This window comes from Clostridium tepidiprofundi DSM 19306, assembly GCF_001594005.1.
GTDB classification, from domain to species: domain Bacteria; phylum Bacillota; class Clostridia; order Clostridiales; family Clostridiaceae; genus Clostridium_AC; species Clostridium_AC tepidiprofundi.
Window position 1 is genome coordinate 1 of sequence record NZ_LTBA01000023.1, and the last position, 40,399, is coordinate 40,399.

The window sequence follows — 40,399 nt, forward strand, 5'->3', positions numbered from 1 at the left end:
TGATGTAAGTATAACTAAACAAGCTTTTTCTCAAGCTCGACGAAAGGTTTCACCTAAAGCATTTGTATATCTTCTAGATCAAGTAAATAAATGGTTTTATAAGAACACTCCTTTTAATACATATAGAGGATATAGGTTGTTAGCAATTGATGGTACAGTGTTACAATTACATAATAGCGAAAAGTTAAGAGAAAAATTTGGATATGTTGAAAACCAAAATTCCAAGGTTGCACGTGCTAAAGCTTCTATTTTATATGATGTAGAAAATGATATGATTATAGCATCAAAAATAGACAATTATAAAACTGGAGAGAGAAAACTAGCAGAAGAATTAATAATTAAAATGTGTGCAGAAGGTACATATAATGATTTATTATTATTTGATAGAGGGTATCCCTCTAGAGATTTTATAAATTTTCTTGAAGTAAAACAATTAAAATATTTGATGAGAGTCAGCAATAGATTTTTAAAAGAGGTTGTTAATGCTCCTAATCAAGATCAAATTGTAGAAGTTAAATACAATGGTATTGTATTAAAAATGAGAGTATTAAAGTTTAAATTAAATTCAGGAATAATTGAAACACTAATAACTAATATATTTGATGAGGATTTTACAATAGTGGATTTTAAAGAACTTTATTTTAAGAGATGGGGAATTGAAGTTAAATATAATGAAATAAAAAACAAATTACAAATTGAGAATTTTACGGGTGAAACACAGATAGCAATAGAACAAGATTTTTATGCTACTATGTATCTTGCAAATATGGTTGCACTAGCGAAAAAAGATGCTAATGAAGCAATTGAAGAAGAATATAAAGATAAAAATCTAACATATGAATATAAAGTTAATACTAATGTCTTGATTGGTAAGCTTAAGGATACATTGATTACTTTGATATCTATGAATAACCCTTGGAAACGTTCACGAATGCTAAGGTATATCCAAGAAGAAATCGAAAGAAATGTAATTCCAATTAGGCCAAATAGGAACTTTAAAAGAAAAGAGAATAAATCAACTCAAATGGTAAATAGAATGAATAAAAAGAGAGCTTTATAAATCTAATTACTTAATTATGAAAAAATAGAAATAAACTTCCATTATTGTGACGGAAGTTTATTTCTTATACCTAAAATTAAAAAAGCTCAATATAATTTGCATTATTTCGGTATAAATAACTCTACGAAGAAAATCTAAATTCCTATAGCATTCTAGAATAAGTGCATTTTGTAAAAATATTGAATCATAGCTTTATGACATTGCCCCTCAAGCTTTAATCCATCATTTGTAGTCATATAAACTTTTTCTTTTTTTAAAGCTTCATAATACCCTCTGTCTATCAGCCCTCTGCTTATTTGTCCTTCAAGCAAATCATCATGATTTTTTACTTTTCTTACTATAATCTGTGAAAAAAAATATTCTGTTATTGCTTCTACAATTAATATAACTATTAAAACTATACACACTGTGAATATTAATATCTTCATATTTTATTCTCCTTCAATCTCTGCATACTGGTATATTTGAGTGTTATTTATCGATTCTATACGACTTCCACTTCTATAAGTAGGATATTGAGGCTTTTGCTTCAGGTGGAGTAAAGTCTTCACTGAAGTCTCGATGATTTGCTTTAGCAAAACAACTTCACTTTCATATATCTTAATAAGTTATCCACATTATCCACAACATTGCTGTGAATAACTTGTTATTTTTTCTTAATAATTATTATTTATCAATTTTTATAATTGCTTATATTCAAAAAAAGTTTAATTTATTTTAATAATTATAAGTAAATTTTACAAAATAAAATTATTGTCATCATTAAGTATACATCATTTAAAATGCATTATTAAAGTATATACAAAAAATTTTATACAACATATTGATACTTTTATTTGATTTTATATTTTTATATCAATATATTGTATTTAGCTATTCAATATAAACTCCTTTTTAATAATTAAATGTACTATACTTATTTATCATTAATTATACTTTTTTAAAATAGTTATCAACATTATCCACATAATTGTGAATAACTTGTGCATAACTTTGTTCTTAAATAAAGTTTTTACACAAATATATAAATAATATAACTATATTGTAAATTATTTCAATTAAAATATCAAGCAAAATCGTTTAATTCCTTAATCTGTTTAAATGGGGTTAATTAATTTTTTTATAAGTTGGTATAAAAAGCACTATTAGAAATAGTGCAATTAAGTCATTTAAACAATGACCTGTCCAAGAAGCAAATAAATTTCCTGTTTTTGCAAAAATACTACCGTAAACTATACTATCTATAAATATAAAAGACATATCAAAACATACAATAAGAATAGGTCCTTTTGAAAAATGCATTGCAGCAAATATTATAGATGCTACTACAATAGCTGAAGGAGTTCCAATAACACTTGTAAGTATTGACTGAAGGACGCCTCTATAAATTACTTCTTCTATGAAAGTACCTATTGCAATATTTATAATTGTCATAAATTTTTGATTAATATCCATAGGAATACGTGAAACTACGTGATCTAAAAAGCCAACTACCTTATACTTTCCTAGAAAAAATGTTATCAACGGTAAAATTACCCCTACTAACAATATTAAAAACCAAGTTTTTCTTACATCTTGTATTGCCCCTTTACTATTAAAGCCAATATCAATTAATGAATGATTACTTATTAATAACTCCATTAATAAATAAATTATTGAAACCATAATAATTACAAAATTTATATTTTTAAATAGTAAAAAAAGCACAATACTACTAAAAATAACAACAACCATCTCCACTGCCAAGTCATCACCTTCTTCATTTTTTTATTTAGGCATTTTCAAAAAATAACTAGTCAAAAATTCGACGTATATTTTGTGCCAGATAAGGAGACAGGTTTCATCGATATCCCAGCTATCAACAAGTTCTGGCAACGCACTATGGCACAAAATAGTTCAACATACTGATATACATATATATTTCACTATGCCTAAAATAGTGATAAAATAATTATACAAAATTCATTTCATAATTGGAGGTAACAGCAATGAGAATAGGAATGGGATATGATGTGCATAAATTAGTTGAAAATAGAAAACTTATTTTAGGTGGAGTTGAAATACCTTATGAATTAGGTCTTTTAGGTCATTCTGATGCAGATGTGCTTTTACATGCAATATGTGACAGTTTACTCGGTGCTGCTGCACTCGGAGATATAGGCAAACATTTTCCTGATACAGATGAAAAATATAAAGGAATCTCTAGTTTATTGCTTTTGGAATATGTTGGTAATTTAATATATGAAAAAGGATATACTATTGAAAATATTGATGCAACTATAATAGCTCAAAAACCTAAGATGGCACCACATATACCTACAATGATTAAAAACATATCAAAAGCACTCAATATTTCAGAAAACCAAGTCAACATAAAGGCAACTACAGAAGAAGGTTTAGGATTTACTGGCAAAAACGAAGGAATTTCTGCTCAAAGCATATGTTTGCTAGGTTAGCAACCAACTTGCAACCTAGCACCTTGTCTTTTCTCCCAGTACCTAGAAAAGCTACTGTCCATCAAGTTACAAATCTGTACTAGAGATTAGAGACTGGAAACTAAACAGCAGTTGCCAATCACCAGTCGCCAATCACTAAAGCAGATTGTTGCCTTGATGGAGATTAGTGATTAGTGACTAGAGATTAGCCCTAGCACCTAAATCCTAGCCCCTTCTTTTTAAGTTGATGTACATGCTTCAATCATATCATCTAAAGTAATAAGTATAATATTTTTATTTATATTATTGAAGTCAATAACCTCCTTTTTAAAACCACTTTTCGAAAAGAAAATATAATACTTATTAGGCATATTAAAAATAGCGGCTTTCTCTATAAGCGAATTAACAATTCTCATATTTATAGGTTCATTTCTCCACTTACATTCTCCAAACATGATGTTTGTATCACTTCTACATATTATATCAATTTCCTCTTCACATTTTTTAATAGGATTATTACCCCACCAACGACCTATTGAATCAAATATAAAAGGTAATTCATCATTAATATTTTTTCTCCTTAGATATTGAATACAAATATCTTCAAATACAGAACCAAGATAATCATTAATAAATGGAAATACCTTTTTCTTGTAAATGTAATCCAGCTTTTTTTGTTCTATAAGCTCTGCATTACCAAAAACAAACTTAAACCAAAAGCAAAACATATTATCTTTTATTTTATATAAGGTTTTCCTTGAAGTTTCTTTTTCACCCAAAGGTATTTCTTTATCTAAAATACCTAATTCTAAAAGATTTTTTAAATATTTAGCACATTTATCCGACGGTTCACCAACCTTAGTAGATATTTCATTCAGTTTAGAAGCTCCTTTTGCAATAGACTCTATAATTGAATTGTAAAATATCGGTTCTCTAAGTTCTTGTTTAAGAATGTTTCTTGGCTCATCATAAAAATAAGAATTTTTATTAAAGAAAGAATTCTTAATATTTTCTTCAATGCTTAAATTATAATCAAATTTCTGTAAATATTGAGGTATACCACCTAAAATTCCATAAGCTAAAATCTTATCTTCATTAGAATAATTTTTAAAAAATTCACAAGAAGTAAAAAAATCAAAAGGTTCTATTTTAAATTGTGCAGTTTTCCTTCCAAACAAAGGGCTTTTATAACTTAAAACTTCTTTTTCCATAAAACTCATAGATGAACCACATATTATTAAGAATAATTTAGTATCCTTTAGATAATGATCTATTACATTTTGTAAAATTGAAGGAATAGATTTATTAGCTGCAACAGTATAAGGGAATTCATCAATTACAAGAACAATTCTTTTGCTTTCGGCCATTTTACCGATATATTTTAATGCCATATACCATTCTGTAAAGTCAGGTATAAAACCCTTCATATTAAAATGTGACAAAACAGTATCACTAAAATTTTCTAAATTTCTTTTATCATTATATTCTTCTGCAACATAGAAAATTGCATTTTTATCTTTGCAAAATTCTGTTAAAAGAGTAGTTTTTCCTACTCTACGTCTTCCATAAACAACAGCAAATTCAAATTTATTAGAATCGTACAATCTATTTAATTCAAAAATTTCGTCACTTCTACCTACAAACATATTATCACCTCGTTGAAATAACTAACTTTAGAATAACTAACTTATAAGTTAGTTATTCTAAAGTTAGTTATATTATACCCCAATCCTACCTTTTAATTCTACCCCTGGGGTGTAAAATTTACCATTCTAATATTTCTTTTTTCTGCAACTCTTAAAATTTTCTTCACTCTCTCAACTTTTTTACTATCTTCTCCCTTCAAGTCTTGTCTATATTCTATCTTTCTCAATATTCTATCTATCTCTTTATAAGTCATACCAAGTGCAAATTCATCTGTAACTCCTGGAATCAAATCTGGAGTTGGAGGTTTGTTTATTATCTTTTCAGGAATTTTAAGTTCTCGTGCGAGCTGAAAAACTTGAGTTTTATATAGATGCATAATAGGTTCAATGTCTACAGAATCATCTCCCCATTTTACATAAAAACCAGTTACATATTCTGTTTTATTGGTAGTACCTATAACTGCATAGTTCCTTTTTTCTGCTTCCATGTATAAGCAACACATCCTAACTCTATGTTTTGCTCTGTAATATGCAATCCCTTTTAAAAATTCTTCATTACCTTTGTTCTGTAAATCCTCTAAAAATGTATCTTCTTTGGACAAAGATTTCCATTTATTTTTTACATAATTTTTCTTTATTCTCTCTGGTATAAACAGTGCTGGTGGTTGAAGTGAATATACTCCCATTGCTCTTAATATTGGACTTATAGATTTTTTAATATAAGAAATACCTAAATAATCACACACTAACTTAGAATCATCAACCGTACTTGATGATGAATCTCTCTCTGGTAACAAAACTCCAAACACTTTATCTTTTCCTAATGCTTCAACACATAACTTAGCAACTACTGCTGAATCAATTCCTCCACTTATTCCAATAACTGCACCTTTATAATCGTATTTATCAATTGTCCTTTTTATGAAATTAACTATTTCACTCTTCAAAGTTTTTCACCACCTCAAAAATAAATTATATATTCATTGTACTTTAAACACCCTGCATTAAAATTTTACCATATATTTGATTAATTTACCATGTAGAACCCCAAAAAATATCGCTGTTATTCTAAATCTCTGATATAATATATGTATCAAAGATTTATTTTGCAACAAAATAGTGAAAGGATGATACTATGAAATTCAATATTAAAAAGATTATAATATCCCCATTAATAATATGCACTATATTTTCATTTGCAGGGTGTTCTAATAAAAATGATACTACAAAAAACAGCACTCAAATTCAAACTCAAACTTCAACTAAAAATAATATATCTAATGATACGTCTGATACACCCAACAACAAAATTTCTAAATTAAATGAAGACGATTTTATTATAACTTACAAAAAAAATAAAATTACAGTTGGTAAGTTTTCAGAAGAATTATTTAAAAATATTGGTTCTGGTACAGCTAATGACAATAATAATTGGGGATTCGTTGGATTTGATGACAAAGATAATTATAAATATTATTCTCATGGATATCCTTCTGATAATCCATTATTCATAGTAAGAACAAGAACTAATATAGCTGACGGGAGCATAATAATTAGTGACATAGATGTGACCAAAATGGGTACTAATAGACAAATTAGATTGGGAAGCAAAAGCGATGAAATAACATCTGCTTATGGCAAACCAAATAAAATACTTGATTTTGATGATAGTATTACAAATTATGAATACTATTATAAAGACAAAATATTAGACTTTTATTTAGATAGTAAAACAAATAAGGTTACTCAAATAATACTACGATACAATGAAAAATCCTTATCATAAAGCAATATAATATAATCGCAGTAAACAATTAATCTCCAACCCATGCTTTATAACTTCAAAACTGAAGCTTATTTAGGCATATAAAATAACAAGTCAAATATACTAGCATACTGACTAATTGTTTTTTTGAATACGCCTTATGGGATTGGAGATTAAATTTTATTTATATTAAATCTTAATCATGTTAACTCATAACTATCTATTAATTTACTTAGCTTTTCAAATGCTGATTTTGTTCTTTTACCAAATATGCCATCCTCTACAAGCATTTTGCCTTCATAATCTGTAATGTTTATGCTATTAAGAAATTTTTGGAGTTTCAATATAACTTCTTCATTCCCATCATGTCCATTATCGTTATGTCCATTATCTTCATAATGAATATCAGTATTAATATCTCTGCCAGGATATTTTTTACTTAAATATTTAGCTGCACCTTTTATTATTGCACAAGCAACCTTTTTTTGAAATTCATAAGAAAGAAGTAATTTCTCCTCTTTTGGATTTGATATAAATGCAGTTTCTACTAAAACCGCTGGCATACTAGTCATTCTTAGAACTCCAAATCTTGCGGTTTTATATCCCCTATTGGCAAGCTTTGTTGCTTTTAACATTTCATTATGAATTTCTAACCCCAATTTCTTTCCTTCTTCGCTACCTGGAAATCCATAGGTTTCAGTACCATGACTTTCTCTTCTAAAAGCATTGCAGTGTATACTTATAAAGATATCACAATCATTTCTATTTGCAATTTCCGCTCTATCTCTAAGACTCAAAAACTTATCTGATGTTCTTGTATAAACTACATCAAGTCCACTTATTTTCGCTAATTCACCAGCCAATTTTGCAATCTTTAATGTTATATCCTTTTCTTTTATATTTCCTGAACCTATTGCTCCAGGCTCACTTCCACCATGCCCAGCATCAATACAAATCTTCACAAAATCACCACCATTATTTTTTCATTACAATATATTTTATGTGTAATATCAAATAAATGTTATGATTAAACCATAACAAACTATTAGTAAATTTTCGCTATACAATTTATGATATTGCTTCTCCCACTATATATAGTGATAAATTACTATTAAAAATGCTTTTTGTAGAATACTCACATTATTTAATTTCTCCATTATTATATTCACATCAATATATATGCTAATAATTTAAATTTTGCAAAACAAAATAATATATCACACATATTGGATTGTTTGAATATTATATACTGATTTATAGATTTATGAAAGGAGAATACAAGTGACTGCAGCTGCACGTAAAATTGTTGAAATGGCTGGCATAGATGTAGACGTTTTATTAGAACTCTTAATTAAAAGTGCTTCCGCTGAATTTATTACTTATTATTACTATACCATTTTAAGGTGTAATCTTATTGGTTTAGGTGGAGAGGTAATTAAAAATGTAGCAGAAACTGCAAGAATAGAAGACAGAAATCATTTTGAAGCATTGATACCTAGAATATATGAATTAGGCGGCAATCTACCTGATAATTTAATTGAATTTCACAATATGTCCATATGTCCAGCACCATTATTGCCAAAAAATCCAATGGACTTAAGAGAAATGTTAAAAGTATTTATAAAAGCTGAAAGATGTGCTATATACAACTATAATTCAATTTGCAGTATGACAGCAGGTAAAGATTTTGCAACCTATGATCTTGTTCAATCTATATTACAAGAAGAAATACAACACGAAGCGTGGTTTTCTGAACTACTAGCTGAAGGTCCAGCAGGACATATCGAAAGAAAAGGTAATCAAAACTCACCATTTGTTTCTAAATTCTTAAAATAGTAAACTTATTCATATTTGACCATATATTTTTTGAAGATGCCTAAATACTTTATAAAAATAAAATTTTTGCAGAATTTATAAAAGCATATACTGCACAAATTTGCAATATATGCTTTATTCATTAGCTTATCAAGTCACAAAATCCATATTCTTGTTTAGACTATTATACGGTTTTAAGAGCTTTGCAAGTATATATAAACCAGACAGACAACGCTAACATTCTCACCTATTTGATTTAAAATTCTACAAGTATATATGATTACTTCAAACTTAGTTTCTCCTTAGCCTCTAGTAAATCATTCAGTCTATCCTCAAGAATATACTCATCCTCTAATCCTTTATTAAGTCCTTCTCTATATATTTTCTCAGCTTTATCAAAATCTATTAACTCTCTTTGCTTTTTTAGAATATTTGAAAGCCAATAAACATCACCCCATTTTATATAAACCCATGCATAATCATTAAATTCCTCTGCAGCTGATTCAAAAATTTTCTCACTCGTCATTATAGAACCTATTTCAAAATATGACTCTGCCTCAGCTAACTTCATATTTAAAATTATGAATTCATCAGAATCAGGCAATAAATTATAGAACTCCATACAATATCTTATCCTGATTTTATAGAATTCTTTATTTAAAGAAGCTGCATTTTCAAGTTCCATTTCAAAATCCTGACACCAATTCTCTAAACTTTCATATCCTTCAAATTCATCATCTATTTCTTCAATTGATGTAAATTTCTTAACATGAATAACTCTTTTTAAACTCTCCCACGCTTTCATCCAAATTGTACATGCATCCTTAACATTTTCCTCTTCTAATTTTGTGTATCCCATTTGAATGATTTCATTTATTTTTTGTAAATTCGTATCCATATCTGATTTACTCCTTATCCTTCATAATTTCTTCTTTTATTTTAAAAGCTTTTGGTATTGAAAGATTATAAGGTGGTCTTAATATTCCAACTTCTGTAATAATGCCTGTTATGTATTTATGAGGTGTAACATCAAAAGCTGGATTAAATGTATCAACATCATTAGGTGCTGTCTGCACTCCAAATAATTGCCTTACTTCATTTTTGTTTCTTTCCTCAATAGGAATTTCATCACCATCAGTAAGACTTATATCTATTGTAGAAAGTGGTGCAGCTGCATACACTGGAATTCCATGTTCCTTAGCAAGAACTGCAACTGAGTATGAACCTATTTTATTTGCAACATCACCATTCAATGTTATTCTATCCGCTCCAAAAATAACCATATCTATTTTACCAAGCTTCATTGCATATCCAGCCATATTATCTGTTATAAGTGTTGTTGGTATTCCTTCTTTAACAAGTTCCCACGCAGTTAATCTTGAACCTTGAAGCAATGGTCTCGTTTCATCTGCATATACCTTTATATTCTTTCCTGAACTATGAGCATATCTTATAACACTAAGTGCTGTTCCATATCCTGCTGTTGCAAGCGCCCCAGCATTACAATGTGTAAGTATACTGGCATTCTCTAGAACAACATCATTTCCATGTTTGCCTATAGCCATGTTACATTCTATATCTTCTTTATATATTTTATTAGCTTCTTCTAATAATTTATCCTTAATAATATCTTTTTCAAGTTCATTTAAAGTATCAAGTTTTTTCTTCATTCTGTCAAGAGCCCAAAACAAATTCACCGCAGTAGGTCTTGTAGAGGATAATTCCTTAATAGCATTATTAATGAATTTGAAATACTCTTCTTTTGTAGAAGTTTCTTTTTGTGCCTGTATAGCGGCTAATACAACACCATAAGCAGCTGATACTCCAATTGCTGGTGCGCCCCTGACGCTTAACACTTTTATAGCTTTGCATAAAGTAGAATATTCTTTACATTCAATATATTTTTCTTCTACTGGCAATTTAGTACAATCTATTAATACCAAAGTATCATCTTTCCACTCAATAGTTTTTACATTTGACATATTTACCACCTCAAAATATTTTAGATTTTACTTAGACATTTGAAAGAAAATAACAAGTCAAGTATGTTATTTATTTTTTGAAAACGCCTTACTATAACTATTTAAATAGAAATCCCTCATGTAGTCAACATCCTCTTTAGGCAATTCTACTACACCCCCAAGAATATTTGCAAATATAACCTCTTTTGCTGACTTTTCAACTATCTGTGCTGTTTTTAAAGCTTCCTTCAAGTTTCTTCCCGCTGCTAGACATCCATGATTGGCAAGTACTGCTGCCATTCTTCCTTCTAGTGCTTTAACTACAGCTTCCCCAAGTTCACTAGAGCCTGGAAGAAAATATTCATTTACTCTCACATCCCCCCCAACAATTTGAACCATATCCTCCGCTGCAGCAGGAATAGGTTTTCTTGCAAGTGCAAATGCAGTAACATATTGACTATGTGTATGAACTATCGCATTTATATCATTTCTATTTTTATAAATAATTGAATGCATCGGAAATTCAATTGAAGGCTTTTTATTACCATCAATTATGTTTCCCTCAAAATCCATAATAACTATATCATTTGGTTGTATTTCTTTATAATCAACTCCACTAGGTGTTATCGCCATGTAATTTTCCCCTGGAATTCTTGCACTTATATTTCCCCAAGTTCCAACTGTCATATTACTATTTATCATATTTATGCCTGTTTCAATAACTTGTTTTCTTATATCTAAATACATTTTATATTCATCCTTTCATGCTTTACATTTACTTAGGCTCATTCAAGTGAACTCGTTTTGCTAAAGCAAAACATCGAGACTTCAGGTGGAGGCTCTACTCCACCTGAAGCAAAAGCAAGCATATATCTACTTATATGATACCATAAATTCACATTATTAATATATAATTTGCTATAAAAAATTAAAGGCTTCTGCCCTATAGACAGAAACCTCTAAAATATTCATTACATCACTCTAAACATAAATCGCTTTGCGTAGTATAAGCAATTCCAAGAGCTCCAGGCCCAACATGAAGTCCAACAATAGGACCTATGTCGCATATTTCAACTGATCTACCAATCTTTTTTTCAATAATTTTTGCAAACTTTATAGCTTCATCTTCATCATTTATGTGGTGTACTATTATATCATTTAAACCATGCTCTTTAACATCATTAAGCATTATATCAATTATTGCCATAAGAGCTTTCTTCTTTGTTCTAACCTTAGATAATATAGCAACTTTTCCTTTTGAATAAGTAAGTATTGGCTTTATTTGCATTATCTTTCCTATTAAAGCCTGTGCTTCTCCTATCCTTCCCCCTCTTTTTAAGTACTCCAATGTATCAGGAATAAATATAAATCTACTTCTCTTCAAAACCGTTTTTGCTGAATTTACGACTTCCTCCATACTATTTCCTGACTTAGCTGCTTTTGCTGCTGATAAAACAGCATACCCAAGCTGCATACATATAGTCTTGGAATCAATCACCTCAATTTCTGCATGTGGGTAATTTTCTAATATCATATCCTTCACCAAAAGAGCTGATTGATACGTTCCACTCACCCCAGAAGATATAAAAACAGCTACAATTTTATTTCCATTTTTAATTTCTTTTTCAAAAATATTATAGAGTTCCTCTATTGATGGTTGAGATGAAGTTGGCATAGTCGTGCTATTTTTAAGTTTATTATAGAAGTAATCATTATCAACTTCCAACTCTTTAAATGTTTCATCTTCAAATATTACACTCAATGAAATCACAGTTATATCAAATAATTCCCAAAACTCTTTCGGAATATACGAGGTGCTATCTGTAATAATTTTAATTCCCATTAAATTTTCCACCTTTATCAATTTTATAAGACTCCCTCAACTTACTTTTGTCCAAACCGTTAATATAATGTAATATAGTTATTAAAACTATGTATTATCTTGTATATATTCTACTACTTTTTAATCAATTTATCAACAAATTTTTCTATTTATTGAATATAATTTATTATACTGGTATACTAGTAGTATATAAAATTAAATATTGAAAATATTTTAAATATTATAAACTTTTAAAAGTGGGGTGATATCATGCAAATGCTTATATTCGTTTTAAATAATATTAATTATCTAGAAGAAATAATGAACGAATTTACAAAATCAGGTATAAAAGGAGCAACAATAATTGATAGTACGGGTATGGCTAAGGTATTAAATCATTTTTCCTCAGGTGAAGTTCCAATATTCGGCTCATTAAAAATGCTTATGAATGAAAAGCGTCCTTTTAATAAAACAATATTTACAGTAATAAAGGATTCACAAGTTCAAACTGCTGTAAGTGCCATAGAGCGTATTGTAGGAGATTTGTCCAAGCCAGATGTTGGTATTGTATTTACCATACCGGTTAACTTTGTCGAAGGAATCGTAAAAGAATAGTTCAAAATATATTTAGAGAAGGAAGGCTTCATAGATGCATATTTTGTTTTACACTGGAATGATTCTTATCTCTGGGCTTATTATGGGTAAACTCGTATCCTACATTAAACTTCCAGAGGTTACTGGTTATTTATTAGCAGGTGTTCTCATCGGTCCAAGCATTCTAGGTATAGTACCCGTAGAAGCTGCTGAAAAATTAAATGTAATTTCTGAAATGGCATTAGGTTTAATTGCTTATAGCATAGGAAGCGAATTCAACTTTAGCCATATGAAAAAGATAGGTAAAGGCATATTGTTAATAACTGTACTTGAATCTTTAAGTGCTGTTATTCTTGTAGATTTAGCTATGATTTTTATTTTTAAGGAAAAGCTTTTTTTTAGCATATCACTTGGTGCTATAGCCGCTGCAACTGCTCCAGCTGCTACTCTAATGGTAATAAGGCAATATAAAGCTAAAGGTCCTTTGGTTAATACGCTACTTCCAATAGTTGCTATGGATGATGCTGTTGGTATTATCATTTTTGGTATTTCAATGGCAATAACAAAATCATTAGTATCCGTAGATGTTAAACTCCCTATGGGTAAAATGATATTATTACCCTTTGGTGAAATTTTTCTTGCCTTTGTTGTTGGCATATGCATAGGTATAATTTTGTCAATAGTTGCAAATAGGGCAAATGGCGAAGATCAATTATTGACTATTGCACTTGCAGTTATTTTTGCTGCAATTGGATTATCGGTTGAATTAAATATTTCAGCATTACTTGTGTGTATGTGCATTGGAGCTACTGTTACAAATGTAGTACCTAACAATAAAAGATTATTATCAATTGTTGATAGATTTACTCCTCCAGTTTTTGCAGTATTTTTTACGCTTGCAGGTATAGAGCTCAATATATCAATATTAAAAGATGTTGGAATTATAGGAATTGCATATATGCTTCTTAGAGTTTTAGGTAAAATGCTAGGTGCTTCATTAGGAGCAAAAATTATAAATTCACCTAAAACAGTACAAAAGTATTTAGGCTTTACATTAATTCCTCAAGCAGGTGTCGCAATAGGACTGGCAATGATTGCAGAAACAGAATTGCCTTCCCCATATGGTGCAAAAATAAGAACAATTATTTTATCAGCCACTGTAATTTATGAACTTATAGGTCCTTTAATGACTAAAATTGCAGTATTTAGGGCCGGAGAAGTACCTTTAAGCAATTCCCCAAAATCAAATATAAATTGCTAAATTAAAACATATTTTAAGAGCACCTTCTATATGAAGATGCTCTTTCTACTTTTAAGTGTTAATTATTGTCCTAATGTTGCTACCATAACAGCTTTTATAGTATGCATTCTGTTTTCAGCTTCATCAAATACTATTGATGCTTCACTTTCAAACACTTCATTAGTTACTTCCATTGCATCTAATCCGAATTTTTCATGTATTTCTCTGCCTACAGCAGTATTTAAATCGTGGAAAGCTGGTAAGCAGTGCATGAACTTAGTATCTTTATTTCCTGTCATTTGCATCATTTCTTTATTAACTTGATAAGGTTTTAATAAATTTATTCTCTTTTCCCAAACTTCGTCTGGTTCACCCATTGATACCCAAACATCAGTGTAAATAACATCTACATCTTTAACACCTTCTGCTACACTATCAGTAATAGTAATTGTTCCACTTGATTCTTTAGCAACCTCTCTGCATCTCTTTACTAATTCTTCTTCTGGGAATAATTCTTTAGGACATACACTTCTGAAATCCATTCCCATTTTAGCTGCACCAATCATCAATGCATTACCCATGTTATTTCTTCCATCTCCAACATAAGCAAATTTAATTTCACTTAGTGGCTTATTGAAGTGTTCTCTTATAGTTAAAAAGTCTGCTAAAACCTGTGTTGGATGGTCTTCATTAGTTAATCCATTCCATACTGGTACTCCAGAATATTTTGCTAATGTTTCAACTACCTCTTGACCAAAACCTCTATACTCAATACCATCATACATTCTTCCAAGTACTCTAGCAGTATCCGCAATAGATTCTTTTTTACCTATCTGGCTTCCAGTTGGTCCTAAATATGTAACGTGAGCACCTTGATCATGTGCTGCAACCTCGAAAGCACATCTTGTTCTTGTTGAAGCCTTTTCAAAAATCAAAGCAATATTTTTACCTTTAAGTCTTGGTTGTTCAGCACCTGCATATTTAGCTCTCTTTAAATCCCTAGCCAAGTCTAAAAAGAAATTAATTTCCTTTGATGAAAAATCCATAAGAGTTAAAAAACTTCTGTTTCTTAAATTATACATTCTAACTTTCCCCTCTCTTTATATTTAATAAATTTTTTCTTTTTAATATTTAAACCACACTGCACTTATTAGTATACCAGGTTATCAAAATTATTAAAACCAATAGAAAATATTTAATATACATATATTCTGTATTAACATTCACTATAAAAATATTTACATGATACATCTTTCATTGTAAGGTATATACTAAAAATCTAAATTACGCCCTACTTATGACAATCTTCTCTGTAGAAAGGCATAGACATACATCTTGGGCCTCCTCTACCTCTTGATAATTCAGATGAAGGTATTGCAATAACCTCAATATTATATTTATCTAGCAACTCATTTGTAACATAATTTCTCTCATATGTTATAACCTTACCTGGTGCTATTGCAAGCGTATTAGAACCATCATTCCACTGTTCTCTACCAGCAATAATTTGATCTCCTCCGCCGCAACGTATTAGAGTTATGTCCCTTTTTAAATGACTAGATAATATTTTTTCAAGAGTACCCTCTTCTTCAACTGCCTTAACATCATTATTCTTTTCATCATACGTTAAAGCTGTAACCTTCAAGCCTCCCTCAATGCCTGGATGTACTGTGAATTTATCATAATCAATCATAGTAAATACAGTATCTAGGTGCATAAATGCCCTGCTCTTAGGTATATCAAATATCAATAAAGTATTAAATCCTTCATTGCTCTCAAATATTTTTTTAGCAATTTTCATTGCTGCTTGCTTATCAGTTCTTTCACTTGCACCAATCGCAATAACTTCGTCTGATAATATCAATTCATCTCCGCCCTCGACACTATACTTTTCAGTCCTATCGTACCAATATTTAATGCCAGAATCTTTGTATTCAGGATGATAGTTAAAAATATACTTACCAAATATAGTTTCTCTTTTTCTTGTTTTAGTTCTCATAGAATTCACTGATACTCCACTACCGATTGTAGCAAAAGGATCTCTAGTAAAATAAAGATTTGGCATAGGATCCATTATGAATGGATACTCATTTGAATTTTCTTTTAATCCAATTTCTTTTTTCCTAACTCCTGCCATTATTTTATCAACCATGGCTTTAGTTGGCATAGACTTAAAATACTCAATTAATACTTTAATTGTATCTTCATCTTTAATATCACATTCATATATAACTTCTTTTAAAAACTTTTCCTTAACATCACACTCATGTAATGCTTCACTCACCAATTTTTCAAGATATAAAACTTCAACACCATTCATTCTTAAAACATTCGCAAAATTATCGTGCTCATCTTTTGCAACTTTTAAATAAGGAATATCATCAAAAAGCAATCTTTCAAGATAATCAGGCACAAGATTTTCTATCTCTCTTCCTGGTCTATGAAGCATTACTGTCTTAAGCTTTCCAATCTCAGAATAAACATGAATCTTTCTTTTATTTTCCATTTATACTCACCCTTTTCATATATGGCATAATTACTTGAATAGTTTCTTACCTTTAACTGTACTTATCCAATAATTTTAGTGCCTGACAAACCTTTTATTGCTTCCTTTGCCTTTGTCAATGAAGCAATAATAGCAATTTTACTAGAATCGTATTGTACAAATTTCTTGCAAGCCTCTACCTTTGGGAGCATACTTCCAGGTGCAAATTGACCTTCTTCTATGTATTTATCAACTTCTTCTAATGTTATTTCAGAAAGTTCCTTTTGCTCTGGTGTATTAAAATTAACACATACCCTATCTACCGCTGTCAATATCACTAAAGCATCTGCATCTAGTATCTCTGCTAATTTCTCTGCAGCAAAATCCTTATCAATAACTGCTGGAACACCTTTAACAACATTTCCCTCTCTAACTACTGGAATACCTCCACCACCGCATGAGATTACTACCGCTCCAGATTCAACTAAATATTTAATTAAATCCTTTTCAATAACATCAATTGGCTTTGGTGAAGCAACTACTCTCCTGTATCCTCTTCCCGCATCTTCTTTCATAGTATATCCCTGTTCAGTTTGAAGTCTCTCAGCTTCTTCCTTACTGTAAAATGATCCTATAGGTTTTGTTGGATTTTGGAATCCTGGATCGTCTTTATCCACAACGACTTGTGTAACTACTGTTCCAACATGTTTATCAATATTTCTCTTTTTTAACTCTTCAGTAATCGCATTTTGAAGATGATATCCTATGTATCCTTGCGAGAAAGCTCCACATACATCAAACGGAAATAATACATTCGAATTATCTGCCTTATGTGCTGCCTCAACTGATGCAACTATTTGACCAACTTGTGGTCCATTACCATGAACTATTGAAATTCTATGTCCATCTTCAATTAAATCAACTATTGATTTAGCAGTTCTCTTACAAGTTTCTAACTGTGCTTTTGCACTCTTATCTTTTGGATCCGATTGAAGTGCATTTCCTCCTAATGCTAAGACAATCTTCATAATTAACCCCTCCTAATTTATTTCCAATATACATTACGCCTTAATGATATATTTAAATAAAATAAGTGTCAACTGCTCCATTTTTAAAGAAATTGCATATATATTCATCAATTTTGAAATCGTTAAAATAGTTTTCTAAAAAACTACACTCTAAAATTTTATATGCCCCTCATAAATTCATGTTTTATTATTTTTCAATAACATAAAAGAATTTTTACTCTCAACATTTAAAGTAAACAATAATGCATAAATATATGCAATCAATGAATAAAATTTTTTTAATTTTTTGAATTTACTTAATCACAATTGACAAAATAAATATATTAGCATACAATAATACTATACCGATACCCTGCATATGTATAATCGTATGCTTAAAATACAATATTTTATTTCTAGGAAGGTGTATTTTATGAAGATAAATTTAGATTCAAACACATCAAGAATTCTAAAACAAAAGATGGCTGAATATAACAAAGATACTGTGCGTCTAATGATACGCAGCTATGGCTGAGGTGGCCCTATTCTTGGTCTTGTTCTGGATGAACAAAGAGAAACTGATGCTGTAGAAATTGTTGATGGAATAAAATTCGTTGTAGATAACGAAGAAACGTTTTTATTCGATAATGTATCTGTTATTTACGAAAAAGGTTTGTTTAGAGATGGTTTTAGAGTTGTAAGAAATGGCTCTTATGCATCAAGTTGTTAAAACAAATAACTAGTCAGTATGCTAGTCTATTTTGCAAACTACTTCATCGTTGGAACCCGTTGATAGAATCCACTATCAGCGGAACCCAACTCTTTGTATTTCACAAAATATACGTCGCATCTTTGACTTGTTATTTTCTTTCAAATGCCTTAATTCTCATTACCATATTCATCAACAATTTTTTGTGCTAACTTTTTAATTGCACCTGCTTGAGCAATTAATGTCATAACTATGAGAAATACTTCTATTCTCTTTTCATCATTTTTACTTTTAAGATTAATGTCTTTAATCATAGAACTAATTTCTGCCTCATCAAAGTAATCACTCTTTACAAAGGAATCAAAACATTTCTCCTGTATATCACAGAAAATCTTATACGCTTTTTCCCATGAAATAATATCATCACTTCTATCATTTATCTCATTAAAAGCAAGCCTAAATACTTTTTTAATTTCATCAGTCGTCAATATAGGCCTCATATAGCTTAAAAGTGCTAACTGAGCAAGATGCAATTTTGTATATCCTCTTTTTCTACCATCTTCAGGCTTTGAAATGACTTCATTTTTTATATAATTCTGAACAATGTTATTCGTATAATTTTCATTCTCAAATCTATCGTTTAAATAATCAATTACCTGAGATAAAAATAGATCATATTGAGGTAAATCTGAATATGGTATTATACTGTTTTTTGCCATTTCTTTTGTTAGCTTATTAACTTTTTCAATTGAAAAATCACTAGCTTTCAATTTATTTCACATCCTTTATATTTTTTAACTAATATTGTGAACTACTCGCCACTTACTTCGTTGAAGTGGGAGCTTCTTGGTCAATAGTACCAACGTACCAAGTTTACCCAAGCTCAAAAGGTCGTTCCGACCTCGATATAATACCAGTTTTATTTCCTGGCAAGAAACCACCGTCTTAGACGATTGTAATAGTTCGGACTGCACCAACGTCAAGGCTTGGTTTTCGCTCTTTTGGTGCAGGGCGTGTGCTTGAATATTTTACGTGGTAAAGCTTTTTCTTACCACAACCTTATATGTTCAGTTTTATAAGAACTTTTATATTTTCACTATATCAAGTGGAGTGCATTTTTTCAAGGGCATTGAACCCTTTCAAAAATGGTGTTATCCATCTCCCACTTATAGAAGATGGGAGACTTCCACACAAAATGTTAAATTTATCAACATATTAATTATTGCCAAATTTTCTATAAACATATCACTCCCCTATAATATCCAACAAAACACCGTGAACTAGGTGCTGGGTGCTAGGGCTAATCTCTAGTCTCCAGTCTCTAATCTCCAATCTCCATCAATGTAACAATTTAATTTAGCGATTGGCGACTGGTGATTGGCAACTTCTGTTCAGTCTCTAATCTCTAGTACAGATTTGTAACTTGATGGACAGTAGCTGGTGCTGGGTATTAGGTTTTAGGTTTTTAGGTTATGTTCTAGAATTTAAAATCCAGATTCTAGTGTAAACTTTCTTAAATAAAGTAGTTGAAGTAGCTTATTTACTTATTCCTATATAAATATTATACGGTATTTATAACCTTATTACAAGTTATTCATTGTTAATTTTTTAACCTCAAAGTAAAATACACATATCCACACAATTTATCCACAATTTCTGTGGATAAATTGTGATTAATTACATAAACTCTACAGCTTAAATGATTTAAAAATTTATACTACCGTGATGTTATATTTTATTACATTGATGTGGATAACTTACTCATTATTTTGTGGATAATATTTTAAAACTATTTCAAAGAAAATTTACATAATTTTCTTGATCAATGTATAAATATATTATTCTGTAATTATTTGAATAATTTTATAATACTAGTACATACTCTAAATAAATAATTTTTATATTATATAATAATTTTATATGAATTAATTATTTATTTTTTCAATTATTCCAAATTATTGAATAAAATTAGTACAAGCCTTCGACATTAATTTTTCTTTATCCATTATATTACTATTTTATTTGCAAAATATTTATAATTTATTTTTTACATATTTTTTACCTCTTTATAAACTTAAAACTTTATATATCGTTGATATATCTACATTTACACATCAAAATAAAATAATATTATTATAAAAAAACATTATTGACATTTGTATATTTTGGTAGTATATTAACTATAGATGGAAACTAACATACATTTTGTAACTAAAACTAAAAATATTCAAATTATATATTGACTTTTTATGTCACATTTGCTATTATCTAATCATACAATTGTCGAATATTGTATTAGTTTAAAATTGCAAATTATTACTAAGAATTTGAAAAATAATATTATTTTAAGGAGGAAATTTAATTATGAAATCAACTGGTGTAGTAAGAAGAGTAGACGAGTTAGGAAGAATAGTTATTCCTATAGAATTAAGAAGAACATTAGAAATCGCTGAAAAAGATGCTCTTGAGATTTATGTAGATGGAGAACAAATCATATTGAAGAAATATCAACCTGCTTGTATTTTCTGTGGCGACGCTAGAGATGTTGTTAACTACAAAGGTAAAAACATCTGTAAAGCATGTCTTGAAGAATTAAAATCTGGTAAATAACCGGTAAATAAGCGGCTATCCACTTGGTGTAGCCGCTTATTTACTGAACTTAATTTTTATGGTAAAAACCTTCTAGCACAATAGTAATCGCTTCTAGCAGTTAATCGTGTAATCTTTATTACATCCCCAGTATGAGGTGCATGAATAAAACAACCATTCCCCACATACATTCCTACATGATGAACATTATATTTTGTACCAAAAAAGATTAAATCTCCAGGTTTCAATTGATTTCTTGGAACGTACTTACCTTGTTTAACTTGATCATATGTAACCCTATATAAAGATATCCCAAAATGAGCATATACATATCTAACAAATCCCGAACAATCAAAATATTTAGGTCCATTTCCACCCCATACATAAGGAGTACCTAAAAATCTAGATGCATATGCAACTACCTCTTCACCAGAAACATTAGACATACCCCTAGATGGATCACGCTTTGGTATTGATGCTTTTATCTGCTCAATCCTTTTAAGAGTTTCATTAATCACCCTTTGAGTTTCTTGTATCTTCTTATTATACTCACCAATCTTGCTAGCATAATATCGTTTCTTTTCATTAGCTTTTTTAATTAACTTTATCTGCTCAGCTTTGGATGCCTTCACAGATGATAGCTTGTCCTCTTTATCACTTTTAAGAGCTACTAACACTTGTTTTTCCTTTTCCAAAGATTCTTTCTTAACTTTAACTTCATTTTTTTTGTTATTCAAATCGGCTAATATTTGCTTATCATACTTTGCTATGCTTCTCAATAACTCAACATTAGAAATCAATTGATCTAGTCCCTTTGAATTAAGAATAACTTCCAAATAGCTATTATTTCCATTAATATACATACTTCTCATTCTCTTGTTAAACAATTCCTGCTCTGCTTTTACATCTTCTTCTGCTTTATATAATTCAGTTTGGGCTTGTTTTATTTCTTCTTCTTTAGACGATATCAAAACGCTTGCTTTTTTTATTTCATTCATCAGTCCTTCAATCTTACAATCTAATGTTTCAATCTTCACTTCTAACTGTTGTATTTCTTTTTCTGCAGCTTCAAATGATTTTTTGTTATTCTGCAATGCATTCTTTTGATTATTCAATTCACTTTTTTTCTGATTTAATTGTTGTTTCTGTTTATTTATCTGATCTTGATAAGGATTTGCTATTACTTTTGCACTAAAACTTACAGTCAACCCTGCTGCTAACAAAAATGCTACTACCCTCTTCTCCACAAACTCACCCCATCCGCATTAACTATTTGACATTATTTGTCAACTAAAACATTTTAGAATCGCTATATATATTATAACATCAAATTTTAGTACATCATAGCATAATATTAATAATTTTCACTAATAATAATCGCCAGTCTCTAATCACTAATCTCCAATCTCTAGTCTCCAATCACCAATACAGACTTGTGACTTGATGGTTTTTCTGCTTAAGCCTCATTTCTTAATGTTCTGGTATGATCCTTCTAGCACATACATAATCATTACGTGTCAATATAGAAATCTTAATTCTATCCCCTGTGTGAGGAGCATGTATATAACAATCGTTCCCTACATAAATTCCTACATGATGCACATTATATTTTGTTCCAAAAAATATCAGATCACCAAGCTGCAGTTTATCTCTAGGTACATATACCCCCTCTTTTACTTGAGTGTATGTCGTCCTACTTAATTCAATTCCAAAATGTGCATAAACATACTTAACAAAACCAGAGCAATCGAAATACTTAGGACCATTTCCACCGTATACATATGGTCTTCCTAAGAATTCTGCTGCATATACCACCACTGCCGCTTGTGATATTGGTACACTCCCTCTTGAAACTTGCATTGTTGGAACCTCTTTAACCAGCTTTTCGATATTTTTAATAGTTTCATTTATTTTAGCCTGATTTTTCCTTATCCTCTGGCTATATATTTTGTTTGCAAGGTACAAGCGTTGCTGTCTTTTAGCTTCAAGAATTAAAATGTTTTCTTGTTTTCTTGACTCTTCTAATTCTTTTAATTTACTCTCTTTATTATTTTTTAGTGCAACAAGTTTATTTATTTTCTCTTCTAAAACTCTCTTCTGTTCTTCTACCACACTTTTTTCATACTTTAACTGCTTAATTGTACTATTATCATACTCCATAATTTCTTTTGCAATTTCCAAATTATTAATAAACCCGTCTAAACTATCTGAACTGAAAATAATTTCAATATAGTTAGTATGTCCATTAATATATAAAGCTCTCATTCTCTTATGAAAAAGCTCTTTGGTTGAATCTAATTTTTCACTTGCCTCATCAAGCTTCTTTTTAGTCTCCTCTACTTCAACAGACATACTCTTTATATTCTTGTTGATTTCATCCAATTCCCTATATATCTTTTCAATTCCTGCATCCATCTTTTCTATATTTATTTCCATTTTATCTAGCCTGCTCTGAAGTTCTCCATAAGAAGCATTTTTAATATCTATAAGTTTACTATTATATGTTGCATCTCCTTGTGGTTCTACTAAGACATTCTTTCCAGCTTTATTCTTAGACTCTATTAAAACAGGATCACTAAAAGCAACCAGCTCAAAATTAAATATTAATGCTATCCATAAAAATAAAACAATTACCTTTTTCACCATAAAACTTCCTCCAAAGGTTAGAATTCCTCTTATATTTCTATGAATAGCATATATAATTTATTACTTATTTTTTTCTACAACTCTATGGAATATTTATAAATCTCCTTTTTAGGTAAATTTCTATCTTTTGCAACCTTCTTTACAGCTTCTTTTTTATTTAATCCTTCATTCATATATTTTAATATATGTTCTTTTATGCTCATATCTTCCCACTCTGCCATATTCTCTTTTTCTATTTCATAATCGCTTTTTCCCTGTACTACAATTACATACTCCCCTCTCGGAGAATTATCATTGTAGTATTCAATGGCATCTTTTAATGTAATCCTTTTTATTTCCTCATGAAGCTTTGTCAATTCTCTGCATAATGCAACTTCCCTATTTCCTAAATTATCATACAAGAATTGAAGTGTACTTATTATTCTATGAGGTGCTTCATAAAATATCAAAGTCTCCCTTCTATCCTTTAATTCATTTATAACAGGTATTCTATACTTGTTTTCTCGTGGTAAGAAACCTCTAAACAAAAATTTCGTCGTATCAAGACCTGAATATACTAATGCAGTTGTAAATGCAGATGCTCCTGGTAAAACCTCAAAGTCTATACCCTCTTCAATGCATTTTGATACTATAACACTTCCCGGATCAGAAATACCTGGTGTACCTGCATCCGTAACCAAAGCTATGTTATTACCTTCTTTAATCCTTTGAATTATATTTTCACTTTTTACATTTTCATTATATTTATGATAACTTATAAGAGGTTTCTTTATTTGAAAATGATTTAGTAGTTTTAATGTAACTCTTGTATCTTCAGCTGCAATCAAATCGACACTTTTTAAAACCTCTAACGCTCTAAGCGTTATATCCTTCAAATTCCCAATAGGTGTTGGCACTAAATACAACATTCCTATACTATTTTCCATATTGTTTAACACATTGTTTACCATATTTTTAACACTCCCGTTAAGGCATTTTCAAAAATAACTAGTCAGTATGTTAGGTGAATTCATCAGCGGAATATTCTCGTTGATCTTCATCTTTTAAAAATAATTAGTCAATATGCTAGCCTATTTTGCACTTTTAACTTATTATTTTCTTTTAAACGCCTTAGTATTTTTATACTTTATGTGAATTGTACATTTTCATGATTTCATCAGTATATTCTCCATTATTAGTATGGACATTTAATGGTGGTTCCCATTTCAAAAATTTACCTCCATCTCTTTGTCCCTCAATCAATACTATATTAGGAGCTTTACCCTCATAAGGATGTACCATTCTCACTCTCTTAGGTTCTATTCTATGTTTTCTCATCAAAGTAAAAATATCAACCAATCTGTCAGGTCTATGCACCATAAACATTCTTCCATTATCTTTTAAAACAGTTCTACATGCTATTATAACATCCTCTAAAGTACACAATATTTCATGCCTTGCTATCGCATTTTTATCTTCAATATTCTTTATACCCGAATTTTGAAGTTTATATGGTGGATTTACTGTAACAACTTCTGCTCTCTCAATGTTTTTTAGTAGTTCTATGTCTTTTAAATCTCCATGTATAAATTCCATTTTTTCGTTAAGTTTATTGTATTCAACAGAGCGTTTTGCCATTTCAACCATATCTTCTTGTATTTCAATACCAATAATTTTTTTTGCCTCTGTTTTTCCCGCTATTATAAATGGAATAATACCCGTTCCTGAACACAAGTCTATAACCCTTGCATTTCTTTTAACATTTGCAAAATTAGCTAAAAGAACAGCATCAACACCAAATCTAAATCCATTCTTTTTCTGAATAACATATATTCCATTCAATTGTAAATCATCTAAAGTTTCATCGCTATTAATAATGTTCATAATATTACACCTCTTCATTGATATACTCTTAAAACATAATATTACACCTCTTCATTGATATACTCTTAAAACAAGAGTGTTCCAGTTTCAATAATACAGTAAACTCGTTTTGCTAAAGCAAAATATCGGAACTTTAAGTGGATAATCTACTCCACCTGAAACAAAACACTTCAATCTCCCACTTATAAAAGTGATAATCTTATAAAATCGATCAAAAATAGAGTATTAGGTACTATGTTCAACATATTTTCATTATAATTATATATTACTATTTTGTCTAATTGTATAACTTGTATATATATTATTTCTGTTATATAATTACTACGTTGGATTTTTTCAGAAAAACAATGTGATTATTTTTAAATATTTTTAAAATATTTAAAAAATTATAGATAAATTACAACTTAAGAGGAGGACAAATCATGAGTAATTCTACAAAAGCAAAAAAACTTAGTTTTTGGACACTTGTTTTACTAATTTTCGTTCCAACATTTGGATTTGGAAATATTACCACCAATGCTGTTGCTCTAGGCCCTGCATCAATTCCATCTTGGCTTATAGTATCTGTTTTATTCTTTTTCCCACTATCTGGAATTATTGCCGAATTAGCTTCTGCAAATAATGATAAGGGCGGTGGCATTTATTCCTGGATTGAATGTGGACTAGGAGAAAAATGGGCTTATATTGGAACTTGGTCATATTTCATCGCTAATTTATTTTATCTCCAAATGATATTTGTAAGAATTCCCGTTATGACATCATGGGCTATATTCGGTGAAAATCGCTTCGGTGACACACATACTGTGTTGTTATCTGTTATGGCAATTTTCTTAGTAGTAATTTTGACTTGGGCTGCAACAAAAGGAGTTAAAAACTTTTCACGCCTTAGTGATTTCGGTGGGAAATTCACAATTGTAGCTACAATTATATTTATAGTCTTCGCAATTATAGGTTACTTTATGGGTACTCCTTCAGCAACTGAATTCAGTAAATCTACTGTAATTCCAAAAGTAAATGCAGACTATTTATCTACCTTTGCTTGGTTGTTATTTTCTGTAGCAGGTGCTGAAGTAGCAGGGACATATATAAGCGATGTGGAAAATCCAAAAAAGAATTTTCCTAAAGGCGTTATTATGGCAACCCTTTTCATTGCAGTTGCATACATAATTGGTTCTGTCGCAGTTTGTTTAATCGCATCTCCTGATGTATTAACAAAAGCTGGATTAAAAAATGCAAATTATATCGTATATAAAATATTAGCAGAAAACTGGGGTTTAAATGGTAAAATCGCAGTACAAATATATTCAATAATATTAACTATTACTTCTGTAGCAGCTTATATTGTATGGGTGGAGTCTCCTATAAGAGCTATGTTCTCTGAAGTTCCTAAAGGTACTTTCCCTGAATTCTTAACTAGAAAAAATGAAGATGGAACTTTAATCAACGCACTTTGGATTCAGTGTGCAATTGTTATAGTATTTATTATCGTTCCTATTTTAGGATTACATTCAGTAGAATCATTTTTCGTGCTTTTAGCTAATTTATCTTCTTTGTCCTTAGTGGTTCCTTATATCATTCTAGCTGCTGCCTATATGGCATATAGGCTAAAAGGAAACAAGCCACCTTTTGTTATGTTTAAATCAAAAGGTTCTGTAATGTTTATTTCAATTTTGGTATTGATTTTAGGTATTGCAGGTTTCTTTGGAGCTGGTTTTGGAGATATAGCAAACGCAGAGAATTCAAGTGCTGCGGTAAAATCAATTATTATGAATTATGGTGGTCCTGTAATTCTAATCTTGCTCGGTCTTGTAATTACACTACCTTCTAAACATAAAACTAAAAAGAATTAATCTTAGTTAAAATTGTCATTTTCAAATCAAAATTATTCTTGAACTGAAAATGACAATTTTTTCACCTTATAACTATCAAATTCTTAACAATTATTACTACAGAGCAAATTCAAAATATGGATATTTTTCTGTAGCATTTTATTTTTTTGTAAGGTTTAATTAAGGTTTAGTTTATAATAGTGTAAGTTTGATATTATATAATAATTTCATACTAAAAGTTCATACTAAAAATAAGGAGGAAAAACTCTAATGATCATTTGGGAATTGAAAAAGATATTTAAATGTAAAATGGGATTAATTATATTATCATTATTTGTTTTAAATTCCATTGCCATGAGTTTCTTTAAAAACTTTGAGCATAGAATAAATAGCCCTTTAATGTCAATAATAATGTTAATTATTATTCTTTTAATATCTTCAAACATATACACAAGCGAAAAAATATCTAACGTTGATAACATTATTCTTTCATCTAAAAATAAATTTAATGTATTATATTCAAAATTAACATTAGCTATAATTTTACCTGTTATCATATACGGATGTTATTTAGGAATTGAATTTTTAACTCAATTGTTTCAATGTGGTTTGCCTATAAATGAAGAAATAAAATCTATTAATTTGCTTCTTAAAATTGGAACTATGACATTAGTATTCATAAGCATATCAGTATTTGCAAGTTTATTTTCATTTATATCATCAACTTCTTTATCATCTATAAGTACAAGCTTGATATTTTTAAGTTTAGGTAAGATACTTACACTTGCTAAATTTTTACCCAATACATTGCTTAACATATTAAGTACTGTAAATTACGTAGACCTAATATTCTATCCGAACCAGTTTATATATTTACTTTCCACAAATATCAATATATTCGGAAAAAATGTTGGATTTGTGTATGTATTTTATGGAATTTTAATATCAGTCTTATGTATTGGAATACTTTTATGCATAATCACATTTAAAAAATTATTAACAAGATAATATTGAGGAGGTTTTAAAGTTATGAATAAACTCGAAGTTAAAAATTTAACCAAAACATATGGTAATAAAAACGCAAATGACAATATATCACTTACTCTTGAAAATGGTGTCTATGGCCTTTTAGGTCCAAATGGTGCTGGTAAAACTACTTTTATGAAACAAATAACTACATTGATAACACCTACGCAAGGAGAAATTATATATAACAATAAAAATATCAATAAAATAGAAAAAGAATATCGTTCTATAATAGGTTATCTTCCTCAAGAATTTGGCGTATATAAAAATTTTTCAGCAAAACAGTTTTTGCAATATATAGCTGCTCTAAAGGGATTAAAAGGTAAAGAAGCTATTATGAAAATAGATGAACTCTTAAATCTCGTAGGATTATACAATGTAAGAAACAAATCAGTTGGTAAATTTTCAGGGGGAATGAAAAGGAGAGTCGGAATAGCACAAGCTTTATTAAATGATCCTAAAATATTAGTACTTGATGAACCAACAGCAGGACTTGACCCTCAAGAAAGAGCAAGATTCAGAAATCTTATTTCACAAATATCTAAGGATAAAATAATAATATTATCAACCCATATTATTTCAGATATTGAGTCTATTGCAAAAGAAACAATAATGATAAAAAACGGAAAAATTCTCATGAAGGGCAGTCATAAAGATATACTCTTAGGTATAGAAGGAAAGGTATATACTATTAAAACATATGACGAAGATGAAGTAATGTATATACAAAACAATTATAAAACTGTAAACATACAAAGAGGGACTGATGGAGTAGAAATACGAATTATAAGTAATATAATGCCACCATTTGAATTTGTTCAAGCAGTCACTCCAAAATTTGAAGACGTATATATGTTTTATTTCGATTTGGAAAATACTAGGGAGGTGTAATGCATGATAACTCTTATAAAATTAGAACTTAGAAAAATACTTTTTAAGAAGAGAATATTACTTGCTTTAACAGGCTCATTATTCTTAAGTTTTATTTCAATAAGGGCATTCTCACTAAAAGAAACTTATGCTGACATATTTAGTAAAAGCTATGGACTAGTACCATTGATGGGACTTATTATGTTTATGATGTTTTCAGGCTCGTACACAGCTGAATATAACTCAAATATGTCAGTATTAATTAAAACAACTAAAAATGGTAAAAAAGAAATCGTACTGGCTAAATCAATAGCTGCAGGATTAGGAGCTACCATAACAAATCTTTTAATCTTTTTAACTGTATGTTTATCTGCTTTAACAAAATACAAATTTTCAGGATTAAATCTTCCCATTAAAAGTCTTTGGTATTTTGATAAATGCACCTCAAATATAACAGTTATACAAATGATTTTTATTATGATTTTAACTATTACAATATGGTCATTTTTCTTTGCACAAATAGGCTTATTCTTATCATCTATAAGTAATTCAGCAACAATACCCTTCATATTTGGAGGACTTATCATGGGTATACCCTATCTATTAGAAGGATTTTTAAAAGGTATTGGATTCGCCAAATACTTAAGCTTTACCCCTCTTTGGGGAATGATGAGTTGTCAGCTTGTACGATACAAAACAACATCATTAACATTCATTATACTTACAATAATATTTTTACTCGGAACAATACTACTACCTAGATTCACATTGAAAGCTTTTGTAAAAGAATAGTGAACTCGTTTTGCTAAAGCAAAACATCAAGATTTCAGGTGGAGACTCTACTCCACCTGAAGCAAAAGCTTCAATCTCTCACTTATAGAAGTGGGAGTATCGTAAAATCGATAAAGAAAATTAAATTCTTAGAGGAGAAATAAAAATGAAAAACAAATTCTTAACATTATTAATATTATTAACAATTTGCATATCAATTGTAGGTTGTAACAAATCAGAAAATAATAAAAAAATAACTCAAAACAATCCTAAAAACACTAAAGAAACAGCCCATACACATTTTAAATTCGAAGAGTATGGATTAGAATATGATTTACCTAAAACATGGATCAAATATAAAGACAAAAAACAGTTAGATATTGACATATATGACAATACAGAAAGTAAAGAATATTTAATAGCTCAAATAAAATATGGATTCTTATCAGCTAAAGATATTAACAAGTTAATGAAACTAGGCAAAAACGCTAAAACACAGGAAGCTCAAATGAAATTTTTGCTTGAATATGAAAACAGTATTAAAAAAATATGCTCAATAGTAGTTTTTGATAAAAACAAAGAAAACATTAATCAAAGAGAAGAACTTTTTTCTAAATATGATAATCATGAACAATTAAAAACAAACGAAAATTTAGAATACTATATATTGTATAACAAAAAATATGATTTAAGTGGATTATCTGAAAACGATAAAAAAGAATACAAAGAAATATGCGAAAGTATAAACGATTTAAAAAAATCTATAAAAATATCTAAACCAATAACTCAAAAAGAAAAGTTTGATAAATATAAAACTGTATCATTCAAAACCAAAACTACTGACGGGAAAGAAATTGATAGCAGCATATTTAAAAACTATAAACTCACTATGATAAATATGTGGGAAACTTCATGTGGTCCTTGCATCAAAGAACTTCCTGACATTCAAAAACTTTATGATGAAGTTAAAAAAGAAAATATAAATATAATCGGTATTGTTATGGATCTATATATAGATAAAGATAGTGAAAACCTAAAACTTGCGAAAAAAATACTTAACGAAAACGGTGTAAAATATACTAATATTATTCCTAACAAAGAATTAATTGATGGATTATTGAAAGATATTATTGGTGCTCCAACAACTATATTTGTAGACAACAAAGGAAATATAGTCGGACAAACTATAGTAGGTAGCCGCAGTAAAGAAAACTATTTAGAAGAAATAAATAAAATATTGAAAAATTTGAAGTAACTAACTTATAATTATTAATTCATAAAATTTATATTTAACTTTTAAAAAACAAAGCCTGAGAACTTTGTAAACGTAATTGCAAATTAAATAATGCACCAACATTGGGGCTGTCGCACTAAGAATAAATACTACAATATATTGTACTAATATAAAATTTGCAAAACAATATATTGTATGTAAATTCCTTAATGCGACAGCCCCTTTCATAATATTATGAAAAAAAATCAAAAATAGTATATACTATAGTAAAAAAAGTTATCTTGATAGTGTAAATTATCTTTAGGAGGGGTTGTAAGTGGAAAATACAATAAAAGAAAAGAAAATATTAATTATTGATGATGAAAAAGATATATTAAATTTATTATCAACAGTACTCACTAAAGAAGGATTCAAAAAAATATATACAGCTGAAACAGGAGAAGAAGGTTTAAAATTATTCAACTCTAAAAAGCCAGATATTATTCTTCTTGATATAATGCTCCCAGATAAAGAAGGATATGAAATTTGTAAAAAAATAAGAGAAACATCTATGATTCCAATTTTATTTTTATCAGCAAAATCAGAAGAAATGGATAAAATACTTGGATTTGCTCTTGGCGGAGATGATTATATAACAAAGCCATTCAGTCCAAAAGAATTAGCTTATAGGATTAAAGCTCACTTGAGAAGAAATGAAATTCGTTTTACTGAAAATAAAGATTTATCATTTGGCCCTTTTGAAATAAATGAAGAAAAAATGGAAGTTAGGAAAAATGGTATACTACTCAATCTTAAACCTAAAGAATTAAAACTATTTTTATATATGGCAAAACACCCTAACCAAATTATCAATAAAGAACGAATTTGTAATGAAGTATGGGGTGAGGATTATATAGGTTTTGACAATACAATAATGGTTCACATAAGGAGACTTAGGGAGAAAATAGAAGATAATCCTTCCGAACCTAAATATATTGTAAACATAAAAGGTCTTGGATATAAATTATTAGTAAAGGATGAACAGTAATGAGATGGAAGATAACATTAAGATTTGTAACTACTATAATTTTCGTAGTTATCATAGTAACCATTATAAATATAGTTGCTATTATGGGCATTTTTATAAATAACACTATTCACACTAAAAATACTAACCCTATTTTAAAGGATATTGAACCTGAAAACTTTGTCAGAAATTTTAACAAATATATATTATCGAATGGTCAAAATATATTTGTGAATAATGCTGGTAAAAAAGCCTTAAACTACGAAAATACGTGGATACAAATTTTAGATGAGGATGGAAAAGAAGTTTATGCTTATAAAAAGCCTAAAAATGTTCCATTAAAATATACACCTTTTCAAATTATTCATGGATATAAGTATAGAGGCGTACTAGGTAATATGTCAACTATATTCATTGGAGAAAAGTATGTTAAAAATAAACAATATAGCTATATCATTGGCTTCCCTATGCAGAAAATCGAAAGACAAGTATTGGTTTTTAATATAGATAAAACTCGAGATTTTATGAAAAATACTATTATAATCGTACTTTTAATTGATTCAATAATTGCTCTATTTTTTGCATATTTATTTAGCAGAAAACTTACAAAACCTATAGGAAACATAATTAATGGTGTGGTAAAATTAGGAAATGGAGATTACAACGTATATTATACCCCAAAGGGAGTTTATAGCGAAATTTATCATAATATCAATAATCTCTCAGATATTCTTAAAAGCAATACAAAAGAACGCATGAAACTGGATAAAATGAGAGAAGAATGGATAGTAAATATATCTCATGACATAAAAACTCCTCTAGCTTCTATTAAGGGCTATGCCGAAATTTTAAGTAATGATGATTATGAATTTTCTAAAGAAGAAATCAAATCGTATGCGAATATAATTCACAAAAAATCTGATTATATAAAAGAACTTGTAGATGATTTAAATCTAGCTACAAAACTTAAAAATAAAGCTTCTATTCTCAGAAAAAAAGAAACCAATTTGGTTAGATTAACCAGAGAAACAATTATTGATATATTAAATGATTCTAAATTTAGCAATAGCAATATTAATTTTATATCCAAAGAAAATATTATTTTAAAAAAAGTGGATAACATCTTACTAAAAAGAGCAATCAGTAATCTTTTGTACAATGCTCTTATTCATAACAATTCTTCTGTCAATATAGAAGTTGAAATAATTAAACAAGATAATAAAGTACATATATTTATAAAAGACAATGGTAAAGGAATAAAGCCAGAAGAACTCAAATATATTTTTGATAGATATTATAGAGGAACAAATACAAGTGGAAATCACAAAGGTTCTGGTCTTGGAATGGCTATAACTAGGGAAATAATAAAAGCTCACGGTGGTGATATAAAAATAAATAGCATATTAAGAAAAGGTACTGAAATAGAAATCATCCTTCCTTAATTAACAACTTTGGGAAAGAACAAAATCTAATTCTTTCCCCTAGTTGTTTTAAGAAATAACTCCTTTGTAAATCTTCTTCCTATTAATCTTGATTCCAAATTCTCTTTCATATCTTCTTAGTGTAGAAACTTCTTTATCCGTAACAATAGATATGCAAACTCCTTTTTCTCCAGCCCTACCTGTTCTTCCACTTCTATGAAGATACTCTTTTGAATCTTCAGGTAAATCCAAATTAACAATGTGTGTTACTCCTTTAATATCTAAACCTCTTGCTGCTAAATCAGATGAAATAAGAACTTGTATTTTCCCACTTCTTATTCCCTGCATAGCTTTCTTTCTATCTTCTTTTGATGCATTACCAAACAAACCAAATGCCTTTATTTTATGATATCGCAACTTAGAAGTTATAAGCTGAATTTGGTCATTTTTATTTATAAACACAATTACTCTCTTTGGATTTATCGAAGCAATCACTTTCCTCAAAAGTATTATTTTCTCACGTCTTTCACACGTTAAATATATGTGAAAAATATCTTCATTAACAGCACCCTTTTCTTCCACCTTTATTATTTCAGGATTGCTCATTAATTCTTTAGCATGAACTAAAGTATCTTCATTTATGGTAGCAGAAAACACCATTAATTGACGCTCTTTCAATGTAGTTTTTATTACAGCTTTAACCTCTGAAATATTATTTTCATCCAAAAGCTTATCGGCTTCATCAAATACTATTGTTTTAACCGTATGAGCTTTTATTTTCCTCATTTTTATAAGCTCTAATATTCTTCCAGTTGAACCTACTATGATATGAGGTTTTTCTTTAAGCCTTTCAATTTGACGTTTTATACTAGCCTTACCAATAATCGCTGTTGAAGTAACTTCAATACCACTATCTTTATTTAATAATTTGATTTCATTTTGTATTTGCATAACAAGTTCATGCGTTGGTGCTAAAATAATCGCCTGTGTTTCTCGTTTTGAAATATCTATTTTTTTAAATAAAGGAAGTAAATAAGCTAACGTTTTACCAGTTCCCGTTTGCGATTGTGCTACAATATCTTTATTTTCAATTGCTAAAGGTATTACTTTAATCTGTATATCAGTCGGTACAGTTATTCTTTGTTTCCTTAAACCATCTATTAATTTTAAATCTAATCCTAAGTCTTCAAATGTTTTATCCATAATAATTTAATATTCTCCTTTTAATGAACTTATAAACTCATATAAGTTTATACTTATAATTTGTTCGTGTCAAACAGTTTAAGAATTCAGAAAATTCGAAATATATTTTTAAGTATTTTCAAATCATTTAAAGTTTCATTAGTGCTTTTATGTTTTTGAAAGAATTTTTCATTTTTACGTTTATAAGGTATTTGAAAGAAAATAACAAGTCAAATATACGACGTACAATTTTTTGTTAAACAATGAGACAGATTTCGTTGATAGTTGGGCTATCAATGAAACTTAATGATGCAGTATGATGCAAAATAGACTAGCATACTGACTAGCAAAATCTTTAAATAATATAAAAGTTAAATAAATATTATCACAATTATAATATTTTTTGAATATTGGTAACAATTCATCTTCCATCTGCAAAGTACCCAACCCGAGTGCAGAAAAATTTGAAAAATGGGTACATCTCATGTTAAGGCTCAACTCAAAATGATAATGAGCCTGTTTTAGCTATAACTGAATTTAAATACATCTCATGTTGAGGTTCAACAAAAAAGGAGGGAGATAAAGTTATTGTTTTAAGTTTTGAATTTACATCTCACATAGTTAATATAAAACATAGAAGGCAGGAAGAAGGGTATTAATAGCAACTATCATTTACATCTCACATAGTTAATATAAAACTGAACATAACATAGTGATGAAATTATCTGAATTAGTATTTACATCTCACATAGTTAATATAAAACTTGCAGTCCCTAATCCAACTATAGGAGCAGTTACCTTCAATTTACATCTCACATAGTTAATATAAAACGAACTTAAGACAGTTCCGATATAGTAAAGGGTTGCAAATTTACATCTCACATAGTTAATATAAAACCCTAGAACTAAAAAGAATCATCAGGTAATTAGATATAGAATTTACATCTCACATAGTTAATATAAAACAATATTGCGAAGAAAAGTTGAATTTACTATACAGAAATTTACATCTCACATAGTTAATATAAAACATATTTGTGATGTAATATGTAAGGCGGACAAACATATTTACATCTCACATAGTTAATATAAAACAAAATAAAAAAGTTACAGATGAACAAATATTTCTTAATTTACATCTCACATAGTTAATATAAAACTAAAAAATTTGTATGAAGAAGAATTTCAGCTTTGCTATTTACATCTCACATAGTTAATATAAAACACAATATCTGTCTATACAAGAAGAACATCTCGAAACAATTTACATCTCACATAGTTAATATAAAACAATTTTGAACCAGTTTTTCAGAAGAATATTTTAGAATTTACATCTCACATAGTTAATATAAAACCTCCTTGATTTTATCTGCACCAATCAATGTTTGGGATATTTACATCTCACATAGTTAATATAAAACTTGCGAAAAAGGAAGTGAAAAAATGGCACTTGATAATTTACATCTCACATAGTTAATATAAAACGTACCCATGATTACCAACCATTAAATCATTATCCGTATTTACATCTCACATAGTTAATATAAAACAACCTTCTTGGGCAACTGTGTATATAACCTTTCCATTATTTACATCTCACATAGTTAATATAAAACTTGATTCCTTATAGGTATTCTAAAAAGGGAAAGAATATTTACATCTCACATAGTTAATATAAAACTTATATTCAGCTATTAATTTTTCAAGTTCATCACCATATTTACATCTCACATAGTTAATATAAAACTATTAAGCAATTTTGCTATAACTCTAGCGTCATTTTCAAATTTACATCTCACATAGTTAATATAAAACATAATAAAAAAGTGCTATATGATACAAAGAATTAATTAAATTTACATCTCACATAGTTAATATAAAACGATCATACGAACAAAAAGGGGATATGTCGTTATAAATAATTTACATCTCACATAGTTAATATAAAACAAAGGTACAGACTATAATATGCCGACTCAAAAAGCTAATTTACATCTCACATAGTTAATATAAAACCTATTAGCTGTTTAACTTCTGCAAAGCTACCTTTATATTTACATCTCACATAGTTAATATAAAACAATATTCCTCCAGCTCATCCTCAGTCAATAAATCCTCATTTACATCTCACATAGTTAATATAAAACTTATAATATTTATTTTAAATGGGAACAGGCTTTTAAATTTACATCTCACATAGTTAATATAAAACCCGTAAGCCACAACTTTAACGTTATCTTCGTATTCACAATTTACATCTCACATAGTTAATATAAAACGGAATTAAAAGACTATCAAACTTTGATTTTTAAAGGACATTTACATCTCACATAGTTAATATAAAACAAAGAATAGAAAGAAAAATAAATATATAAATTCTTTTTATTTACATCTCACATAGTTAATATAAAACTATAATAGAAGGCTCTTAATATGTTTAATATATTTTCATTTACATCTCACATAGTTAATATAAAACCAAACATAACAGTTTACATATTCACATATTTCTTGATTATTTACATCTCACATAGTTAATATAAAACCATTAGATTTTTTAGATCTAAACCCAAGTGCTAATGTATTTACATCTCACATAGTTAATATAAAACATAGAAAAGGTGTTATAATGCCTAAACGAATAAATAATTTACATCTCACATAGTTAATATAAAACCCTTTTACGATAACAGAAAAATCCTCCGCATCCAAATTTACATCTCACATAGTTAATATAAAACAAATAGAAAGGCTTCTAAAAACTTATATACATTACATATTTACATCTCACATAGTTAATATAAAACTATTCAAGAGCCTATAGGGAAAATAGCGTCCCTTGAATTTACATCTCACATAGTTAATATAAAACCTGCAAGCGAAAATTGTTATGCAAGAGAAATTAGAGCATTTACATCTCACATAGTTAATATAAAACGCGTATGCAAGGTGGAAGAATAAGAAGTGTAGAGGAATTTACATCTCACATAGTTAATATAAAACCCAAAGGAATAGAAGTTATATATATGCCCTATGTTGATTTACATCTCACATAGTTAATATAAAACTGGTATGGAGCAATATTAAAAACAATATAAAAGAACAATTTACATCTCACATAGTTAATATAAAACAGAAATGAACAGAAATCACTATGGCAATGCTTATGTGATTTACATCTCACATAGTTAATATAAAACATAATATGTTTAAAAATCTTAAAATAGTAATGAAAAATTTACATCTCACATAGTTAATATAAAACCAGAGGAAGAAATACAGAGCTTATTAAAGTTCAAAGAAAATTTACATCTCACATAGTTAATATAAAACTCTAAAACTGCAAATACAATAGTGAAAAGGGATAGTGTATTTACATCTCACATAGTTAATATAAAACTCGAAAAACTTGCTAGAAAACTTGATGTTAGAAGTTTAATTTACATCTCACATAGTTAATATAAAACACTCAACAAGTTCTTTTGGTTCAATTTCCCCAAAAACATTTACATCTCACATAGTTAATATAAAACTGGAGAAATTTGGAAGTAACATACATTTGTGGAGCAACATTTACATCTCACATAGTTAATATAAAACGAGTTTGCGTATACAAGATATGCTAAACTATCTAGAATTTACATCTCACATAGTTAATATAAAACTGAAATATTCATCCCTTTTATAATTTCAAATATCGTATTTACATCTCACATAGTTAATATAAAACTGAAACATGGTACACAGGAGATGAAGCAGTTGAAAAATTTACATCTCACATAGTTAATATAAAACGTATAACGCCCTAGCTGCTTCAATGCTTCGATAACATTTACATCTCACATAGTTAATATAAAACCAAGCTTCGTTTTCTTATGTGTTTCAAAATCCTTAATTTACATCTCACATAGTTAATATAAAACTCACTAATAAAAGAAAATATCCACCTAACTGATTTTATATTTACATCTCACATAGTTAATATAAAACCAATTCGCCTCCCCAAGCTATTAACCTTCTGTAAGCTAATTTACATCTCACATAGTTAATATAAAACGATATCATTGGTCATAAGTTAATAAAGCCTCCTTTCAATTTACATCTCACATAGTTAATATAAAACTCAATTCAAATACAAATAAGGACTTTTTTAAGTGCTTATTTACATCTCACATAGTTAATATAAAACGACAGTATTCCTGATGTGTATCAAGCTAATGCAGTAATTTACATCTCACATAGTTAATATAAAACTTTAAATTCAGAGGTAGAAGAATAGATAATAAGGAAATTTACATCTCACATAGTTAATATAAAACAGAGCCACACATATCTATATTTTCCATTAGATTTTTATTTACATCTCACATAGTTAATATAAAACAAGGCAAGAAATACGTAGCGCAGATATGTTTCGAGACATTTACATCTCACATAGTTAATATAAAACTGCGTTTAAAATATTATCAATAACTATCCGTCCATTAATTTACATCTCACATAGTTAATATAAAACTTAGGCTTTAATAGAAATGGGACTATGCACATTAGTTATTTACATCTCACATAGTTAATATAAAACATGGAACAGGTGAAGCAAATACTATATTCTCAACTCTATTTACATCTCACATAGTTAATATAAAACCGTTCAGCAAATTTCAGTTGAAAATTTAAAAAAGGGAATTTACATCTCACATAGTTAATATAAAACGTAAACAAGTTACCTAGCTGGACTTATAAACATTTGTATTTACATCTCACATAGTTAATATAAAACATTTGTATTTAGACCCAAGATGCTTTGAAGAATATTTATTTACATCTCACATAGTTAATATAAAACGTTCTAAAATCCTAAAAATTTTGAAATGTTCTGAGCCTATTTACATCTCACATAGTTAATATAAAACATGGAACAGGTGAAGCAAATACTATATTCTCAACTCTATTTACATCTCACATAGTTAATATAAAACCAGTTGGAGGGAATACTGGAGGATATAGAAAAACGAAATTTACATCTCACATAGTTAATATAAAACTTGTGTTGGATTGCATTTAAAATTTTAGAAAACTAATTTACATCTCACATAGTTAATATAAAACATTTCCAGTAAATTTTTAGTAAAAATAAATAATAATTATTTACATCTCACATAGTTAACCCGTTGTGCTAATAGAATAATTTTTATTTAAATGATAATTATTCCATTAAGAATAAGTATAAGTATCCACTAAAATCAAGTTCGCTTCAGGAATAATTAACCAAATATAAGTTGTTTAATTTTAGCTGGATTTACATTAATACCTAACGTTTTATTGATAAAGAAACAAAGATTATGAGCTAATACTTTATTAATTATTCTAGTAATAAAGCCCCATTTAGATTTTGCTAGTACTCTTTGAATATTTAGTTGTTC

At 28.7% G+C, this 40,399-nt stretch carries 32 protein-coding genes, 1 pseudogene and 1 CRISPR repeat array; of the genes and pseudogenes, 14 read left to right on the forward strand and 19 right to left on the reverse strand.

Annotated features, from left to right (window positions below; all coding sequences use genetic code 11):
- Positions 1–1,060 (forward strand): IS4 family transposase (locus CLTEP_RS09210; protein ID WP_066825831.1); only part of this gene is annotated, 1,060 nt, incomplete at its 5' end.
- A gap of 152 nt (positions 1,061–1,212) precedes the next feature.
- Here the strand turns inward: CLTEP_RS09210 and CLTEP_RS09215 are convergent.
- Both CLTEP_RS09215 and CLTEP_RS09220 read right to left on the reverse strand, forming a co-directional pair.
- A complete protein-coding gene (locus CLTEP_RS09215; protein WP_066825833.1) occupies positions 1,213–1,488 on the reverse strand; it encodes a hypothetical protein in 276 nt (91 codons plus the stop codon).
- Positions 1,489–2,167: 679 nt separating this feature from the next.
- Entirely contained in the window at positions 2,168–2,800 is a 633-nt protein-coding gene (locus tag CLTEP_RS09220; RefSeq protein WP_242863902.1) for a CPBP family intramembrane glutamic endopeptidase, read from the reverse strand.
- 248 nt (positions 2,801–3,048) lie between these two features.
- Here CLTEP_RS09220 and ispF point away from each other — a divergent pair, with 248 nt between their 5' ends.
- Complete coding sequence (ispF, locus tag CLTEP_RS09225; RefSeq protein ID WP_066825839.1) at positions 3,049–3,516, forward strand: 2-C-methyl-D-erythritol 2,4-cyclodiphosphate synthase; 468 nt, start codon at positions 3,049–3,051, stop codon at positions 3,514–3,516.
- Between the two features lie 218 nt (positions 3,517–3,734).
- Here the strand turns inward: ispF and CLTEP_RS09230 are convergent, their stop codons facing one another.
- Both CLTEP_RS09230 and nadE read right to left on the reverse strand, forming a co-directional pair.
- Entirely contained in the window at positions 3,735–5,141 is a 1,407-nt protein-coding gene (locus CLTEP_RS09230) for an ATP-binding protein (RefSeq protein WP_066825842.1), read from the reverse strand.
- Between the two features lie 98 nt (positions 5,142–5,239).
- Positions 5,240–6,088 carry an NAD(+) synthase gene (gene nadE / locus CLTEP_RS09235; protein ID WP_066825845.1) on the reverse strand — a complete coding sequence of 283 codons (849 nt, stop codon included), beginning with the start codon at positions 6,086–6,088 and terminating at the stop codon, positions 5,240–5,242.
- Positions 6,089–6,276: 188 nt separating this feature from the next.
- Between nadE and CLTEP_RS09240 the strand changes: the two genes are divergently transcribed.
- Positions 6,277–6,927: a hypothetical protein gene (locus tag CLTEP_RS09240; RefSeq protein WP_066825848.1), complete on the forward strand. Its 651-nt coding sequence runs from the start codon at positions 6,277–6,279 to the stop codon at positions 6,925–6,927.
- A gap of 179 nt (positions 6,928–7,106) precedes the next feature.
- Here the strand turns inward: CLTEP_RS09240 and CLTEP_RS09245 are convergent, their stop codons facing one another.
- Entirely contained in the window at positions 7,107–7,868 is a 762-nt protein-coding gene (locus CLTEP_RS09245) for an N-acetylmuramoyl-L-alanine amidase family protein (RefSeq protein WP_066825850.1), read from the reverse strand.
- A gap of 319 nt (positions 7,869–8,187) precedes the next feature.
- Here CLTEP_RS09245 and dps point away from each other — a divergent pair, with 319 nt between their 5' ends.
- Positions 8,188–8,742: a DNA protection during starvation protein gene (dps, locus tag CLTEP_RS09250; RefSeq protein ID WP_153016312.1), complete on the forward strand. Its 555-nt coding sequence runs from the start codon at positions 8,188–8,190 to the stop codon at positions 8,740–8,742.
- Between the two features lie 259 nt (positions 8,743–9,001).
- Here dps and CLTEP_RS09255 read toward each other — a convergent pair whose 3' ends face one another.
- The 4 genes from CLTEP_RS09255 to CLTEP_RS09270 form a co-directional block, all read right to left on the reverse strand.
- Positions 9,002–9,619 carry a hypothetical protein gene (locus CLTEP_RS09255; RefSeq protein ID WP_066825851.1) on the reverse strand — a complete coding sequence of 206 codons (618 nt, stop codon included), beginning with the start codon at positions 9,617–9,619 and terminating at the stop codon, positions 9,002–9,004.
- Positions 9,620–9,626: 7 nt separating this feature from the next.
- Positions 9,627–10,703 carry an S-methyl-5-thioribose-1-phosphate isomerase gene (gene mtnA / locus CLTEP_RS09260; protein ID WP_066825854.1) on the reverse strand — a complete coding sequence of 359 codons (1,077 nt, stop codon included), beginning with the start codon at positions 10,701–10,703 and terminating at the stop codon, positions 9,627–9,629.
- Between the two features lie 66 nt (positions 10,704–10,769).
- The gene (locus CLTEP_RS09265; RefSeq protein WP_066825855.1) at positions 10,770–11,429 is read right to left on the reverse strand and encodes a class II aldolase/adducin family protein; all 660 of its coding nucleotides are present in this window, start codon (positions 11,427–11,429) and stop codon (positions 10,770–10,772) included.
- Positions 11,430–11,658: 229 nt separating this feature from the next.
- A complete protein-coding gene (locus tag CLTEP_RS09270; RefSeq protein ID WP_066825858.1) occupies positions 11,659–12,525 on the reverse strand; it encodes a DegV family protein in 867 nt (288 codons plus the stop codon).
- A 249-nt stretch (positions 12,526–12,774) separates the two neighbouring features.
- Between CLTEP_RS09270 and CLTEP_RS09275 the strand changes: the two genes are divergently transcribed.
- Positions 12,775–13,119: a P-II family nitrogen regulator gene (locus CLTEP_RS09275; protein WP_066825861.1), complete on the forward strand. Its 345-nt coding sequence runs from the start codon at positions 12,775–12,777 to the stop codon at positions 13,117–13,119.
- A gap of 34 nt (positions 13,120–13,153) precedes the next feature.
- The gene (locus tag CLTEP_RS09280; protein WP_066825864.1) at positions 13,154–14,359 is read left to right on the forward strand and encodes a cation:proton antiporter; all 1,206 of its coding nucleotides are present in this window, start codon (positions 13,154–13,156) and stop codon (positions 14,357–14,359) included.
- Between the two features lie 62 nt (positions 14,360–14,421).
- Here CLTEP_RS09280 and argF read toward each other — a convergent pair whose 3' ends face one another.
- From argF to CLTEP_RS09300, 4 genes are all read right to left on the reverse strand, one after another.
- Positions 14,422–15,420 carry an ornithine carbamoyltransferase gene (argF, locus tag CLTEP_RS09285; RefSeq protein WP_066825867.1) on the reverse strand — a complete coding sequence of 333 codons (999 nt, stop codon included), beginning with the start codon at positions 15,418–15,420 and terminating at the stop codon, positions 14,422–14,424.
- A 209-nt stretch (positions 15,421–15,629) separates the two neighbouring features.
- Positions 15,630–16,844 carry an arginine deiminase gene (arcA, locus tag CLTEP_RS09290; protein ID WP_066825870.1) on the reverse strand — a complete coding sequence of 405 codons (1,215 nt, stop codon included), beginning with the start codon at positions 16,842–16,844 and terminating at the stop codon, positions 15,630–15,632.
- A 62-nt stretch (positions 16,845–16,906) separates the two neighbouring features.
- The gene (arcC, locus tag CLTEP_RS09295; RefSeq protein WP_066825882.1) at positions 16,907–17,851 is read right to left on the reverse strand and encodes a carbamate kinase; all 945 of its coding nucleotides are present in this window, start codon (positions 17,849–17,851) and stop codon (positions 16,907–16,909) included.
- Between the two features lie 858 nt (positions 17,852–18,709).
- Positions 18,710–19,258 (reverse strand): DUF1836 domain-containing protein, encoded by a 549-nt coding sequence (locus tag CLTEP_RS09300; RefSeq protein ID WP_153016313.1) that lies wholly within the window; start codon positions 19,256–19,258, stop codon positions 18,710–18,712.
- A gap of 1,645 nt (positions 19,259–20,903) precedes the next feature.
- Between CLTEP_RS09300 and CLTEP_RS09305 the strand changes: the two genes are divergently transcribed.
- A complete protein-coding gene (locus CLTEP_RS09305) occupies positions 20,904–21,149 on the forward strand; it encodes an AbrB/MazE/SpoVT family DNA-binding domain-containing protein (RefSeq protein WP_066825889.1) in 246 nt (81 codons plus the stop codon).
- A 56-nt stretch (positions 21,150–21,205) separates the two neighbouring features.
- Here the strand turns inward: CLTEP_RS09305 and CLTEP_RS09310 are convergent, their stop codons facing one another.
- The 4 genes from CLTEP_RS09310 to CLTEP_RS09325 all read right to left on the reverse strand — a co-directional run bounded on the left by CLTEP_RS09310 (position 21,206) and on the right by CLTEP_RS09325 (position 25,637).
- Entirely contained in the window at positions 21,206–22,375 is a 1,170-nt protein-coding gene (locus CLTEP_RS09310) for a C40 family peptidase (RefSeq protein WP_084364832.1), read from the reverse strand.
- 223 nt (positions 22,376–22,598) lie between these two features.
- Positions 22,599–23,774, reverse strand: coding sequence for a C40 family peptidase (locus tag CLTEP_RS09315; protein WP_066825892.1), 1,176 nt, complete (start codon positions 23,772–23,774; stop codon positions 22,599–22,601).
- Positions 23,775–23,848: 74 nt separating this feature from the next.
- Positions 23,849–24,700: a 16S rRNA (cytidine(1402)-2'-O)-methyltransferase gene (rsmI, locus tag CLTEP_RS09320; protein ID WP_066825929.1), complete on the reverse strand. Its 852-nt coding sequence runs from the start codon at positions 24,698–24,700 to the stop codon at positions 23,849–23,851.
- Positions 24,701–24,893: 193 nt separating this feature from the next.
- Positions 24,894–25,637 (reverse strand): tRNA1(Val) (adenine(37)-N6)-methyltransferase, encoded by a 744-nt coding sequence (locus tag CLTEP_RS09325; RefSeq protein ID WP_066825896.1) that lies wholly within the window; start codon positions 25,635–25,637, stop codon positions 24,894–24,896.
- 422 nt (positions 25,638–26,059) lie between these two features.
- On the opposite strand from CLTEP_RS09325, the gene CLTEP_RS09330 reads away from it, so the two are divergent.
- The 7 genes from CLTEP_RS09330 to CLTEP_RS09360 all read left to right on the forward strand — a co-directional run bounded on the left by CLTEP_RS09330 (position 26,060) and on the right by CLTEP_RS09360 (position 33,815).
- Positions 26,060–27,487 carry an amino acid permease gene (locus CLTEP_RS09330; RefSeq protein WP_066825900.1) on the forward strand — a complete coding sequence of 476 codons (1,428 nt, stop codon included), beginning with the start codon at positions 26,060–26,062 and terminating at the stop codon, positions 27,485–27,487.
- Positions 27,488–27,736: 249 nt separating this feature from the next.
- Entirely contained in the window at positions 27,737–28,474 is a 738-nt protein-coding gene (locus tag CLTEP_RS09335; protein ID WP_066825904.1) for a hypothetical protein, read from the forward strand.
- A gap of 21 nt (positions 28,475–28,495) precedes the next feature.
- Positions 28,496–29,383 carry an ABC transporter ATP-binding protein gene (locus tag CLTEP_RS09340; RefSeq protein WP_066825907.1) on the forward strand — a complete coding sequence of 296 codons (888 nt, stop codon included), beginning with the start codon at positions 28,496–28,498 and terminating at the stop codon, positions 29,381–29,383.
- 3 nt (positions 29,384–29,386) lie between these two features.
- Positions 29,387–30,154: an ABC transporter permease gene (locus tag CLTEP_RS09345; RefSeq protein WP_066825910.1), complete on the forward strand. Its 768-nt coding sequence runs from the start codon at positions 29,387–29,389 to the stop codon at positions 30,152–30,154.
- 145 nt (positions 30,155–30,299) lie between these two features.
- Complete coding sequence (locus tag CLTEP_RS09350) at positions 30,300–31,388, forward strand: TlpA family protein disulfide reductase (protein ID WP_066825912.1); 1,089 nt, start codon at positions 30,300–30,302, stop codon at positions 31,386–31,388.
- 295 nt (positions 31,389–31,683) lie between these two features.
- On the forward strand, positions 31,684–32,394 hold the full coding sequence (locus CLTEP_RS09355; RefSeq protein WP_066825915.1) for a response regulator transcription factor: 711 nt from the start codon (positions 31,684–31,686) through the stop codon (positions 32,392–32,394).
- Positions 32,394–33,815: a sensor histidine kinase gene (locus tag CLTEP_RS09360; protein WP_066825919.1), complete on the forward strand. Its 1,422-nt coding sequence runs from the start codon at positions 32,394–32,396 to the stop codon at positions 33,813–33,815. The genes CLTEP_RS09355 and CLTEP_RS09360 overlap by 1 nt, the downstream gene beginning before the upstream one ends.
- A 48-nt stretch (positions 33,816–33,863) precedes the next feature.
- Here CLTEP_RS09360 and CLTEP_RS09365 read toward each other — a convergent pair whose 3' ends face one another.
- On the reverse strand, positions 33,864–34,997 hold the full coding sequence (locus tag CLTEP_RS09365) for a DEAD/DEAH box helicase (RefSeq protein WP_066825922.1): 1,134 nt from the start codon (positions 34,995–34,997) through the stop codon (positions 33,864–33,866).
- Between the two features lie 583 nt (positions 34,998–35,580).
- A CRISPR array of direct repeats spans positions 35,581–40,085; the repeat unit is 29 nt; unit sequence ATTTACATCTCACATAGTTAATATAAAAC.
- Between the two features lie 155 nt (positions 40,086–40,240).
- Positions 40,241–40,399, reverse strand: a pseudogene (locus CLTEP_RS15180) (IS982 family transposase); the annotation flags it as partial.

Coding starts and splice junctions, on each gene's coding strand:
- CLTEP_RS09215 (WP_066825833.1), bottom strand. CDS start 1,488: ATGAAGATATTAATATTCACAGTGTGTATAGTTTTAATAGTTATATTA.
- ispF (WP_066825839.1), top strand. CDS start 3,049: ATGAGAATAGGAATGGGATATGATGTGCATAAATTAGTTGAAAATAGA.
- CLTEP_RS09230 (WP_066825842.1), bottom strand. CDS start 5,141: ATGTTTGTAGGTAGAAGTGACGAAATTTTTGAATTAAATAGATTGTAC.
- CLTEP_RS09240 (WP_066825848.1), top strand. CDS start 6,277: ATGAAATTCAATATTAAAAAGATTATAATATCCCCATTAATAATATGC.
- CLTEP_RS09255 (WP_066825851.1), bottom strand. CDS start 9,619: ATGGATACGAATTTACAAAAAATAAATGAAATCATTCAAATGGGATAC.
- mtnA (WP_066825854.1), bottom strand. CDS start 10,703: ATGTCAAATGTAAAAACTATTGAGTGGAAAGATGATACTTTGGTATTA.
- CLTEP_RS09265 (WP_066825855.1), bottom strand. CDS start 11,429: ATGTATTTAGATATAAGAAAACAAGTTATTGAAACAGGCATAAATATG.
- CLTEP_RS09270 (WP_066825858.1), bottom strand. CDS start 12,525: ATGGGAATTAAAATTATTACAGATAGCACCTCGTATATTCCGAAAGAG.
- CLTEP_RS09275 (WP_066825861.1), top strand. CDS start 12,775: ATGCAAATGCTTATATTCGTTTTAAATAATATTAATTATCTAGAAGAA.
- CLTEP_RS09280 (WP_066825864.1), top strand. CDS start 13,154: ATGCATATTTTGTTTTACACTGGAATGATTCTTATCTCTGGGCTTATT.
- argF (WP_066825867.1), bottom strand. CDS start 15,420: ATGTATAATTTAAGAAACAGAAGTTTTTTAACTCTTATGGATTTTTCA.
- arcA (WP_066825870.1), bottom strand. CDS start 16,844: ATGGAAAATAAAAGAAAGATTCATGTTTATTCTGAGATTGGAAAGCTT.
- arcC (WP_066825882.1), bottom strand. CDS start 17,851: ATGAAGATTGTCTTAGCATTAGGAGGAAATGCACTTCAATCGGATCCA.
- CLTEP_RS09300 (WP_153016313.1), bottom strand. CDS start 19,258: ATGGCAAAAAACAGTATAATACCATATTCAGATTTACCTCAATATGAT.
- CLTEP_RS09305 (WP_066825889.1), top strand. CDS start 20,904: ATGAAATCAACTGGTGTAGTAAGAAGAGTAGACGAGTTAGGAAGAATA.
- CLTEP_RS09315 (WP_066825892.1), bottom strand. CDS start 23,774: ATGGTGAAAAAGGTAATTGTTTTATTTTTATGGATAGCATTAATATTT.
- rsmI (WP_066825929.1), bottom strand. CDS start 24,700: ATGGAAAATAGTATAGGAATGTTGTATTTAGTGCCAACACCTATTGGG.
- CLTEP_RS09325 (WP_066825896.1), bottom strand. CDS start 25,637: ATGAACATTATTAATAGCGATGAAACTTTAGATGATTTACAATTGAAT.
- CLTEP_RS09330 (WP_066825900.1), top strand. CDS start 26,060: ATGAGTAATTCTACAAAAGCAAAAAAACTTAGTTTTTGGACACTTGTT.
- CLTEP_RS09335 (WP_066825904.1), top strand. CDS start 27,737: ATGATCATTTGGGAATTGAAAAAGATATTTAAATGTAAAATGGGATTA.
- CLTEP_RS09340 (WP_066825907.1), top strand. CDS start 28,496: ATGAATAAACTCGAAGTTAAAAATTTAACCAAAACATATGGTAATAAA.
- CLTEP_RS09345 (WP_066825910.1), top strand. CDS start 29,387: ATGATAACTCTTATAAAATTAGAACTTAGAAAAATACTTTTTAAGAAG.
- CLTEP_RS09350 (WP_066825912.1), top strand. CDS start 30,300: ATGAAAAACAAATTCTTAACATTATTAATATTATTAACAATTTGCATA.
- CLTEP_RS09360 (WP_066825919.1), top strand. CDS start 32,394: ATGAGATGGAAGATAACATTAAGATTTGTAACTACTATAATTTTCGTA.
- CLTEP_RS09365 (WP_066825922.1), bottom strand. CDS start 34,997: ATGGATAAAACATTTGAAGACTTAGGATTAGATTTAAAATTAATAGAT.